The organism is Sphaerochaeta sp. UBA5849 (assembly GCA_002432715.1).
GTDB lineage: Bacteria > Spirochaetota > Spirochaetia > Sphaerochaetales > Sphaerochaetaceae > Sphaerochaeta.
The window spans coordinates 1-43091 of record DJGJ01000020.1; the positions used below are offsets into that span (position 1 = coordinate 1).

Annotated in this window: 41 protein-coding genes and 1 tRNA gene; 26 read left to right on the top strand and 16 right to left on the bottom strand. The window is 54.4% G+C overall.

Annotated features, from left to right (window positions below):
* Nucleotides 1-193 precede the first annotated feature (193 nt).
* The 4 genes from B3K89_RS02660 to B3K89_RS02675 all read right to left on the bottom strand — a co-directional run bounded on the left by B3K89_RS02660 (nucleotide 194) and on the right by B3K89_RS02675 (nucleotide 5996).
* Nucleotides 194-2062 (bottom strand): DEAD/DEAH box helicase, encoded by a 1869-nt coding sequence (locus B3K89_RS02660; RefSeq protein ID WP_293893127.1) that lies wholly within the window; start codon nucleotides 2060-2062, stop codon nucleotides 194-196.
* A gap of 126 nt (nucleotides 2063-2188) precedes the next feature.
* Nucleotides 2189-3229, bottom strand: a complete 1041-nt coding sequence (locus B3K89_RS02665) for a DUF2804 domain-containing protein (protein WP_293893130.1) — start codon at nucleotides 3227-3229, stop codon at nucleotides 2189-2191.
* 25 nt (nucleotides 3230-3254) lie between these two features.
* Complete coding sequence (locus B3K89_RS02670) at nucleotides 3255-4328, bottom strand: metallophosphoesterase (RefSeq protein ID WP_293893133.1); 1074 nt, start codon at nucleotides 4326-4328, stop codon at nucleotides 3255-3257.
* 96 nt (nucleotides 4329-4424) lie between these two features.
* A complete protein-coding gene (locus tag B3K89_RS02675; protein WP_293893136.1) occupies nucleotides 4425-5996 on the bottom strand; it encodes a SurA N-terminal domain-containing protein in 1572 nt (523 codons plus the stop codon).
* Nucleotides 5997-6169: 173 nt separating this feature from the next.
* Between B3K89_RS02675 and B3K89_RS02680 the strand changes: the two genes are divergently transcribed.
* The 8 genes from B3K89_RS02680 to B3K89_RS02715 all read left to right on the top strand — a co-directional run bounded on the left by B3K89_RS02680 (nucleotide 6170) and on the right by B3K89_RS02715 (nucleotide 13264).
* Nucleotides 6170-6242, top strand: a tRNA-Pro gene (locus B3K89_RS02680).
* A 70-nt stretch (nucleotides 6243-6312) separates the two neighbouring features.
* Nucleotides 6313-7122 (top strand): Cof-type HAD-IIB family hydrolase, encoded by an 810-nt coding sequence (locus B3K89_RS02685; RefSeq protein WP_293893139.1) that lies wholly within the window; start codon nucleotides 6313-6315, stop codon nucleotides 7120-7122.
* Between the two features lie 86 nt (nucleotides 7123-7208).
* On the top strand, nucleotides 7209-8309 hold the full coding sequence (locus B3K89_RS02690) for a BMP family lipoprotein (RefSeq protein WP_293893141.1): 1101 nt from the start codon (nucleotides 7209-7211) through the stop codon (nucleotides 8307-8309).
* 90 nt (nucleotides 8310-8399) lie between these two features.
* On the top strand, nucleotides 8400-9926 hold the full coding sequence (locus tag B3K89_RS02695; protein ID WP_414712336.1) for an ABC transporter ATP-binding protein: 1527 nt from the start codon (nucleotides 8400-8402) through the stop codon (nucleotides 9924-9926).
* Nucleotides 9926-11026: an ABC transporter permease gene (locus B3K89_RS02700; protein WP_293893146.1), complete on the top strand. Its 1101-nt coding sequence runs from the start codon at nucleotides 9926-9928 to the stop codon at nucleotides 11024-11026. Before B3K89_RS02695 ends, B3K89_RS02700 begins: the two co-directional genes overlap by 1 nt.
* Nucleotides 11023-11934: an ABC transporter permease gene (locus B3K89_RS02705; protein WP_293893148.1), complete on the top strand. Its 912-nt coding sequence runs from the start codon at nucleotides 11023-11025 to the stop codon at nucleotides 11932-11934. Before B3K89_RS02700 ends, B3K89_RS02705 begins: the two co-directional genes overlap by 4 nt.
* Nucleotides 11934-12650 (top strand): purine-nucleoside phosphorylase, encoded by a 717-nt coding sequence (deoD, locus tag B3K89_RS02710; RefSeq protein ID WP_293893151.1) that lies wholly within the window; start codon nucleotides 11934-11936, stop codon nucleotides 12648-12650. The genes B3K89_RS02705 and deoD overlap by 1 nt, the downstream gene beginning before the upstream one ends.
* Before the next feature lie 2 nt (nucleotides 12651-12652).
* Nucleotides 12653-13264 carry a nitroreductase family protein gene (locus tag B3K89_RS02715; protein WP_293893154.1) on the top strand — a complete coding sequence of 204 codons (612 nt, stop codon included), beginning with the start codon at nucleotides 12653-12655 and terminating at the stop codon, nucleotides 13262-13264.
* Here B3K89_RS02715 and B3K89_RS02720 read toward each other — a convergent pair.
* Both B3K89_RS02720 and B3K89_RS02725 read right to left on the bottom strand, forming a co-directional pair.
* Nucleotides 13261-14178: a nucleoside hydrolase gene (locus B3K89_RS02720; RefSeq protein ID WP_345907022.1), complete on the bottom strand. Its 918-nt coding sequence runs from the start codon at nucleotides 14176-14178 to the stop codon at nucleotides 13261-13263. The two genes, B3K89_RS02715 and B3K89_RS02720, sit on opposite strands and share 4 nt — an antisense overlap.
* A gap of 121 nt (nucleotides 14179-14299) precedes the next feature.
* On the bottom strand, nucleotides 14300-14668 hold the full coding sequence (locus B3K89_RS02725; protein ID WP_345907023.1) for a solute carrier family 23 protein: 369 nt from the start codon (nucleotides 14666-14668) through the stop codon (nucleotides 14300-14302).
* A 58-nt stretch (nucleotides 14669-14726) separates the two neighbouring features.
* Here B3K89_RS02725 and B3K89_RS02730 point away from each other — a divergent pair, with 58 nt between their 5' ends.
* Nucleotides 14727-15527, top strand: a complete 801-nt coding sequence (locus B3K89_RS02730; protein ID WP_293893163.1) for an alpha/beta hydrolase — start codon at nucleotides 14727-14729, stop codon at nucleotides 15525-15527.
* On the opposite strand, the gene B3K89_RS02735 is transcribed toward B3K89_RS02730, so the two are convergent.
* The gene (locus B3K89_RS02735) at nucleotides 15522-16805 is read right to left on the bottom strand and encodes an FAD-dependent oxidoreductase (protein WP_345907024.1); all 1284 of its coding nucleotides are present in this window, start codon (nucleotides 16803-16805) and stop codon (nucleotides 15522-15524) included. The genes B3K89_RS02730 and B3K89_RS02735 overlap by 6 nt on opposite strands.
* 158 nt (nucleotides 16806-16963) lie before the next feature.
* On the opposite strand from B3K89_RS02735, the gene B3K89_RS02740 reads away from it, so the two are divergent.
* Entirely contained in the window at nucleotides 16964-17857 is an 894-nt protein-coding gene (locus tag B3K89_RS02740; RefSeq protein ID WP_293893167.1) for a hypothetical protein, read from the top strand.
* Between the two features lie 5 nt (nucleotides 17858-17862).
* Entirely contained in the window at nucleotides 17863-19431 is a 1569-nt protein-coding gene (locus B3K89_RS02745) for a D-aminoacylase (RefSeq protein ID WP_345907025.1), read from the top strand.
* On the opposite strand, the gene B3K89_RS02750 is transcribed toward B3K89_RS02745, so the two are convergent.
* From B3K89_RS02750 to B3K89_RS02775, 6 genes are all read right to left on the bottom strand, one after another.
* Nucleotides 19428-20192 (bottom strand): amino acid ABC transporter ATP-binding protein, encoded by a 765-nt coding sequence (locus B3K89_RS02750; RefSeq protein ID WP_320351084.1) that lies wholly within the window; start codon nucleotides 20190-20192, stop codon nucleotides 19428-19430. The two genes, B3K89_RS02745 and B3K89_RS02750, sit on opposite strands and share 4 nt — an antisense overlap.
* 9 nt (nucleotides 20193-20201) lie before the next feature.
* Entirely contained in the window at nucleotides 20202-20837 is a 636-nt protein-coding gene (locus tag B3K89_RS02755) for an amino acid ABC transporter permease (RefSeq protein WP_293893175.1), read from the bottom strand.
* 80 nt (nucleotides 20838-20917) lie between these two features.
* Nucleotides 20918-21733 (bottom strand): amino acid ABC transporter substrate-binding protein, encoded by an 816-nt coding sequence (locus tag B3K89_RS02760; RefSeq protein WP_293893177.1) that lies wholly within the window; start codon nucleotides 21731-21733, stop codon nucleotides 20918-20920.
* Between the two features lie 107 nt (nucleotides 21734-21840).
* Complete coding sequence (locus B3K89_RS02765; protein ID WP_293893179.1) at nucleotides 21841-22011, bottom strand: FeoB-associated Cys-rich membrane protein; 171 nt, start codon at nucleotides 22009-22011, stop codon at nucleotides 21841-21843.
* Nucleotides 22012-22018: 7 nt separating this feature from the next.
* The gene (feoB, locus tag B3K89_RS02770) at nucleotides 22019-23980 is read right to left on the bottom strand and encodes a ferrous iron transport protein B (RefSeq protein WP_293893181.1); all 1962 of its coding nucleotides are present in this window, start codon (nucleotides 23978-23980) and stop codon (nucleotides 22019-22021) included.
* Nucleotides 23981-23983: 3 nt separating this feature from the next.
* Nucleotides 23984-24211, bottom strand: coding sequence for a FeoA family protein (locus B3K89_RS02775; RefSeq protein WP_293893183.1), 228 nt, complete (start codon nucleotides 24209-24211; stop codon nucleotides 23984-23986).
* 99 nt (nucleotides 24212-24310) lie between these two features.
* Between B3K89_RS02775 and B3K89_RS02780 the strand changes: the two genes are divergently transcribed.
* The 5 genes from B3K89_RS02780 to B3K89_RS02800 all read left to right on the top strand — a co-directional run bounded on the left by B3K89_RS02780 (nucleotide 24311) and on the right by B3K89_RS02800 (nucleotide 28873).
* Nucleotides 24311-24688 carry a metal-dependent transcriptional regulator gene (locus tag B3K89_RS02780; RefSeq protein ID WP_293893185.1) on the top strand — a complete coding sequence of 126 codons (378 nt, stop codon included), beginning with the start codon at nucleotides 24311-24313 and terminating at the stop codon, nucleotides 24686-24688.
* Between the two features lie 147 nt (nucleotides 24689-24835).
* Nucleotides 24836-26146: an extracellular solute-binding protein gene (locus B3K89_RS02785; RefSeq protein ID WP_293893188.1), complete on the top strand. Its 1311-nt coding sequence runs from the start codon at nucleotides 24836-24838 to the stop codon at nucleotides 26144-26146.
* Nucleotides 26147-26228: 82 nt separating this feature from the next.
* The gene (locus tag B3K89_RS02790; protein WP_293893191.1) at nucleotides 26229-27161 is read left to right on the top strand and encodes a carbohydrate ABC transporter permease; all 933 of its coding nucleotides are present in this window, start codon (nucleotides 26229-26231) and stop codon (nucleotides 27159-27161) included.
* A gap of 9 nt (nucleotides 27162-27170) precedes the next feature.
* Entirely contained in the window at nucleotides 27171-28019 is an 849-nt protein-coding gene (locus tag B3K89_RS02795) for a carbohydrate ABC transporter permease (protein WP_293893194.1), read from the top strand.
* 2 nt (nucleotides 28020-28021) lie between these two features.
* The gene (locus tag B3K89_RS02800; protein ID WP_293893197.1) at nucleotides 28022-28873 is read left to right on the top strand and encodes an HAD family hydrolase; all 852 of its coding nucleotides are present in this window, start codon (nucleotides 28022-28024) and stop codon (nucleotides 28871-28873) included.
* On the opposite strand, the gene B3K89_RS02805 is transcribed toward B3K89_RS02800, so the two are convergent.
* Nucleotides 28868-29635, bottom strand: coding sequence for a response regulator transcription factor (locus B3K89_RS02805; RefSeq protein ID WP_345907026.1), 768 nt, complete (start codon nucleotides 29633-29635; stop codon nucleotides 28868-28870). The genes B3K89_RS02800 and B3K89_RS02805 overlap by 6 nt on opposite strands.
* A gap of 3 nt (nucleotides 29636-29638) precedes the next feature.
* A complete protein-coding gene (locus B3K89_RS02810) occupies nucleotides 29639-31405 on the bottom strand; it encodes a sensor histidine kinase (protein WP_293893206.1) in 1767 nt (588 codons plus the stop codon).
* 160 nt (nucleotides 31406-31565) lie between these two features.
* Here B3K89_RS02810 and B3K89_RS02815 point away from each other — a divergent pair, with 160 nt between their 5' ends.
* The 10 genes from B3K89_RS02815 (at nucleotide 31566) to ilvB (ending at nucleotide 42936) form a co-directional block, all read left to right on the top strand.
* Nucleotides 31566-31769, top strand: coding sequence for a hypothetical protein (locus tag B3K89_RS02815; protein WP_293893209.1), 204 nt, complete (start codon nucleotides 31566-31568; stop codon nucleotides 31767-31769).
* 111 nt (nucleotides 31770-31880) lie between these two features.
* A complete protein-coding gene (ilvN, locus tag B3K89_RS02820; RefSeq protein WP_293893212.1) occupies nucleotides 31881-32414 on the top strand; it encodes an acetolactate synthase small subunit in 534 nt (177 codons plus the stop codon).
* A 59-nt stretch (nucleotides 32415-32473) separates the two neighbouring features.
* Nucleotides 32474-33466 carry a ketol-acid reductoisomerase gene (gene ilvC, locus B3K89_RS02825; protein ID WP_293893214.1) on the top strand — a complete coding sequence of 331 codons (993 nt, stop codon included), beginning with the start codon at nucleotides 32474-32476 and terminating at the stop codon, nucleotides 33464-33466.
* 33 nt (nucleotides 33467-33499) lie between these two features.
* Nucleotides 33500-35113 carry a 2-isopropylmalate synthase gene (locus tag B3K89_RS02830; protein WP_345907027.1) on the top strand — a complete coding sequence of 538 codons (1614 nt, stop codon included), beginning with the start codon at nucleotides 33500-33502 and terminating at the stop codon, nucleotides 35111-35113.
* A complete protein-coding gene (gene cimA / locus B3K89_RS02835) occupies nucleotides 35106-36698 on the top strand; it encodes a citramalate synthase (RefSeq protein WP_345907028.1) in 1593 nt (530 codons plus the stop codon). The genes B3K89_RS02830 and cimA overlap by 8 nt, the downstream gene beginning before the upstream one ends.
* Before the next feature lie 19 nt (nucleotides 36699-36717).
* On the top strand, nucleotides 36718-37986 hold the full coding sequence (gene leuC, locus B3K89_RS02840) for a 3-isopropylmalate dehydratase large subunit (RefSeq protein ID WP_293894080.1): 1269 nt from the start codon (nucleotides 36718-36720) through the stop codon (nucleotides 37984-37986).
* A gap of 1 nt (nucleotide 37987) precedes the next feature.
* Nucleotides 37988-38485 (top strand): 3-isopropylmalate dehydratase small subunit, encoded by a 498-nt coding sequence (leuD, locus tag B3K89_RS02845; protein WP_293894078.1) that lies wholly within the window; start codon nucleotides 37988-37990, stop codon nucleotides 38483-38485.
* Nucleotides 38482-39540, top strand: a complete 1059-nt coding sequence (gene leuB / locus B3K89_RS02850; protein ID WP_293894075.1) for a 3-isopropylmalate dehydrogenase — start codon at nucleotides 38482-38484, stop codon at nucleotides 39538-39540. Before leuD ends, leuB begins: the two co-directional genes overlap by 4 nt.
* 15 nt (nucleotides 39541-39555) lie before the next feature.
* Nucleotides 39556-41241, top strand: a complete 1686-nt coding sequence (gene ilvD, locus B3K89_RS02855; RefSeq protein ID WP_293894072.1) for a dihydroxy-acid dehydratase — start codon at nucleotides 39556-39558, stop codon at nucleotides 41239-41241.
* Nucleotides 41242-41253: 12 nt separating this feature from the next.
* Nucleotides 41254-42936, top strand: a complete 1683-nt coding sequence (gene ilvB, locus B3K89_RS02860; RefSeq protein WP_293894069.1) for a biosynthetic-type acetolactate synthase large subunit — start codon at nucleotides 41254-41256, stop codon at nucleotides 42934-42936.
* On the opposite strand, the gene B3K89_RS02865 is transcribed toward ilvB, so the two are convergent.
* Nucleotides 42867-43088, bottom strand: a complete 222-nt coding sequence (locus B3K89_RS02865; RefSeq protein ID WP_345907044.1) for a helix-turn-helix transcriptional regulator — start codon at nucleotides 43086-43088, stop codon at nucleotides 42867-42869. The genes ilvB and B3K89_RS02865 overlap by 70 nt on opposite strands.
* Between the last annotated feature and the right edge of the window lie 3 nt (nucleotides 43089-43091).

Here is a 43091-nt window from a genome sequence, read left to right on the forward strand (position 1 = left end):
GAGGATATACTTCCGGCTTATTGCCAGAGGCAGGCCGCGAAAGAACCCTGGTCAGCTTCCATTTGCAGTACCATGTGGCTGTGCTTAGAGATCATACCCGTTCATGATGCTTCCGAATTACGTAGTAGAAGCAAAGTACAGAATAGAGCCCTCATAAGAAAAACCCACTTGAATACCAAGTGGGCTGTGAAAATCAGTCGTTGTATCTTCGTCTGGAGCCCGGGCCTTTTTTGGCGAAGGATCCTTTCTTGGCCTTGGACGTGTTGTACTTTCCATGGACCCTGGGAGATCGGTCATCCGAGAAAGTCGGCCGACTCTCATACCGGTCTTCACCGCCATAGGAATCCCTCCCGTAAGGCTGGTAGTCGTCACGGTCGCTTCTATATTTGCGTTCGCCATAGGATGGCCGTCGATCGTCACGGGTTCGGCCGCTGAGGTTTTTGCCATTGGGATTGTCGGGCTTTGCACGGGTGATGATCGGCTTGCCTTCCGGCCCTTGGTCACCGAACGTCTTCAGGATGCGCTCAGCAACCTGAAGCGGGGCGCTGACAAACGAGAACTCGTCGCGAACGGAAACATCCTGGATGTCCCTGTCCTCTGCTCCCACCTGTTCGATGAGGTAATCGACCAGCATCCGCTTATCCAGTCCGTCTTTCCTGCCTCGAGCGATGAACAGGCGGGTGATCCCGCTTTCCTCCTCGCGTACAGGTCGGTCACCACTTCGATCATCCCGACTGCCACTGATGTGTTGGTACTTGGAAACATCGAGCTGATCTTTGTAGAAGTGGTCCAGAAGGGCTGCCACTACGATTTCAGGCTTTTTGCCGTCGAGCAGCTGTTCGGCGATCGGGAGGAAATGACTGCTTTGCGCATCCTCATCCGAGAGCGCTGAAAGCCGGCTGAGAATTCTTGCACGCTTGATCCTGATGATCTCGCTTGCTTCCGGGACAGACTCGCGCCTGATATCGGTCTTGGAGACTTTCTTGATGAAGGAGAAACGCTTGAACTCACGGGGAGCAACAAAGGTGATCGCAACACCGGTCTTTCCCGCACGCCCGGTTCTTCCTACACGGTGGATGTATGCATCCGGATCTTCGGGCAGGGAGAAGTTGATGACATGGGTGAGATCGGAAATATCAATACCACGTGCAGCCACGTCGGTGGCAACAAGGATGCTGATGCTTCTCTCTCTCATTTTGTGGAGTATCAACTCTCTCTGCTTCTGGGAAAGATCGCCATGCAAAGGTTCGGCATCGTAGCCGCGGTCGATCAACTTCCTGCCGATCTCATCACATTGGATCTTCGTCCGGCAGAAAATGATTCCATAAAAATTCTCTTCCATATCGATGATGCGGGTGAGTGCTTCCAACTTGTCAGACTCTTTCACTTCGACATAAATTTGGTCGGTGAGATTGCTGGTCATCGTGTCCTGCTGAATCTTGACCAAGTGCGGCTCATGCATGAAACGCTCGGCGAGCCTCTGGATCGGCAGCGGCATGGTGGCGGAAAAACAAAGCATGCGCTTTTCAGCTGGAGTCTGCTTCAGTACTTCCTCGATATCATCGATGAAGCCCATGTCGAGCATTTCGTCCGCTTCATCAAGCACCACGAATTTGAGGTGCTCAAGATGCAGCGAACCACGTCGGAGATGGTCGAGAATACGACCGGGGGTTCCGACTACAACATGAACGCCTCTTTTCAGCTTGCGCAATTGCAGTTCCATGGAAGCTCCGCCGTACACAGCGGCGATTTCCAATCGTCGGTCTCCCTTCAGGGAGTTGATCTCTTCTGCGTTTTGTACAGCAAGCTCGCGTGTGGGTGCGAGAATGAGTGCTTGGACCTGATACATTGAAGGGTCTACAATTTCGAGAATGGGAAGCCCGAAAGCGGCAGTTTTTCCGGTTCCGGTCTGTGCCTGGCCAATAACGTCGACCTGGTCCTTAAGGAGCAGGGGTATGCATGCGCTCTGAATCTTGGTAGGTTCTTCGAAGCCTTTCGCTTCAATGGCGGCAATGGTTTGTGCGGACAGCCCTAGGTCCGCAAAGCTTGTTAACTCTGACATGGATCTCCTGAATCATATGTGGTTGGATTATCGGTTGTGAGCCGAGATGAACATAATAAGCCATACCAGTCTATACAAATGAACAAGTTGTTGCAAGACAGAAACATCCCAAAAACCCAAATTCGCCTACCAACGATTATAGACCTGTTCTGCAAAGCCCAGCAGCCTGTCGATCTGCAGTTTTGTGCCATCGTCCAAGGTGCAGGTTCCGCTGAAATATCCGAATACCTGATGTTGGTCGCTCTTGATGATGAGAAAATTTGTGTTCGATGAGCGGTCGACGCATGCTTCAAATACCAAGTCGAGCCGTCCTTGCTCATCTTGCATGGTCCATGGTGCAAGCATGTCCTCTTGATCGAAATGAAAACTGACCTCGCCAAGTTTATGGATGCAATTGTTGTAGAAGATGGCATTCTCGCTTGCCGGCGTTCGATCGGAAAAACCATAGCCGAGGTTCAGCCCAAAGGGTACGTTCTCAAGCAAACCCGAGGCGCTGGCCCAATACCACGTATTCTGGTATGTCCACCTGCCTCTTCCCCAATCCAGTACACCCCAAGCCTCCCCGAGCAAGAGATTCTCTGTTTCCATGCCCCTGCGAATCGTGCCGGTTGCTTTCAGGCAGTTGACTTTTTCGTTGAGATAAAAGGCCTTGCGCTGTTGCTTCCAGCTGGTGGCGATATTGAGGCTCTCTGATGACTCTGCCTGGGTGAGGGTGATGTCATAGTCCAATCCCACCGTTCCATCGGGCAGTACAAGGGTGGGGCAGGCGACCATGATGTGGCGCTGCAGGCCCCGCTTGATGAAAGCGATGCGAAGTTTCTTGTTGGCCCATGAGACTTGGCTGTCCTCGGTGGAGGACGGTGCAAGACCGATGGATCCGCGGGGGAAAAATGTCAGTGCATCGGCCTGGCTGACTTTGGCGGTATTGAAGTCGACATAGCTGAGGGCAAAGAGTGCTGCATACCCCAAGTCGCTGATTGTAGCTGTTACTGCATACCCTTGTTGTTGGTTGATTATTGCATAGTAGTCCCACTCCTTGATCTTGAGTGCACCACCTTTTATCTTGCTACGTTCATAGTTCCAGTAGGGATGGCGGGCCCATCCTTCCTGGATGATGCGGCCCTTTGCATCGAGCAAATCCTGTGCCTGGGTGATTTCAGTCTGCATACCTTCTCCTCCTTATCCCTTGATTCTACAAATTCCAATCATCAACTGTATAGGTGGCGATCTCGTAGGGACGGCCATCAGCGAACAAGGTGATGGTCTTGAGCCCTTTGCTGTGAAACCTGGAGCCGTAAGATCCGTAGCTGGCGCTTCTTCCGTAGTGAAGGTCGATGCCTTCCCAGCTGCCGAAGAAATCGTTGAGGTGGTTATGGCCGCTGAACACAGCCACCGTGTTCATTTTCTCCTGCATTGCAGCAAACAGACCGGTATTTTCCAATGGCGCATTGATTGTCTTATCCAGCTTGACTCCGATAGCATCTCCGCTCTCCCAAAGAAGCCTGAATTCCGGTAAAGGAATGTGGATGAAGGTATACAGAGGTACTTGCCCCAGGCCATCCTCCACCCAGCGATACCATGCAACCTGGGAGGGATAGATGTAGTCGGGGGCGATGACGCCCCCTTCATAGATTCGGCTGTCATGGGAGTCGAGCAACATGATCGCTTGCATTGGTTGCCCGTCCTTGGTAAGGACTATAGGATAATTGCTGTTGCCGGCAACCCAACTCTCACCCTGGGAGAAGATGGCGGTAGGGTAGGCATCCAGCAAATTAGCCAAGGTGGGTTTGTCATGGGCGTACTGGCCGTCGTGGTTGCCGAAACTCAGTGCCCAAAATCGGTTGTGCTGTTGCATGAAATCGGCGAATTCGGTAAGCATTTTCAAGCTGTCGAAGCTGAAGAGGAGGTCTCCACTTATGACCGTCAGGTCGGGATTTGTCTCCTCGAACGCTTTTTCAAGTAAACCATATATTTTTTTTCGATTTGAGAAAGGACCCCTTCGCAGGTGGAAGTCGGTTCCCCAGAGTATGGAGAAGGATTCATTTGTATAGGGCATGGTGAAGGCTTTTTGCTCTTGGATGGCTTGGTCAAGATTGAACGGGTGCTCCGGCACAACAAAGAGTTCGGTATGCTGGTCAAAGTCCTGATATATTCTGGTGTTGGTCAGAGCGTCAATGACCAGATAGGTGGCAATTCCTGTTGCTATGAGCAAGACTGCCAAGGAGATGAGTACTGTTTTGAGAATCCTGCCGGTAGTTGGTTTCATACAGCCTGTAGCCTAGCATGGAACAGCCTGCAATTCCATATGAAAAAGCCGGCACGAATGCCGGCTATCACAATTGACGCATGAATGCTCTTTCTGTTACTGGCCAAGCACCACAGTCAGGAAGGTTGTCAAAAAGTTATCCTCGAAGGCATCGGAGGTATACAAGGCCTGAGAGAAATCCTGCTGGTTCTGACTTCCGCTGTAATAGTCATAGAACATCGAGAGGTAGCTGGCCATTCCTTCATCCTGGGTATCCTCCCCAACTTCGAGCAGAAGGTAGGAAGAGCCGACCTTGATAGGGTCCAAGATGGTGTTGGGCTGGGCGGTATAGAGCTCTTTGGCGACATCGCCGGTGGCGGCACTGCGAAGCAGACCTGCGGGGTCGGTATAGGTGAAGTCACTCATGTAGCTGCTCTTGCCTGCGTTGTAGGGAGTCGAACCTACTTCAACAACTTCCAGATTATTCTGAAGGGCCAGCTCATCAAGGCCTTCAGCCTTGGCTTTCTCGGCCCAGTCCTTTGCAAGGTCTGAGAGATAGGTGTCGATCAAAGCGGAGTCGTTGACTGCAAGGTATGCCTTCACCGAAGCAAGCGTAGAATCGCTGGCATAGTCGCTTTCCACTGGAGCACTGTTGATCTTGTACAGCGAGAACGAACCGTTTGCCTCGAACGGGCCAAGAACGTCTCCCTCCTTGGCACTGAGCAGGGCCAAAGCCTCCTCGGCGTTCTTGAAATTGGAGAGAATACCGTAGTAGTACAGTTGACCAACCCTTCCCTCCGCGGCTGCATAACCGTCCAGGCTGTTTGCAACTGCTGCTGCCTCGAACGTGGTCTGTCCGCTGGTGATGGATTCATACAAATTCTTGGCCTGCTCTGCTGTCTCTACGGAGATGATGCTCAGATCCATGGTGTAGAAGAGCTGCTTGTTCTGCAGGGCGTACTGGGAGGCCAATTCATTTGGATACTGGTTCTGGTTAACTACAAGATACCGGAAAGTTCTTCCCTTACTGGCCATCGCTGCAATATATTCAGCCTCGGCGCTGGAGGAAAGAACGGTTCCTACATCGTCGACTACAATCTGGTAGGGAAGCGAACGGCGGATGGATTTCTCTACGCTTGCCTTGGTCTCGGCACTGGCATTCTGATAGGTGGCCACATCAAACTTGCCGTCCTTGTTGTAGGCTCCGCTGTTGATGATTGCCCTATTGACTACTTCATCGGCGGCAATGATGCCAGCCTTGGTGGCCAATTCGTTGATTGCGGTGAATATCACCGTGCTGTCGTAGGCACTTTTCCAAATCTGGTAGAGAGCCTGGGTCTGGTCCATTCCGCTTGATTTATACTGATCGGCATAGTTCTGGACCTGGTCATAGAAGTAGTTGCCGTAGGCGTACTTGATCTCCTGCTTGCCGTACTTGCCGAAAACGATGCCATCACTCGTACTTTTACCGACAAAGGCTTGAATTGCGGGAGCCAACACAAAGGAGATGGCGATGAGAATCAGGATCAACATACCCAGAACCCAGCCGATGGTGATCTTGCGTTTTGGTTTGAGAGCGGCTTCTTTCTTGCCCTCAACAACTACTGTGTTCTTTTTTGCTTTACCGATGGTGAGCTCTTTAGCCTCACCCTCGGGCTTCTTTCCATTTGTGTCGTCATTTGCAGACATGATAAACCTCTTTCTGTGGAGCATTTTCCGCATGAGCGGACAGTCTTATGAAAAATAGCATTTCACCTAGCTACTGTCAATGAATTGCTGTATAAAAGCAAAAACGCCTGTTTTTGTTTCGTATTGACATTCAAAGGGCCAATAGGTATATTGAACTCCGGCTGTGAAGCTGACGGGTAGTAGCGCAGGGGCTAGCGCACTTGGTTCGGGACCAAGGGGTCGGAGGTTCAAATCCTCTCTGCCCGAGTAGGGAATTCATGATAACTCCTTGTTTCGTAATGGAAATAAGGAGTTTTCAATTTTATAGGAGCACTCGATGTACACCACCTTGGCCTTGGATTTGGACGGTACTCTCACCACCAGCACCAAAGAGATTACGGTGCGTACGAAAGAAGCGGTGCAACGTGCTCACGACAAGGGCGTTCACATCGTTCTTGCCAGCGGACGACCTGTGTTGGGTATTGTTCCTGTCGCCCGGAGGCTTGGCCTGCTGGGTGAGGATGCAACCATTCTCGCCTACAATGGAGGACAGCTGGTATCCACGCGCAATCTCGAGGTGATCCGGGAGAGAACCGTGGATTTGAACACCATCCATACTTGTTTCACCTACGCCAAGGAGCACCGACTTGCCGCACTCAGCTATGATGAGCAAGGAGTCATAACCGAGATGCCCGACGACCCGTATGTGGGCTTGGAAGCCTATAATAACGCCATTCCCATCAGGAAGGTCGACGATCTCATTGCAGAAGTCCGGCATCCGATGCCCAAGGTCATGATCGTGGGAGAGCCGGCAAGACTGCTTGCAGCCAAAGAAGCGTTGACGGGATTGGTCGGCAACCATGCTGACCTGGGGTTCAGCGATCCCTTCTTCATGGAGATTACGGCACAAGGAGTGCAGAAAGCATCGAGCCTTGTTACGCTGCTCTCCCTCTTGGGTCATACAGAGCAAGATCTCATGGTCATCGGGGACGGCCTCAATGATGTGCCGATGTTCGGCATTGCAGGTCTTGCCGTTGCCATGGATAATGCAAGCGACGAGGTCAAGGCGTATGCCCACACCACTACCGCATCAAACAACGAGGATGGTGCAGCAAAGGCCATAGAATGCCATATTCTTTCCCAATAGGGCAAAAACTCTTCATTCACAATACTTTTTGTTGTGGTAGAATACCAATTACATGTATCACGGACCAACCATAAGGAGGGTAATCCATGAAAAAAGTAACTTTGCTGGTAATCGTATTGGTTATGGCAACCACGCTCTTCGCCCAAGGCGGCAAGGAAGTTGAGGCTGCCGACAGCAGGCCGACCATTCGCCTGCTCACGGACGCAACAGGAATCGATGACAAGTCCTTCAACGCAGCTGCGTGGAGAGGCATCGTCCAATACTATGGCGATACCGTGGAGAATGCTGCCAACCGCGGCAAGCTCTATGATGTAGTGACTGCACAGACTCAGGACATGTACATCCCGAACCTCAGACAGGCCTCCGATGAAGGGTATGACCTGATCATGGTCACCGGTTTCACCTGGGCTGACGCCCTGAGCGAAGTAGCTCCCCAGTATCCGGATCAGAAGTACACCATCGTAGACGTGGACTGGGTGGGACTGCCGAATGTCTTGGAGTTCATCTACTCGGAGGAGCAGGGCTCCTACCTCGTAGGGTTGGCAGCTGCGCTGCAGGCCAAGGAAGATGGAATCCAGAACCCGAAGTTCGGATTCATCGGCGGAGTTCCCGGAGCAACCATCACCAAGTTCGAGATGGGCTACGTCCAGGGCATTCGTTCGGTATTCCCCAATGCTCAGATATTTGACTACTATGCCAACGACTGGGGCAAGCCCGAACTTGCGAAAGCACAGGCGAAGAACTGGTACGATATGGGTGTCTACTGCATCTTCAGCGCAGCCGGTGGAACCGGAAACGGCACCATTGCACAGGCAAAGGAATATCGTATGCAGGGCAAGAACGTCTGGGCGATCGGTGTAGACAGCGACCAATATGCCGATGGCATCTACGCCGGAACAAAGAGCGCCGTCCTGACGTCCATGATCAAGAGGGTGGAAAACTCTTCTTTGATGGTCCTCAAGGCTGTTGCAGATGGATCTTTCACCGGCGGGGTGGTCCAGATGGGCATGGCCGACGATGGTGTAGGCTACTCAACGGCAAATCCCGAACTCAGTGCAAACGTGATCAAGCAGGTTGATGCAGCAAAGGCTGATATCATCAGCGGCAAGATCAAACTCTACAAGACGTATCGTGAGGCCCTCGCAGCAGGTGCTGCCCCCGCAGGGCTTGCAGCTCTCGACGACTGAGCAATCCACTGCCGGCAGGAGACTGCCGGCTCTCTCCCTGGGCATTCGGTGTAGTGGTCAGAGAAAGAGCTTTGGAATGAGGAGCCGATGGTGAGTGAATACGCAATAGAAATGATGAATATCACCAAAACATTTCCCGGTGTGGTGGCAAACGATAAGGTGAAACTGCAGGTAAGACATCAAGAAATTCATGCATTGCTTGGTGAAAACGGGGCTGGAAAGTCTACCTTGATGTCCATCCTGTTTGGATCATACAGTGCAGACAGCGGCTTGATCCTGCTCGATGGCAGGCCTGTTGAGATCAAGAACCCCAATGTGGCTACCGCTCTGGGGATCGGAATGGTCCATCAGCACTTCAAACTGGTGCAGAACTATACCGTAACCGAGAATATCGTCTTGGGTATGGAGCCGACGAAAGGCAGGTTGCTCGATATGAAAAGCGCCCGCGAGCATGTCGCCCGACTGAGCAGCCAGTACGCCCTGAAAGTCGACCCGGACTCATTGGTCGAGGACATCACCGTCGGGCAGCAACAGCGTGTGGAAATTCTCAAAACACTCTATCGCAATGCGAATATCATTATTTTCGATGAGCCTACCGCCGTCTTGACTCCGCAGGAAATCGATGAGTTGATGGACATTCTCAAGAAACTTCGTTCGGAAGGAAAAACCATAGTATTGATAACCCACAAGCTTAAGGAGATAAAGGAAGTCGCAGACCGTTGCACCGTCCTTCGACGCGGCCGCTGTATCGGGACGGTCGAGGTAAAGGATGTCAGTGAGCAGGATCTTGCAGAAATGATGGTAGGCCGAGCGGTGAAATTCGAGATTGAGAAACCCGAGCAGCAGCCGGGCAGGGTGATGTTGAGCCTGAAAAACCTTCAGGTCGCCGATCAAAACGGCACGATGCGGGTCAAGGATGTAAGCCTCGATGTCCACGAGGGTGAAATTGTCGGAATTGCCGGTGTCGACGGCAATGGTCAAAGCGAGCTTCTGGGTGCCATCACCGGTTTGTTGCCGATTGCCGGCGGTTCGGTGTTGCTTGACGGCAAACCCATTGAGAACCTCTCCATCCGCCAGAGGATCGAAGAGGGGCTTGGGTATATCCCCGAAGATCGAAAAAAGTATGGAGTGGTTGGTGAGTTCACCATAGCCGAGAACACCGCCCTCAAGAACTACTACCGGGATGCGTACCGAAAACGGATGGGCATCCTCGATTATGAAGCAATGAACCAGGAGGCTGAGAACCTCATCAAGCAATTCGACATCCGCAGCGCCGAGGGAGCGAAGACCACTGCGGGAAGCCTGTCAGGGGGAAACCAGCAAAAGGTCGTCGTTGCCAGGGAGATTTCCCTCTCCCCGAAGGTCCTGGTGGTGGCACAGCCCACCCGGGGATTGGACGTCGGAGCGATTGAGTACATCCGAAAGCGGATCATCGCCGAGCGAGAGAAGGGCAGGGCCATCCTGCTGGTCTCCTTCGAGCTTGATGAGATCATGAATCTCTGCGACCGCATTGCAACCATCAGCAAAGGGCGTATTGTGGCAGTAAACAAACAGAACGAGGTCACCGAATATGACATCGGCTTGATGATGGCCGGGTCGAAGAAGGAGGCGCTTTGATGAAACCGTCTCGTCAAAAGCTCATCCAATCGGATGGGGCCGTCTCGGTTCTGGTTGTCGTGTTGGGTTTTCTCGTAGGCACCGTATTGGTCGCCCTGGTGGGAAAGAACCCCTTGAACATGTACAAGGCGCTTTTCCAAGCACTGAGCGGGTACAATATCGACAACGGACGGATGAATGTCCGGTACATCGCCGAGACGCTCAACTACTCGGTTCCCTTCATTCTCTGCGGACTTTCCATGGGGTTTGCCAAGCGCGTCGGGCTGTTCAACATCGGTGGTGAAGGCCAGTACATCATGGGCATGACCATGGCCCAGGCGATTGCACTGCTTGGACCCCGGATTCCCGTACTGCATTGGATGCTCGCCATGCTCGGGGCAATTGTCATCGGTTCACTGTGGGGCGGCATGGTAGGCCTTCTGAAGGCAAAGTACGAGGTGAGCGAGGTGGTCTCCACCATCATGCTCAACTATGTTGCCCTGTACCTGAGCCGGATCATCTGTCTGCAACTGCCTGGAGCCACCACCTACAAGACGGCGAACTTTCCCGAGACTGCCTTGATCGGCAATGCATTCTTTCAGAAAATCACCAACAACTCACTGTTGAACAACGGCATTTTCATGATGGCCGGCTCAGTATTGGTCTATTGGTTCATCATGGAGAAGACCAGTCTCGGGTACGGCATGAGGGCCACCGGCTTCAACAAGGATGCCGCAAGGGCCAGCGGTATTCCCGTAATCAAATCCATCTCGATATCAATGGCCATCAGTGGTGCGTTCGCAGGACTTGCCGGCGGTATCGTCGCCCTCGGATCCTTCAAGTACGGGCGGGTGCTTTCAGGGATGGACAACTATGGATTCGACGGTATAGCCGTCGCTCTGGTAGGCAACTGTACGGCACTGGGCACGACGCTGGCCGGCTTGCTCTTCGGACTGCTCAAGAATGCACAGGCTTTGATGCAGAGCAAGCAGATACCCAAGGAAATCACCTTCATCATCCAAGGTCTCATAGTCATTTTCATCGCCCTTCGTTCGGCACTCAAGCTCTATCAGGAGTACTTGGACAAGAAACAGCTGCAGAAGGAGGTAGGAGTCAAATGAGTATGATATGGGGAATGCTTCCTTCAGTCCTGATGATTGTGGCTCCGATTCTCATCACCGCAATAGGTGGTATGATTTGTGAAAAATCCGGTGTTGTAAATATCGCTCTCGAAGGCCTGATGGCCATTGGCGCCTGCACGGCAGCAGCAGCCCATGTGTTGATGGAGGGTTCGGGTATGAACCACACCCTCTCCCTCTTCCTGGCTTTGACGTTGGGGTTCGTCTTCGGCGGCCTCTTCTCGCTGGTGCATGCACTGGCTGCCATCAACCTGAATGCCGACCAGACCATCAGCGGGACGGGCATCAACCTGCTGGCAAACGGGGTGACCATCTTTGCCAGCCAGATCCTCTTCAATGCCGACCGCACCCGTGAGTTCCGCATGGGGATGCAAACCGATGCCTTGGGAATCTATCCTACGGCGTATATCGCCATCGCGGTGGTAGTCCTGTCCTGGTTCATCCTCTACAAGATTCCCTTCGGCGTACACCTCAGAGCCTGCGGGGAGCATCCGGGAGCTGCTGAGAGCGTAGGCATCAATGTGAAGAAGATGCGGTACTTCGCTGTTGTGGCCAGTGGAGTCCTGGCAGGTCTTGCAGGTGGGTGTGTGGTGCTCACCCAGACCATCCAGTACACCTCCAATACCATCAACGGCCGCGGCTTCATTGCCCTTGCCGCAGTTTCCTTCGGACGGTGGAAACCGCTGGGAGTCACCGGAGCTGCATTCTTGTTCGGCACCGCCCAAGCGTTTGCCATCATCGCCAACAATATTCCCGCCCTCAGGGTGCTTCCCACCGAGGTATTCAATATCCTTCCCTATGTGGTAACCCTTGCAGCACTCGTTCTCTTCAGCGGCAAGAACTACGCACCGAGTGCAGCCGGAAAGGCGTATGAGAAGGGGGCAAGCTGATGACACCGCATAATCGCGCAGACAAAGCCGACATAGCCCCTGTCGTTCTTGCTCCCGGCGATCCGATTCGTGCCAAGCTGGTAGCCGAGCAGTTCTTGCAGGAAGCCAGCCTTGTCACCGACGTTCGCAATGTATTGGGCTATACCGGTTTGTTCAAGGGACAGAGAATCTCGGTGATGGCAACCGGCATGGGCGGACCTTCGATCGGGATTTACAGCTATGAACTTTTTACAACCTATGATGTGAAGGCAATCATCCGCATCGGTACCTGTGGAGGTCTACAGAAGCAACTCGGGGTTGGTGATCTGGTCTGTGCCATGACGGCGAGTACCGATTCTGCCTGGGCTCATCAGTACAACCTCAAAGGCACGCTCAGTCCCTGTTGTGACAGTGCATTACTGTTTAGGGCTGTTGAACAGGCGCACCTGCTCGGTTTCCCCTGCCATGCCGGCATGGTGCTCTCCAGCGACTTGTTCTCCTCCTATAATGCATTGGGACAGGAGAGTTGGAAGGCATGGGCCCGTATGGGTGCTCTTGCCCAGGATATGGAAACCTATGCCCTGTATGCAACAGCGGCATGGACGCAGAGGCGGGCCCTCTCGATTCTCACCATGACCGATAGCTGTGTCACCGGTGAGGGTTTCGGTCCTGAGATGCGAATCAAGGGCCTGTATCCGATGATTGAAGTTGCCCTGAAGGTTGCGTTGGAGGTGTAACAATGGAATTTCTCCATGCCATGCAGCATCGATTTGCCTGCAAGCTGTACGACCGAAAGCGGATGCTCGACGACAGTGAAATCCAGAAGATCTTGGAATACGGCAGGCTTACCCCCACTTCATTCGGCCTTGAGCTGTGGTCGTTTCATGTTGTGAAAGGACCAGAGGCGAAAGAAGCCCTGTTTCATGCCTGCTTCGACCAGGAGTCGGTCAGAACCAGTGCAATGACCGTTGCTGTGCTGGTCCGCACATCGCCTTTCGCCAATCCTGACGGCGATTTGGTACACAGCCGCGGCAAGCGGTTTCCCGATCCCTTGCAAGTCTTCATCGACGACTACCGACCCTATTACGACTTCCTCAAGGCAGAGGGCAGGCTGGATTGCTGGCTGAGAAGCCAAGGGTATCTGGCCATTGCAAACATGATGACGGGAGCCGCCGCCCTGGGCATTCAAAGCTGTGCGATTGAAGGCTTTGACGAAAAGAATGTCCTCAGGGTTTTGGATGTGAAACCTGAGCAATGGCAGGTCTCATTGCTTGCAACCTTCGGCTACCCGGCAGAAGACGAGCGGCCGAAGATTCGCGAGAGTCTGGAAAATCTGGTAAGCTTCCACTAAGGCAGGTTGGCCAGAGAGCGGTCCACCAAGGTCCAGAACCAGGGGATGTCGATGTTCTTGGCAACCAAGACACCGCCATCGGAATTGGTGGGTGTCTTTGTTGTTTTCCCGTACGTTTGTCCCGGATTTGTATCCACTTCAACCCTGCAATACTCGGTTTCCACCTTCGAAGGATCGACCAGATATGCGACGCACAAGGGGTCGTGCATCTGCGGCTGCCCCTGCCCGCGCTTGGTATAGTTGGCGGTATAGCTCTCCATGCAGGAGCAGAAGACGGCGGTACTGCGCCCTTCCCGGCGTTGAAAGTCGGCAAGCCGAGCGGGGCTGAGGGTGACACGGCGGGTGCAATCCAAAGGAAAGAGCACCAGCTTCGCCCCAGATGAGAAGACCAAACTCGCAGCTTCAGGGTCGGCGAAGGTGTTGAACTCGGCATGCTCGGTCACATTGCCTTGGCTGAACGAGCCTCCCATGACCACGATCTGCTTGCAAAGCAAAGCCACTGAAGAGTCCTTGCAAAACGCAAGGGCCAAATCGGTCAACGGCCCCACGCTGACGATGCTGATCTGGTGGGGCATGGCTTTAACCAACCTGATGAGCGCATCAATGCCGTCTTCCTCTTGGGCCCGCTGGAACTTTCTGGGAGCAAACACCGGGCCGTCCAGCCCCGATTTCCCATGGAAATCACCGGCTTGTACGGGTTTGCGTACCAACGGCTTGTCGGCTCCCTTGTAGACCGGACACCGGATCCCTGCCGTTTCCAAAATATTTAGTGTGTTCTCAAGGGTTTTCTCCAGTCCTACATTGCCTGCAGTTGCAATGACCGCCTCAATGGTGAACTCCTGCAAGCCTGCAGCAAGAAACAAGGCGACTGCATCATCCAATCCTGTATCGACATCCAAGATAATTCGTTCCATCTAATCCCTCTTTGGCAGCATGATGTTCAAGGCGACGGCCACAATGGTGGCGATGACTACCGACAATTGCCCGAATATGGTCTGAAACCAGGCGAAAAAGGTTGAGAGAGCGGCCGAAGATTCAGCGATCCCGATACCCAAAGCTGCCGAGAGACCGACGATGGACGTAGTTCGATAGTTCATCTCTTCCGATACTACCAGCTTCATCCCGGTCATGGCAATCGAGGCAAACACGCTGATCACTCTGGGGTATGGTGGTGAGCAGGGCGAAAAACTTGGGGACCAAGCCGGCTATGAGCAAAATGAATGCAGAGAGTGAAGGTGTATAGCGGTTGATCACCTTCGTGGTGGTCACAATACCGACGTCCTGGCTGTAGGTGGCGGTGGGATAGAGCGAAAGGCCGATGGTGAAAACCACCGTACCGGTGATCAGGGGAGGAGCTTCTCTTAACGAGGGGTTTCCCATCCAGTTCGAAAATGCTTGCTTCATGGCCCAATGGCAGCACAATTGCTGCAGGCGATACAAAGAATATGCTACTATAGGCGGTATGAGAATCATACAAATTGCAGTGGGGCCGAACCAGGTCCCTCTTACCGGGTACTTGCAGGATATCACCAACGACGGGGGGATTCGCAACATCAGGCCGTCGGTTGTCATTTGCCCCGGAGGAGCGTACCGATTCCGCTCTGAACGCGAGCGCGATCCTGTTGCTCTTCACTTCTTGAACATGAGCTACAACGTATTCATCCTGGATTACTCGGTGCAGGAGGAGGCAAAGGACCTCAATCCTTTGCTTGAAGCAAGTGATGCCTTGATCAAGATTCGAGAACATGCGCTATCGTGGATGTGCGACCCAACGCGTATCGCCATCGTCGGCTTCAGCGCAGGAGGACATCTGGCAGCCTCCTTGGCTGTTCTTCACAATCATGAGGTGCTCAGCTGTAGGCAGGAGATCAGGGACGAGAACAACCGGCCCGATGCCGCCATTCTCTGTTACCCGGTGATTACCAGTGGTGAGTACGCTCACCAGGAGAGCATCGGCTGGGTCAGCGGCGGCGATGCAAAGCTCAAGGACCTGATGAGTCTGGAGCATCAGGTGAATCCCAAGGCAAGTCCGATGTTCATCTGGCATACCGTCACCGATGCCTCGGTCCCGGTGGAGAACAGCATGCTGCTCGCTCTCTCCTTGAGGCGCGAGCAGGTGCCGTTCGAGTTGCATCTCTTTGAGAGTGGAAGCCATGGGCTGTCCATGTGCACCGAGGAGGTCGGAACTCCCCATCCCCTTTGCAGGCAGTGGGTCGGTCTTGCCTCCACATGGCTGAACAGCCGGTTTCATCATACCCTATAGGGTTGCAAGCATCCCCTCTGCCGACCTGATTCCGCTGGCCCATGCTCCGGTGATGCCGCGGCTGGTGCCGGCACCATCCCCTGCAAACCAGATATCCTCGGTGACACGGAAGTTCTCGTCGAGGTAGGCTGGTTTGTTTGCGTAGAGCTTGATCTCTGGATAGTACATGATGGTGGAGGGATGCAGCACCCCGGGCACGATCGTATCGAGGTTCTTCATCGCCCTCCAGATGGCTCTAAGGATTTTTGCAGGAATCGCCAGGGATATGTCGCCGGGGCAGCAGGTTCGCAGGGTCGGTTCAAAATCATAGAGGTCGTCGCTGAAACTTGCTTCCTTGCTCCGTGAGCCGAGGCGGAAGTCTCCAACCCGCTGCATGAGCGGCTGGCCGCCGCCCATGAGTGCCGCTTGCAGCCCCAAATTTTCTGCAAACGCTTGGCCGCTTGCCAAAGGGGCTGTAAACCGTACCGTCTTGAGGATGGCAAAGTTGACCAAGCCATTGTCATGGCGGGAGTCGGGGGCGAATGCATGACCGTTGACCGAGTACCACTGGTCTCCCCGGTTGGTTGCATAACGCTCGCGCACCACATGGGCATTACCGCTGTTCGTGCAGAAGGTTCGTACCTTCTCGGGGAAGTAGAATTTCGGGTCGTAGTAGTCGCGTACGATCGGGTAGCGCTCGATCCTCGTCTCCACCCTCAGTCCGATGTCCACGATATTGTCGATGAAGGGAATTGAAAGGGAGCGCATCAGATCCTGCAGGAAATGAAAACCCTTTCTGCCAGGGGCGACCAGAAGCTTCTTATAGCCTATCTCCCGTTTCTCGGTGACGATGAAACGCTCCTCGGCATTCACACTCTCCATTGCCTCACCGAGTGAGAGCTGCACCCCGGCATCGGCCAGTCTTGCCAAAAGCTCCTTGATCAGAAGCAGGCCGCCGTCGGTTCCCAAGTGGGTCTGCTTGATCTCCAAGAGGGTGCAGCCGAGGCGCTCGGCGCGCTTCTGGTACATTTCAATGTTCGATTTTTCCAGAAACGAAGGCTTGAGGAAGTCGATGACCTCTTGAAGATAGTGTTGGGCGGCTTCTTCGGTCCAATATTCGACGGGAAAGCCGATCGGGTAGGTGAAGTTCATTTTGCAGTCATTGCGCATACCGCCGGTAGAAACCTTTTCGCGGTCGATCATCAGGATTTTTAAATCCGGTCGTTTCTTGATGAGCGTGAATGCGGTGCCCATGCCCGCAGGTCCGCTTCCTACAATGACAACATCGTACATGTCCATGAAGAGCCTCCCAGATGTAATAGGAAAGGTTCTCCCTTTCCAACCAATTATCCCCATTGTCGGGTGTTTGGTAAACCCCTTGTCGGGGAGACCGGCCTTGCACAGAGCATGTATTCATGGTATTACACCAAAGTAGGAATGGTTGTTGTGAGGTGAAGATGTACATAAGTGCCAAGGAAGCAGCAAAAAAGTGGGGTATCTCCGAACGGAGGGTTCGCATTCTCTGTTCCGAGGGAAGGGTCGACGGGGTGCTCAGGACTTCCTGGGCTTGGAATATTCCCTCCGATGCCCCAAAACCCGGCGACGGCAGGCACCTCAGGCACATGAAGAACCACGACTTGAGAATCGGGGGAATGGATTTCTCCCGGCTTGAGGCGGAAGCTCAAGGCCTCAAAAAAATTGTCGACCGCCAGCAATTCATTCGTTCCTATCATAGCCTGGTGACCCGGTATGTACTCACTGCTTTTGCAAGCGAGGATATTGTCGTGGATGCCCGGGACTTGGCTGTGCTGTACAACCGCTGCTTCGTTCCTTCCCTGCCGTTTGAGATCCAACTGCTTGCACTCAATGCCCGGTCGATTCTGGTGCGAATGCTGTATCAGTACGGCTTGGGTCCGGTTGAAGGCAAAAGCCGGCCTCAGATGTGTGAGCAGCGACTGAAAGAGCTGTACCAGATGATGTGCCAAGGGATTGAGGATGAGGGTCCGGTCGCCTATCTTGATGCAGACAAGGGCCAACAGATGGAAACCCTCTTTGTCCAATACGACCGCGATTGGGCCCATCTGCATCCGGTTGTACGCTCGCTCTTCCTCTATGGCGAGTTGCTGAGGATCAAGCCGTTCGGTCGATTCGACGCTCTGCTCTCCGCCCTGGCTTTCGCCCAGGAGTTGATCAGCTCGGGCTTCCCTCCAAGTCTCTTCGATGCCGCTCATGTGGATGAGTTCAAGGCTGCCATGATTCTGACCAGAAGCCGTGGCAACTACCAGAATGCACTGAGGATGCTCGAACAGATGCTCGTATTTGAGTGCTCAAAACTTGGGAGCAGGGAGTAATCTTGATGGTGGTGTTCTCCAACGCAATAGTGGTCGATGGCAGTGCATCCGCACCGTTTTGTGCGGATGTGGTGATCGAGGCCGACCGGATTGCTTCCGTACTGCCCCCTTTGAGCATCGACGATGCCTCTTGCATCGATTGCAGCAACCTGGTGTTGTGCCCCGGGTTTGTAGACATCCATGGTCACAGTGATTTGGAAGTACTCCACAGTCCATCCATGAGACCGAAAATCGGGCAGGGAATCACCACCGAGGTCGCCGGAAACTGCGGGATCGGGGTGTTTCCCGCTGAAGCGGGCGACCCCTTTCTTTCTGAACTTACCGGCGATGTCCTGGGGCACTACCCCAACGTGGGGTGGCCATCCTTCAGCTCCTACATCACAGCGCTCAAGGAACGGGGAAGCGGTACCAATATGGCCTTCCTGCAGGCACACAGTGCACTGCGAAGCCATGCCATGGAGGGTAACGCGAACCGGATGGCAACCGATGAGGAAATCCAGCGCATGTGCCTGTACCTTCGGCAGAGCCTCGAGGAGGGGTGCATCGGGCTTTCCAGCGGACTGTACTATGCTCCCTGCATCTTTGCAGACACCAAGGAGCTGCTGGCTTTATTGTCGGTGGTGAAGTCTTTTGACCGGCTCTTTAGCGTACATATGCGCTGTGAGGGCTCGGATATCCTATCCAGTATCGAAGAAGTTCTCGACCTTGCCCGCCAAAGCGGGGTGAAGCTTCAGATCAGCCACCTGAAAGTCATCGGGAAGAAGAATCAGAACCTGGTTCCAGCCATGCTTTCCCTGATCGAGGAAGCCCGGGTGGAGGGCGTGGATGTCCAGTTCGACCAATATCCCTACGAGTACGGCTCTACAAGTCTTTTCAGCCTGCTTCCTCCTGCCTATCTCAAACTCAGCAGGTCGGATTTGAAGCAAGCCCTTGGCAGCAAAACCGAGAGAAACACCATCAAGACCATGATGGAGGCGGGCAGGGGCTGGGACAGCATCGCATCCCTTTGCGGCTGGGAAGAGATTACGGTGCTGCTGCTGCAAAGCAATCCCCGCTATGAGGGTTTGACCATGGCCGAGGTTGCTGCAATGCGTAATCAGGATCCATATGAAGCCTTTTTTGACTTGCTTTCCGAGGAACAGGGATCGGCTTTGATGACCGATGTGACCCAAAGCCAGGACTCGATTAAACGCATTCTCTCCCATCCATTGATGTGCTTTGGAACCGACGCCCTCTATGCCGGCAGGAAGACCCACCCCAGAAGCCATCAAGCCGCCCTGCATCTGCTTGACCGGTATTGGAAGCAGGAACCGGTTCTCAGCCTCGAGCAGTTGATAGCAAAAATGACAAGTTGCGGGGCAAAACGCCTCGGCTTGTCCGACCGCGGTCTGGTCGCCAGGGGCTATAAAGCCGATTTGGTGCTTTTCGATCCAATTGCACTGCAAGATTGCTCGGATGAGCGTCACCCGGATGCTCCGTCCATCGGGCTTCGTCTGGTTATGGTGAATGGTACGATTGCTTTCCAGGATGGGAAATACACCGATAGCACCAGCGGCTCGATTCTGCTCGCTTAGGGTTGCTCGTAGCGATTGAGGAAGCGTTTGGTTCTGGGATTGGTCGGATTATTGAAGAGTATATCCGGACTTCCTTCCTCTACAATGAGTCCATCATCCATGAAGATGACGCGGTCCGATATATCCCTGGCAAACGACATCTCGTGGGTGACGACGATCATGGTCATTTTTTCCTTGGCCAAATCCTTGATGACCTTCAGGATCTCGCCTGTCAGCTCGGGATCGAGGGCACTGGTCGGCTCATCAAAACAGAGAACATCTGGATTGAGGGCAAGGGCGCGGGCTATGCTCACCCGTTGCTGCTGGCCGCCCGAGAGCTGGCAGGGATAGGCTTTTTCCTTCTCTTCCAACCCCATTTTTGCAAGGAGCGTACGTGCCGTCCGGGCTGCTTCCTCCTTGCTGCGGCCAAGCACATGCATCTGTGCTTCGGTGATGTTCCTGAGTACGCTCATATGGGGAAAAAGATTGAAGTTTTGGAAAACCAAGCCGAGATTGAGGCGCACCTCCTTGAGCGTCTGCTTGTCGGCATAGACCACTTTGCCTTCCTCCGATGTGCTGACCATGGTCTTTGAGCACACTTCAATCTTCCCTCCATCGATGGGTTCCAGCTGGGTGAGACAACGCAGCAAGGTGCTTTTTCCGCTTCCGGAGGGGCCGATGATGGAAAGAACCTCTCCTTTGTTGAGCGTGAAGGAGATGCCTTTGAGCACTCCCAGGCCGTCGAACTCTTTCTTCAGGTTTGCAACCGAAATGATTTCCATGCCGATCTCCTAGTGGTAGTAATTGAGCTTCTTCTCAAGCAGGTCGAAGGAGCGGGAGACGAGTGCATTCATGATGAAGTAGAACACACCTGCTATGAAGATGGGCATGGTGGAGAACTGCCTGGCCGCCGCGTTCTGCGCAACCCTGAACAACTCGGCCACTCCGATGGTCTGTGCCAAAGCGGTGTCCTTGACCAAGGTGATCACCTCGTTTCCCATGGCGGGAATGATTCGTTTTACCACTTGAGGGGCGACGATATGGGTAAATGTATGGGCCTTGGAAAAGCCCAGCACCAGCGACGCCTCGTACTGGCCTATCGGGATGGACTGGATGCCCCCCCGGTATATCTCGGCAAAATATGCGGCATAGTTGATGACAAAACCCACGATGACGGCGGTAAAGCGGTCATAGGAGGCTCCAAATATATAATAGGGTGCGAAGTATACGAACAACAATTGCAGGATCAGTGGGGTGCCGCGCATGATCATGATGTACATATTGACCATGTTGGAGATGATTGGATTCTTGGACATCCTTCCTTTTGCAACCAATAATCCCAACGGTAGGGAAAAGAGCAAGGTGAGGATGAATATTTTCAGGCTGGTGACGGTTCCCGCCAGCATCTGCAGCAAGAGGTTTCCCATGCAAGTCTCCTACAAAATGGATAGTTCCCTTGAAAAAAAAGAAACGGGGAGCAATGCTCCCCGACATCATACAGTTTTCCTTATTTTCCGACAACGGTGATATCGGAGCCAAACCATTTGGTGGAAATCTCAGCCAGAGTTCCATCCGCCTGCATGGCAAGCAACTGCTGCCAGACTGCATCGGCGAGCTTCTGGTCTCCCTTGCGGAATCCAATACCGTAGTCTTCGGGAGCGAGCTCCTCTGATAGGATTCTGAAAGCCTTGCCGCTGCGCTTGATGTTGTCGTTTGCAACGGTGACGTCGACAACCAAGGCATCAATACCGCCGATCTCAAGATCCATGAGGCCGGTCAGGTTTTCCTTGAACTCCACAAAATTCTTGATGGATTTCTTGAAATCCGGAGAAGCATCGATGGCGCTGGAGGCCGAAGATCCTGCCTGATAGCCGACGCTCTTTCCACTGAGGGAAGCAAGGGTGGTGTAGGGACTGTCGTCGCGAACTACGACAACCTGGGCATTGTGGATGTACGGAGGGGTGAAGGTCATAGCCTGCTTGCGCTCTTCGGTGATGGTGAAGCCGTTCCAGATGCAGTCGATGTTGCCGGTGTTCAGCTCCTGTTCCTTGGCGTTCCAGTCGATCGGCTGGAGCTTCAAGGTGATTCCCATGCGCTTGGTCACTTCCTTTGCAAGGTCGACGTCGAAACCGACGATCTCACCTTTCTCATTGCGGAATCCCATCGGGGGGAAGTTGTCGTCAAGGCCCATGACCAACAGGCCCTTGCTCATTACCGTATCCAGGGAGTTGTCACCACCGGGAGCTTGTTCCTTGGTGCCGGCGGCAAACAGACTTGCGCCCACCAACAGCAGGGCCAACAGTACAACAGTGCATCGTTTCATTGCTATTTCTCCTCAATTACGAACAAAGCATGCTTTCTTTGGAGAGTTTACCCGTAATAGGAGAAAATATCCAGACTTTCTGTATAAATATTCAATAGATGTATATGCTAATGGCAAGAATCTGCAAATTTGCACCCTTTGCAGGCACTGTTCTTCTTTGTGCCGCACGAGGCGCAGTTCTCCTTCTTGCCCTGTCTATGCAAGGTTCTGATGGCAAATCCAATCAACAGGAGGATGATCAGGGCGACTATGATGTTGGAGATGATGGGGGTATACATGGCGGCCTCACAGAAGCAAAAGTGTTGCAGAGCGGATGAGCAGTGCTGCAACATAGGCGAATCCGGTTTGCCAGAGGACGGCAAAGAGGAGCTTTCGTTTGCTGCCCAGTTCCTTGAACATGGCGCTGATGGCTGCAATGCAGGGGGATGAGAGCAGGATGAATGTCATGTAGGAAAGGGCGGTATCGGGGGTGAAAAAAGAACCAAGAGAAGAAGTTCCTATGGTTACGCTCAAGGTGCTTACAATCGACTCCTTGGCTGCAATACCGGTCAAGAGCGCTACGCTTGCCTGCCAGAATCCGAAGCCCAACGGTGCGAACAGCGGTGCGATGAGTCTGCCCATGGTGGCTAGCATGCTCAGCTCTGCATCCACAGCCTGCAAGGTGAAGGAGTAGGATGAGAGCAGATAGATGATGATTGAAGAGAGCAGGATGATCGTTCCAGCTTTTTGTATGAAGCCAAGGGTTCGATCCTTGGTCTGCAGCCAAATATTTTTTGCGGCAGGAATCTGGTACCTGGGGAGTTCCAGAATGAAGGCATTGGTTTCCTTGTGCTTGTCCAAGGCACGGGCCAACAGGCCGGTGATTACGACAGCAAGAATGCCAAGCAGGTAGATAAGTGGTGCGATAAACCATTTGCCGGGGAAAAAATAGGTGAGCATCAGGGCGAAGACAGGCATCTTGGCTCCGCAGGGTATGAAGGGAGTGACGATGACCGTCAACTCCCGCTGCTTCTGGTGCTCGATCGTCCTGCTGCTCATGATGGCGGGAACCGAGCATCCGGTACCGATGACCAAGGGGATGATCGACTTGCCCGACAGTCCCATGCTGCGCATCAGGCGGTCCATGATAAAGGCGATGCGCGCCATGTAGCCGCAGTCTTCCAGAATGGAGAGCAAGAGAAAGAGCACGAAGAGCTGGGGAACAAAGGTCAGTACCGCTCCCACGCCTGCAATGATGCCGTCCACCAGGATGCCTGAGAGCAGCGGGTGTACCTGCAAGGCATCAGAGAGGACTTGGATGTGGAGCGAGGCAAAAGCAAAGAACGATTCGAGCCAGCTGGTGGTATAGCCTCCCACCAGTCCGATGGACAGGTAGAAAACCGCTGCCATGATGGCTATGAACAGGGGAATGGCTCCAAACTTGCTGGTGGCAAGGTTGTCGAAGTTGAACTGCTTTGCCTTCTTGGTCCGTATTTGGCAGTCCTTTGCGATGTGTTCTGCTACTTTGTACCGCTGGTCGATGATGATGGCTTGTACATCGTCGTCATAGTGCTCGACCAACTCCTTGCGCGCCTGTTCAATATACGTTTGAAAGGCCTGGGGGGGCTGGGGCATGGACGCGAGGAAGAGTTCATCCGCCTCCAACAGCTTGATGGCCGCCCAACGCATCTGCCTTCCCTTGGGAATCTGGTGAAGATAGTCGTCTTTGATGATGGTGGTGATGTAGCGTTCGATGAAGTTGGAGAAGAGCGGCTGCATCGGAAGCCTTTTTTGATCCAGCGAACGCTCGATTTCCTCCAGCAGGGCTTTGATGCCGGTTCCCTTGCTTGCAGATATCTGTACGACCGGACAGCCGGTCATTTGCGAGAGCCGCTTTCGGTCGATGCGGATGCCCTCCTTTTCCAGCAGGTCCTCCATGTTCAGGGCAAGCAGAAGAGGTCTTCCCAGTTCGGCAAGCTGGGTGGTCAGGTAGAGGCTGCGTTCCAGGTTGGTGGCATCGATGACGTCGATGATAAGGTCGGGTTGTTCATCCAGGATATAGCGTCTTGACAGCTTTTCTTCGGGGGAGTAGGGGGAAAGTGAGTAGATGCCGGGCAGGTCGAGGATTCTGTGTCCGTTGACCATCCCCTCTTTCTTTTCAACGGTGACTCCCGGCCAGTTGCCGACATATGCGGTGGTTCCCGTAAGGGTGTTGAAGAGCGTAGTTTTTCCGCAATTCGGGTTTCCAATGAGCGCAATTGTTTGCATACGCTATCTTAATTCAATGGCACGGGCTTCAGCTTTCCTGAGGCATAAATGATATCCACGCAACGAGACTTCCATTGGATCGCCCATGGGTGCCAGTTTGACTACCTCAACGCCAACCCCTTTTGTGAAGCCCATATCCATAAGTCTTCGCTTGAGCTGCTTCGGTGCGTTGATCGCCTTTACAGCTCCTTTTTGACCTACAGTCAGTTCGTCCATTGTCATGTGCATCATTCTCTTCCCTCATCTATAAGTTAGCTATTACAAACTTTTGTGTCAAGGTTTTTTATATCTTCCGATGACAAATCGCTTGAGGCATGATACCATCAGCACATGCAGAAATCAGGAGAAGATTATCTGGAAGCGATTTTGGCTCTCAACCAGGAGCATGAGAAAGTGCGGACAACCGATGTCGCCCTGCGCCTGGGTGTGTCCAAACCGAGTGTGAATCGGGCCATGAAGGTGCTTGCTTCCGAAGGGTATGTGAACCAAGAGACCTATGGTGACATACACCTTACCGAGAAGGGCAGGCTCAAGGCTTCCCAGGTATACTTCAGGCATAAGACACTCACCAGTTTCCTCAGGGATGTACTGAGAGTGGATGCGGTCATCGCAGAGCAGGATGCATGCCTGATCGAGCACGATATCTCCAGTGAAACCATGGAGAAACTTGCCTCGTTCCTCCGCTCCTACCAGGAAACCCAAACCTGATTCTTGTATACAGGTGCTTTGTTTCTGCTCTCTTCTGACCATTCTTGTCCAGCTACTCAAAATCGCATGCATAAACACAAAATCTTTTTCTTGTGGATTTCCCAAAGCCATCTAGACTGAAAGCAGATAGACTTTAGGAGGTCTCACATGAAAAAGACGTTCATCATTGTATTGTTCGTCGCTCTTCTGCTCCCTCTTTCTGTATTTGCACAGGGCGCAAAAGAAGCTGCAATTGACGAAACCAAGCCTGTAACCATCCAGTACTGGACCCATGAGGATCCGGCCAGAACCCAGCTCGAGACCGAGCTCATCGCCAAGTTCATGGCGGATAACCCGAACATCACCGTCGTGCGCTCCACCCAGGCCTCAGTCAAGCAGATCGAGCTGGTTCAGACCGCCTTCGCAGCCAATCAGGGACCTGACATGTTCAACCTGCCTATTGAGAACCAGTATGCCTACATCACCAATGGTCGTGTAGCACCGGTCGACTATCAGGCGGCAGGGTATGCCAGCAAGCAGGACCTGTTGGACAAGTACATGGACGGCGTGCTGGATACCGTCACCGTTGATGGTGAGGTATACGGTCTTCCGCTGGAACTGACCAACTGGTGCATCTACCTGAATAAGAAGGTTTTCCGCTCCGCAGGTCTCGATCCTGAGAAGGATTACCCCAAGACTTGGGAAGAGATGGCCGACATCTCCGAGAAGCTGGTCATCCGTGACGGCGACATCCTCATCCGCCGCGGCTTTGACTTCCGCTATCCGTACTATTTGACCTTCTTTGTTCCGATGGTTGAACAGCTCGGCGGCGACCTGCTCAGCTCCGATGGCAAGAAAGCCATTATCGGTGACGAAGCTTGGCTGAAAGCTCTTACCTACATGCAGCAGTGGGGACCCTCGGGCCGCAACCTTGGATCGCCGACCTACAAGAATGCCCGCAACCTCTTCAACCAGGACAACAACGACATCGCCATGGCCCACACCGGTCTCTACCAGCAGGGTAGAATCGAGAAGGACAATCCTGCGTTCTTCAAGAGCGGCGAGTGGATGGTAATTCCGTATCCTACTTTCAAGGATGCCGTTCGTGATGTGGCATCCTGCTATTACGGCCACTTCTTCATGGTTAATGCAGACAGCGATCCCGCCGTGCAGAAAGCGGCCTGGAAACTTGCAGGCTTTCTGCTCAGCCATGGCGAGGAGTACCTGACCCGCGGTGGAAACATCATTCAGCCGACCAAGGCCCTCTTTGCCTCCGATACGCTGAAGAACATGCCCTACAGCCAGGTTTTCATCGATGATATGGCACGCTCACACATGATTTACTACGGAGAAAATTCTGCTCAGATCCAGACCCAGATCCGCAATGCAGTCGAATCGGTCATGCTCAGCGGAGTAAGTCCTGAGAAGGCGCTTGCCACCCTGAGAGCTTCGGTGCAGGAAATCATCGACGAGCAGTAAACGCTTCTGATTTTGCGGTCCTGTGCCTGTACGACAGGACCGCTTTCTTGGTTTCAAACCTTATGCATCCAGGGAGAACAGTATGGGTACGAGAAAATATCGGGGTATCGAGAGAAAACAGGCTCGATGGGGATTCGTCTTCGTTCTGCCGGCCATGTTATTCTTCTCCTTGTTCAGTTTTTATCCAATCATCAATGCCATATACACCAGTTTTTTTGACAAGCGTGCTTTGAGCAAACTGCCTCCGAAGTTCGTTGGGCTGGGCAACTACATCAGGCTCTTCGATCCAAGCAGGGCCGCCAGCGACCTCTCCTTTCTGAACAGCCTCAAGTCCACGATGGTCTTTACGCTGGGAACCTTCATCCCCTTGCTGATCGTCAGCCTGATCCTCGCTGTATTCATCAGCAACCTCTCCAGCAACAAGACCAAGAAATTCCTGCAGATTTCCTATTACTGCCCTGCCATTCTTTCCAGCGTTGTTGCAGCAACCATCTGGATGATCATTTTCGACCCCCGAGGGTTGGGAAACCAGTGGCTCAACGCCCTGATGAACACCCCCGGTGTCGACCGGCGTTGGCTCGTCGACCCGGTGATGGAACAGGTTTCCACCATGGTCATCTACTTCTGGAAGTACATCGGCTACTTTGTCATTCTCTTCATCACCGGCCTTGCCTCCATTCCTCCCACCATCTACGAGGCGTCGACCATCGACGGGGCGACCAAGAACCAGGTGTTCTGGCGCATCACGTTGCCGCTGCTCAAGCCGACGGTTGTCCTGGTTTCGGTCATGGCGATGCTGCAGTGCCTGAAGACCTTCAGCACCCAGTACATGCTCTATTCCAACGGGGCACCCCGCGCCCCGATCAACGTCATTACCTTCAACATCTATGTCACCGGCATCCAACAGCAGTACCTTGGCAGGGCAAGTGCCATGAGTGTTGTGCTCTTTCTCATGATGCTGCTGCTCACCTTGCTGCAGTTCAAGACCACCAAGAGCGAGAATGTGGAATATTAGGAGGACAGGATGCAGATAGAAAAACGATTCACGCTGCCGAAAATCGGCATGTACCTCGTCCTCTTTGTCATGCTGGTCTTCACCCTGATGCCGATCCTGTTCATGATCAGTGCATCGATGATGACCAGCCGGCAAATTCTCAAGATGCCGTACACCTGGATTCCCGAGGGAATCGCCTGGGAGAACTTCGCCAAAGCCATCCAAGGCAACGACAAGACCTACATTTTTGTGCGCAACATCTCCAACTCGCTGATCGTCAGCACTTCGGTTGCCATAAGCACCGTCCTGATCGCAAGCCTTACCGGATACGGGCTTGCAAAGTTCCGGTTCCGCGGCCGCAACACGGTGTTCATGATGATCATGGCCACCATGATGATTCCCTTTGAAGCCATCATGATCCCACTGTACATGGTGGTCATGACGCTGCGGATCCAGAACTCCTACATAGGCTTGATCCTTCCATTTTTGGTCAGTGCCTTCGGGGTGTTCCAGATGAAGCAGTTCTTGACCACCTTCCCGACCGAGTTCCTTGACGCGGCACGCGTCGACGGGATGGGGGAGTTCGGAATCTACTGGCGCATCGTCCTTCCCAACTGCAAGCCGGTCATCGCCACGCTGGCCATCCTCTCGTTCCGAAGCCAGTGGGACAACCTCTTGTGGCCGCTCTTGGTAAGCCAGAGCGACAAGATGAAGACCATTCCCCAGTACATCTCCTCGTTCGCGCTCGAGCGCAGCACCGATGAGGGGGCGATGATGGCAGCCGCCTTGCTTGCATCGATCCCGATGTTCATCCTCTTCATGTCCCTGACCAAGTATTTCATCGGGGGCTCGGCCATCTACGAATCAAGAAAGGGATAAGCATGTACGACAGACTCTGCACCGATTTGTGTGCCTCCCATCCAGCCCAAGCGGTGCTTGCCGCCTATGCCGATCGCTTGGACCGATTTCCGCTGGAGCACTGCCGCTCTGCCATGGGCCGCTATCTGCTGGTCACCGACAAAGCGGACAGCATGGAGGAAGCCCAGCGGCTGGGCATGGGTTCAGTTCTCGCCGATGAACAATTCGGCACTCACTCCTTGCTGCCCCATCTGGCCTGGGTGGACTCGCCAATCCCCGATTCCTGTTCGCTGTTTCTCTTCGATATGGGAAATGTCGTCGTAAAAAACATTACGATGCTGGGCAAGATCGCCAGGGGTTATCGTCTCGACCGTGAGGAGTTCTTTGCCGACTACCTGCACTATGAATTCCCTCTGATGGAGGGAGTTCTCAGGAGCGCAGAGTATTGGGCTCATGTGAAAGATGTGTTTGGGGTGGAGGTTGAAGGCGACCCGTTCTTCGACGCTTTCGAACCGGTTTTCAACGATGAGGTCGTCACGGTGATAGGAGCATTGCGCAAAGCCGGAAAGCGGGTGGTATGTGCTTCGAACACCATCGAAGCGCACTGGAGAATTCTTGAATCGATGGGAGCCCTCGACCTGTTCGACGAGGTGTACGCCTCGCATCTGATGCGCACCACAAAGCCTTCAAGGAACTTCTTTGAGCAGATCCTGCATCGTGAAGGCTGCTCCATTGCAGATGCCTATTTCGTCGACGACCATGAACCGAACATCCAGCGTGCCCGAGGGTTCGGCCTTGCAAGCCTGCTCTATGCAGACAAAGCGGGAAGAGCTGCTTCCGAACGCCTGGCCTCGGCTTTCTCCTCTGTATTATAGGGCGCCCAGCTCGTCTCGGAACTGCGTCGGAGTCTTGGTTGTGAAGCGCTTGAATATCTTGGCGAAATAGCCTGGGGTGGGGAAGCCGCAGCTGGTTGCAATCTCTCCGATGTTCTTCTTCGGATCCTTCATCAGCTCAACCGACTTGTTCACCCTCCATGCATTGAGGTACTGCAGGAAGTTGAGCCCCGTCACTTCCTTGAACAGGCGTGAGAGGTGGCTTTCGGACAGTTCAAGATAGGAAGCAGCCTCCTGCAACCCGACCGGGTTTGCATAGTTGTCGGCGATGAATGCGATGGTGGCATCGATGACATGGTTGTTCACGTTGCGCGGAAGAGCGATCAACTCTCCGGCTGTGCTTGAGCCTTTTTTCAGCTGCTCGAAATCCTTGTCCTCTTCCTGGATCTTCTTCACCAAGGAGGCAAGCGTCTCTTCCAGCTCCTCGTCATCGATGGGTTTGAGCAGGTAGTCGAACACCCCCAGCCGTATGGCCTGCTTCATATAGCTGAAGTCGGTATGGCCGGTCAGGATGATGGCATGGTTGACGGGGCAGTGGCTGAGCATGGCAAGCCCGTCCTGGGCGGGAAGTCGGATGTCGGTGATGACGATATCCGGTTCGACCCGTTTGATCAGCTGTTCCCCCTCCATGCCGTCGGCGGCGGTCCCCACCAGTTCCAAGCCCAGCAGTTCCCAGCGGATAGAGGATACAATTTCCTCACGGACGATTTGCTCATCTTCTACAAATACTACGCTATAGCTCATTGTCTATTTCCTCTCTTGTATGTCGTCAGGGAAGGACATGCTCACCGTCGTACCTTCTCCTACCTTGCTGGTCAGCGAGAAGGTCATCTGTTTACCGTAGGTAAGGAACAATCTTCTATATACATTGTATACACCAACGTGTGTCGAGTTGGCAAGTTCATCGAGGTTGTCCGGCAGCGTTCCTGGTGGAAATCCTACGCCGTTGTCCTCTATGGTGATGAAAATGCGTCCGGAGAGCTTGACGGCCCGCACCGAAAGCTTCCACTCGCCGACCTTCGGCTCAAGACCGTGGATGATGGCATTCTCCACCAGCGGCTGGATGATCAACTTGGGTGTCTTGACAGCGGCACAGCCGGGGTCGAGGTACGTCTGTACTTTCAGCTTTGAGCCGAACCGCAGCCGTTGGATGGTCAGGTAGGAGTCGATCAGGGCCATGCTCTCTTCAAGGGTGCATTGGCTCTCGTGGTTGTCGATCGAGGAGCGAAGCAGTTTTCCCAGCTTGACCGTGATGGTGTAGATGTCCTGTTCTCCATGCAGTCGTGCAAGAGCTTTGATGGTGTTCAGCGTATTGAACAAGAAGTGAGGATTCATCTGGCTTTCCAGGGCCTTGCGCTCGGCTTCGCTGAGTTTTTCCTGCTCCTCACGGGTGAGCTCGAGCAGACTGACAATCTGCTTGACCATGATGTTGAAGGAGTGTTCAAGCCGGGCGAACTCCCAAATCCTGCTCTTGACCTCCTTGGTCTGCAGGTTTCCCTGTTCCACTTCTCCCATGCGAAAGGCGAGGTTGCGGATCGGCCCGGCGATGGAGCGTGAGAACAAGAAGGACAGGCCCATCGCCAAAACGGTACCCACCGCCATGGTGAGACCGAATGCATAGAGCAGGCGGTCCATGCTCTCCTGGAAAGGTGCGGCACTGACACTTCCCGCCAGGTGCAATGTAGTGCCCTGCACAGCGGTAATGGAGACGAGCGAAGTGCCGGTGTGCATCGTTCTTCTCGAGTAATCACCCTTGAGTTGGGAAAGGGAAGGGAATTTGTCGAAGGTTCCGAAACGTTCGGTGTGCACCAGGCTGGTTGCATAAAAGTCCCGGTTGTCGATCAAGAGCACGTCGCTGAGCATGCGATCGGTATTGACCAGGCTGCTGAGGGCTTCGGCGTAGATATCGATGACCAAATATCCGAGGTTCGTCCCTTCGTTGTCGTAAATCCTCCTGAGGATCGAGGCGACCACCTGCCTGCCGTTCTCCGCCATCCTATGGCCCCTGATGCTGATGATGCTGGCCGTCGGGGAGATGTTTGCATTCTGGCTGATGATCGAGTTCATATCCCAGTCGTTGCCGTGGTAACGCAGGTCATAGACATCGGGAAAGGTGTGGGTGCTGATCCTCACCCTGCCGGTATTGCTGACAATGTTTGCACTGGCAAGATAGGTATCCCCGCGCATGACACTGAACAGCAGCTGGTAGAGGTCCCTGCTCTCATTCGAGTTGGTTTCGAGCTTGTCCTCCTCCATGATGTGTACGACCAGGGGATTCGTCGAGAGTTGATACGCCTTGTGCCGATAGGCTTCCAGAACCGAGGAAACCTTGGTTGCATCGGCGGTGGTCAGGTTCATCGTTTGCTCGGATAGGTACCTCTCTTGGTTTCTTTCCCCAAGTAGTGCATAATACGCTGAAAAGAGGCCGAGCGGTACGATGAGGACGATCAGAAAGTAAATGAGGAGTCTTCCGAAGAGCGTTCGTTTTCTCCAGAAGCTGGGTGTGCTGTCCATGCCTGCAGTGTATCTGCAATGGATGGTGAGAGCAAGAACTTCTACTTATAGGAATTTTTACTGCATAAACATACTGTTTTTTGTATAAAGGGTTGACAGAAATCCCAAAAGAGAGCTACAAACAAGAAACGGCCCATCGCCGCTCATTGAGGAGAGTATCGTGAACGCGTTCACCAAGCAGGTGCAGGCAATGCACCGGACAACAGAGAGGAAATGGAAAATGCAGGGCTGCTCTCAGTTCTGTTTTGGCACATCCGATGCTTCACATGCCGCTCTATCCCTGCTTCTTGTACGCACCATCCTCCTCCCCCTCATCTCACTCATCACCCTCCTAATTATCGTAGTAAGCCTAATTATTCTCTGACCACGGCTGCAGAGTGATATACCTGCATGGACCGTGGACGAAGAGCCCCCAATCGAAGCCTGGGGAGCAATCGCTTATACCCAAGCATCATACGAAGGAGAGAAACATCACATGAATACTACAGAAAACCGCTACACACTGGCCATCCTGGTAAACAACCAACCCGGTGTTTTGATGCGCGTCGTTTCCCTTTTCTCCCGAAGAGGCTACAATATCGACAGCTTGTCGGTCGGTGAGACGGAAAACGAGGAAGTCAGCCGAATCACCATCGTGGTCAGCGGCGACCGCCCGGTCGTCGAGCAGATCAAGAAGCAGGTGGGCAAGCTCATCGACGTCAAGCGGGTGTATGAAATGACTCAGACGCGGAGCCTGCAGCGCGAGCTGGTCATGGTCAAGGTCTCCACCAAGGGCGAAAGCCGCTCGCAGGTGGTGGAGCTGGCCCAGATTTTCAAGGCGAAGATCATCGATGTCACCGCTTCCACAGTCTCCCTTGAGATGACCGGAAGCTTGGATAAAATCCAATCCTTTCTCGATCTGATGATGCCCTTCGGCATTGTGGAGCTGGCAAGGACGGGTATTACCGCCCTCGAACGAGGCTCGAGAGCACTCAGCTCGATCAGTTACAGCGAGGACGATGAAGTTTGAACGCAACGCCCCAGGGGCGCTTACCATAACAAGGCCGGTGGGCCGAAGGAAAGGAAGCAATGAGTACAATGTATTATGATTCACAGGCAGATCTCCAAAAGCTTGATGGAAAGAAGGTTGCCATCATCGGATACGGCAGCCAGGGACACGCACACGCACTGAACCTGCATGAGAGCGGGGTGGATGTGGTCGTCGGCTTGTACAAGGGCTCCAAGAGTTGGGCAATTGCAGAAGAGGCGGGACTCCAGGTTGCGACCGTAGAGGAGGCTAGTGCCATGGCACAGGTCGTCATGCTGCTGCTGCCCGATGAAAAGCAGGCGAAAATCTACCGCGAAAGCGTTGAGGCCAACTTGAGTGCAGGCAAATACCTTGCCTTCGCCCACGGTTTCAACATCCATTTCGGACAGATCAAGCCCCCGGCCGATGTGAACGTCATCATGATCGCTCCCAAGGGTCCCGGTCATACGGTTCGTTCCCAGTTCCAGGAAGGCAAGGGGGTTCCCTCCCTGATCGCCATCCATCAGGACCCCAGCGGGGATTCGCGCGACATCGCTCTTGCCTATGCGAAGGGCCTCGGTGCCGGGCGTGCCGGAATTTTTGAGACTTCTTTCAAGGAAGAGACCGAAACCGACCTCTTCGGTGAGCAGGCCGTCCTCTGCGGTGGTGTTTCCGCCCTGATCAAAGCAGGATTCGATACCCTTGTCGAAGCTGGCTACCAGCCTGAGATGGCATACTTCGAGTGCTGCCATGAGATGAAGCTGATCGTAGACCTCATCAACCAGGGCGGACTGTCCTACATGCGCTACTCCATCAGTGATACCGCCGAGTACGGCGACTACATCACCGGAGGCAAGATCATCACCGAAGACACCAAGAAGGCGATGAAGAACGTACTTACCGATATCCAGGAAGGCACCTTCGCCCGCAACTGGCTGTTGGAGAACCAAGTCAACAGGCCGTATTTCAATGCAAAGAAGAGAATCGAGAGTGAAAGCCTGTTGGAGAAGACCGGACAGAAGCTGCGCTCCCTGATGAGCTGGCTGAAGAAATAACGTACAAAACTTTATAATACCGGGAAGGACACTATGGAAAAAGAGAGAATCTACATCTTCGATACCACCCTTAGAGACGGCGAACAGGCTCCTGGCTACAGCATGAACCTTGACGAAAAAATTCGCATGGCCCTCCAGCTTGAGGCTCTCGGTGTGGATATTCTAGAAGCTGGGTTTGCCATAGCGTCCCCCGGCGATTTTGCAAGCGTGCAGGCGATCAGCAGGGAGCTCAAGCAGACCGTGGTCGCCTCCCTCTCCCGCGCCCTTGAAAAGGATATCGATGCTGCATGGGAGGCGGTAAAGTTTGCCAAACGGCCTAGAATCCACACCTTTCTGGCCACCAGCGACCTCCATCTGCAGTACAAGCTGAAGATGAGCCGCGAGGATGCCCTGGCCAAAGCCAAGGCCATGGTCTTGTATGCACGCAATCTCAATGACGATGTGGAGTTCTCGCTCGAGGACGCAACCAGGACCGACCTCGACTACCTGTGCAAGGTTGTCGAGGAGGTGATCAAGGCGGGGGCCAATGTGGTCAACCTGCCCGATACGGTCGGCTACGCCACCCCCGATGACATGACGCGCATGGTGAGAGCCGTAATGAACAAGGTGCCCAACATCGACAAGGCGATCATCGCCGTTCACTGTCACAACGACCTTGGCTTGGCCGTCGCCAACAGCCTTGCCGGACTGAAAGCCGGAGCAAGGCAGGCCGAGTGTACGCTCTGCGGAATCGGCGAGAGGGCCGGCAACGCCGCCATGGAAGAGTTGGTGATGGGCATCCGCACCCGCAGCGACGAGTATCCCTTCACCTACAACATCAAGACCGAGGAGATAATCCGCTCATCACGGCTGCTTACCCAGATAACCGGCGTAAAACCCAATCCTTCCAAAGCGATTGTCGGTGCAAACGCCTTCGCCCACGAAAGCGGCATCCACCAGCACGGCATGATGGCCAACAGCCTCACCTATGAGATCATGACCCCCGAAAGCGTAGGGGTGATGAACACCAGCCTGGTGCTCGGCAAGCACAGCGGCCAGCACGCGTTTGAGAAGCGTCTTGCCGATTTGGGCTACACCCTGGGCAAGGAAGAAGTGAAGAGTCTCTTCGCTGAATTCAAGAATCTTGCCGACCGAAAGAAAACCATCACCGACCGCGACATCATCGCTCTGGTGGAAAATGCAAGCCAGAGTTCGCCGATCATCTGGGAGCTGGACAGCTTCGTGGTGAACAGCGGCAACATGATGACCAGCACCGCCTGCGTGACCTTGCGCAAGGGTGATAAGAAGTACCAGGAAGTGGCTTGCGGCACAGGCCCCGTCTATGCTTCGCTGAGGGCGGTGGAGAAGATCATCCGTCATCCCTTCAGCCTGGAGGATTACAGCCTGCAGGCGGTGACCGAGCACCGTGACGCCTTGGGCGAAGTCTTTGTGAAGATCAGCGACGGCCATGGCATCTATCGGGGCAGGGGGGTGAGTACCGACGTGATAGAGGCCTCAATCCTCTCCTGTCTTGCTGCGGTGAACCGCATGCTGGACGAGACGGTGAAACCATCGACCGGGAATCTCAAACCTACCACTCCTCCGAATTTTGACAATGACATGCTCAGCTCCCACTCCGACAAGAGAAAGGAGAGAGGCGATGCGTAAGATATCCTTGTTCGATTCCACCCTGCGGGACGGCAGCCAGGCCGAGGGGATCAGCTTCTCCGTTGAGGACAAGCTGAAGATCGTCGAGGCTCTCGACACCCTCGGTGTGGAGTACATCGAGGCTGGCAACCCGGGGTCCAACCCCAAGGATCTGGAATTTTTCTTCCGTTCCAAGGATTTGAACCTGAAGCATGCCAAGCTGGTCGCCTTCGGGTCGACGCGCCGCAGAAACACCAAGGCCGAGGACGATCCGAACCTCAAGAGTCTGGTGCGTGCAGGAACCTCCTATGTTGCCATCTTCGGCAAGAGCTGGGATTTTCATGTGACCGACATCATCCGCACCACGCTCGAGGAGAACCTTGCAATGATCGAGGATTCCATCCGTTTCATCACCGAAAGCGGGTCAGAGGTTTTCTTCGATGCAGAGCATTACTTCGACGGCTATCTTGCAAACAAGGAGTACGCCATTGCTTCCTTGAGAGCGGCCCTCGCCGGGGGTGCGACCCTCCTGGTTCTCTGTGAGACCCGCGGCGGCATAATCCCCTCGCTTCTCAAGCGGATCACACAAGAGACCATAGCCTTGTTTCCCGATGTTGCATTCGGCATCCACACCCATGATGACATCGGCTGTGCCGTCGCCTCATCAATCGCAGCAGTCGAAGCCGGTGTGACGCAGGTGCAAGGCACTCTTTTGGGATTCGGCGAGCGATGCGGCAATGCAAACCTCGCTTCCATTGCAGGAATTCTGGGAGCCAAGCTGGGATTCGACTGCCTGTGCGGCGAAAGCCTCGAACGGCTTACCGGCATCTGCCGCCGGGTTGCAGAAATTGCCAACGTACGAATTTCGGGGAGCGCCCCCTTCATCGGCAAGAGTGCGTTCGCCCACAAGGGCGGCATGCATATCGACGGGGTGCAGAAGAACCCGCAGTCGTTTGAGCACATCGATCCGATGGAAGTAGGCAATGAACGCAGGCTCTTGATGAGCGAGGTGGCAGGCAGGGCCCTGATGCTCAAGCGCATCGCCCGCATAGCTCCCAACCTCGACAAGGACGATCCGGTAACGGTGAGCTTGATGGATGAACTGAAGCGCCTTGAATCTGAAGGGTATCAGTTCGAAGGTGCTGAAAGTTCCTTTGACTTGGTCATCAGGCGGCATTTGAAGATGTACCGCCCCTATTTCAGCCTGGTGCACTACCAGACCATCGGCAGCAGCCCCTATGCCGACCCGCTCAGTGATGCAACGCATGCTGCGGTGGTGAAGGTGAAGGTGAAGGGTGAAAGCGCCATCACCGCCGCCGAAGGCGAAGGCCCGGTCAACGCCCTCGACCGTGCATTGCGCAAGGTTCTTGAGCAGTTCTATCCGACGCTCAAGAGTGTTCACCTCACCGACTACAAGGTACGCGTCCTCGACTCGGCCGGGGCCACAGCCTCCAAAGTCAGGGTTCTCATAGAATCGACGGACGGAGAGGAAAGCTGGTCCACCATCGGGGTGAGCAAGGACATCATCGAGGCAAGCTGGTTTGCCCTCAGTGATAGTATAGAGTACAAATTAATCGCAGATGGCGTAGAGCCATCGGGCGAATGAGAGTAAGGAGAGTTCCCCTATGGGTATGACGATGACGCAGAAGATCCTGGCCCACCATGCCAACCTGGAGTCTGTACGTGCAGGCCAGTTGATCATGGCAAATTTGGACATGGTGCTGGGCAACGATATTACCGCTCCGGTGGCCATCAACGAGTTCCCGAAGTTCGGCAAGGAGACTGTGTTCGACAAGGACAAGGTGGCTCTGGTTCCCGACCACTTCTCCCCGAACAAGGACATCAAGGCAGCCGAACAGTGCAAGTGCCTGCGCAGTTTTGCCAATGACCATGAGATCACCAACTACTTCGATGTCGGTCGGATGGGCATCGAGCACGCCCTGCTGCCCGAGAAAGGCTTGGTGGGGGCAGGCGATCTGGTAATCGGAGCCGACAGCCACACCTGCACCTACGGAGCCCTCGGGGCTTTCTCCACCGGTGTGGGATCGACGGATATGGCCTCGGGCATGGCAACCGGCCAGGCTTGGTTCAAGGTTCCCTCCGCCCTGAAGTTCAATCTGAGCGGCACGTTCGCCCCCTATGTCAGCGGCAAGGATTTGATCCTCCACATCATCGGCATGATCGGTGTGGATGGGGCCTTGTATCAGAGTATGGAGTTCACCGGCGAAGGTGTTGCAAACCTGACCATCGACGACCGTTTCACCGTGGCCAACATGGCCATCGAAGCCGGTGCGAAGAACGGCATTTTCCCCGTGGACGAGGTTGCTCTTGCCTACTTGAAGGAACACTGCCCCAAAGAGCCGGTGGTCTATGAAGCCGATGCCGACGCCACCTATGAGGCGGTCTATGACATCGATCTCGCTTCGATCAAGAGCACGGTCAGCTTCCCCCACCTTCCCTCCAATACCCGCACCATCGACGAGGTGGGCGAGGTGAGGATCGACCAGGTTGTCATCGGCTCGTGCACCAACGGCCACATCAGCGACCTCAGGCAGGCCGCCGCGATTCTGAAGGGAAGGAAGGTCGCCAAGCACGTACGCGCCCTCATCTTCCCTGCCACCCAGAAAATCTGGAAGCAGGCGATGAATGAAGGCCTGTTCGATATTTTTGTAGACAGCGGCTGTGCTGTCTCGACTCCCACCTGCGGCCCCTGCTTGGGAGGCCACATGGGAATTCTGGCAGAAGGTGAGCGGGCGGTGAGCACGACCAACCGCAACTTTGTGGGGAGAATGGGACACGTGAAGAGTGAAGTCTATCTGGCAAGCCCTGCAGTGGCTGCCGCCAGTGCTGTCGCCGGGTACATCGCCGACCCGAACAAGGTTATGGAGGCTTAGGATGCAGGTACAAGGAACTGTTTTCAGATACGGGGATAATGTCGACACCGATGTCATCATCCCGGCTCGCTATCTCAATACTTCGAATCACAAGGAGCTGGCTCAGCACTGCATGGAGGATCTCGACCAGACCTTCATCAAGCAGGTGAAAAAGGGCGACATCATGGTGGCCGACAAGAACTTCGGCTGCGGCTCGAGTCGTGAGCATGCTCCGATCGCCATCAAGGAGAGCGGCATAAGCTGCGTCATCGCACGCACCTTCGCCCGCATCTTCTACCGCAATGCCATCAACATCGGCCTTCCCATCCTGGAGTGCCCCGAGGCTTGCGACGGCATCAAGGCAGGTGATGTGGTCAGCGTGGATTTCTCCACCGGCACGATCACCAATGTCACCACCGGCTCTGTGTTCCAGAGCGAGCCTTTTCCTCCTTTCATGCAGGATCTGATTGCAAACGGCGGGTTGGCGGGGTATATCGCAAACAGGGGGAAGCAGGCATGAACAAGCATATAGCGGTGGTGAGCGGCGATGGTATCGGGCCCGATATCGTCAGGGAGGCCTTGAAGGTGCTTGACGCCGTAGGGGCGAAGTTCGGTCATACCTTCACCACCTCCAGCTACCTGGCGGGGGGAGCCGCACTCGATGCATTCGGCATACCCCTTCCTGAAGAGACGCTCTCTGGTTGCAAAAACAGCGACAGCGTATTGTTGGGAGCGGTCGGCGGGCCCAAGTGGGATACTCTGGCAAGCAATCTCAGGCCTGAGAAAGCCCTGCTCGGGTTGCGCGGCGGCCTGGGTTTGTTCTGCAACCTCCGCCCTGCCATCCTGTACAAGCAACTTGCTGATGCATGCCCCCTGAAGGCTGAGATCATCGGCGAGGGCTTGGACCTGATGGTGGTGCGCGAACTTACCGGGGGCGTCTATTTCGGCGAACGCGGAAGAACCGAGGATGCGGCATACGATACCATGGCGTATACAAGGGCCGAGATTGAGCGGATTGTACGCAAGGCGTTCGAGATCGCTCAAAAGCGATCGAAGCGGCTGTGCAGTGTGGACAAGGCCAACATCCTGAACACCAGCCAGCTGTGGCGCGAGATTGTGAAGTACGTTCAGGCGGACTATCCCGATGTCCAGGTGAGCCATCTGTATGTGGACAATGCTGCCATGCAGCTGGTCCGCAATCCCAGGCAGTTCGATGTGATCGTGACCGAAAACATGTTCGGCGATATTCTCAGCGATGAGGCCAGCCAGATCACCGGCTCCATCGGCATGCTTCCCTCGGCATCGCTGAGGGAGGACAGTTTTGGCATGTACGAGCCGATTCATGGCAGCGCACCCGATATCGCCGGCAAGGACCTGGCCAATCCGATAGCCACCATCCTGTCGGTGGCCATGATGCTGCGCTACAGTTTCGGTCTCCAAGCTGAAGCCGATTGCATTGAGAATGCTGTCTCGAAGGTGTTGGATTTAGGATATCGTACCGCCGACATTTATACACCGGGTATGAAGAAAATTGGTACGAACGAGATGGGATCGTTGATCGCCCAGTCCCTGTAAAGGAGGAGGAAGAGGATGGACACTACAAAGCAGCGTTCAGCACAGATGACCGAGGGAGCCGAGAGGAGTCCCCATCGGTCGTTGATGAAAGCCTTGGGATGGACCGACCGGGAAATCCACATGCCGATCATCGGCATAGTCAGTGGAGCGAATGAAATCATTCCCGGCCACATCCACCTCAACAGGATTGTGGATGCCGTGAAAGCCGGGGTGCGGCAGGCAGGGGGAAACCCTGTATCGTTTCCCGTCATCGGTGTCTGTGACGGTATCGCCATGGGTCATACCGGCATGAAGTATTCGCTGGCCAGCCGCGAGCTCATCGCCGACTCCATCGAGATCATGGCGACCGCCCATCCCTTCGATGCCTTGGTGTTCGTCCCCAACTGTGACAAGATCGTGCCGGGCATGCTCATGGCAGCAGCACGCATCAACATCCCCTCGATTTTTGTTTCCGGCGGTCCCATGCTCGCCGGGAAAATCCCCGGGGAGAAATCCTGCAGGACCAGCCTTTCGGTGATGTTCGAGAAAGTAGGCTCCCACGCAGCCGGTCTGCTCACCGATGAGGAACTGCTTGCCTATGAGGACAATGCCTGTCCGACGTGTGGATCGTGCAGCGGCATGTTTACCGCAAACAGCATGAACTGCCTGACCGAAGCCATCGGTATGGGGCTGCCCGGCAATGGTACCATTCCTGCCGTCTACAGCGCCCGCGATCGCTTGGCCAAGGAGGCGGGGTATCAGGTCATGGAGCTGCTCAAGCAGAATATCCGTCCGTTGGATATCATGACCAAGGAGGCCTTTGCCAATGCCATGGCCGTCGATATGGCCCTCGGATGCAGCACCAATACCATGCTCCACCTTCCGGCCATCGCCCATGAGGCGAATGTAGCCCTGGATATTTTCATGGCCAACGAGATCAGCGCGAAGGTCCCGAATCTCTGCCATCTGGCTCCTGCCGGAGAGCACCATATCGAGGACCTTTATGAAGCCGGCGGAGTGCTTGCCGTGATGCATGAGCTGGGGAGAGCCGGCTTGCTCAACCCTTCGCTTCCCACCGTCAGCGGCAGGACGATCGGAGAGCTCTACCAAGAGGCTGTCGTCTACGACCATGAGGTGATACGGAGCATTGAAAAGCCGTACTCCCCGGTAGGCGGCATTGCAGTGCTGAGAGGAAACCTGGCACCCGACGGGGCGGTGGTCAAGCGCAGCGCCGTCGATGAGAAGATGCTGGTGCACGAAGGCCCCGCCCGGGTTTTCGACAGTGAAGAGGAGACCATCAAGGCAATCTTCAGTGGCAATATCAAGGCCGGTGATGTCATCGTCATCCGCTATGAGGGGCCCAAGGGAGGGCCGGGCATGCGTGAAATGCTCAGTCCCACCAGCGCCATTGCCGGAATGGGATTGGACAAGGATGTCGCCCTGCTCACCGATGGCCGCTTCAGCGGAGCCACCCGGGGCGCCTCCATCGGCCATGTAAGCCCTGAGGCTGCCGAGGGCGGTCCGATCGGGTTGGTCGAGGAAGGGGACAGGATCAGGATCGACATTCCCAAGGGAACCTTGGATGTATTGGTTGATGATGCGGTGCTTACCAAGCGCAGAGAGCATTGGGTTTGCAAGGAAAGTGAAATCCGAAGCGGCTATTTGGTCCGTTATGCCAAGCAAGTGAGCAGTGCGTCCACCGGTGCAATTTTCAGAACATAAGGAGTACCTATCATGCAGATGACCGGAGCCCAGATCATCATTGAGTGTTTGGTTGAACAGGGAGTGGATACCGTTTTTGGTTTTCCTGGAGGATCGGTTCTCCCCCTCTACGATGCCCTCTACCAGAACCAGAGGCGCATACGCCATATTTTGACGAGTCATGAGCAAGGCGCCTGCCATGCTGCCGACGGGTACGCCCGCAGCACCGGCAAGGTTGGGGTGTGCATCGCCACCAGCGGTCCGGGAGCGACCAATCTGGTAACGGGTATCGCCACCGCCTACATGGACAGCGTTCCCCTGGTGGCGATTACCGGAAACGTGACCACCCAACTCTTGGGCAAGGACAGTTTCCAGGAAGTCGACATCACCGGCATCACCATGCCGATTACCAAGCACAACTTCATCGTCAAGGATGTTGCAGACTTGGCGAAGACGGTTCGCAAGGCCTTCTTGATTGCCCAGGAAGGCCGGCAGGGCCCGGTCTTGATCGACGTCCCCAAGGATGTCACCGTCCATACCGCAGACTTTGTTCCCCAGGTCCCTGAAAAGCTCGCGCCCAGGACCGAACGGCTCAGCGAAAAGAGCATGGAAGTGGCCCTGGATTTGATCAAGAGTGCCCAAAGACCCATGTGTTATGTCGGAGGCGGGGTGATCAGGGCGAAGGCCAGTGAGGAGCTGTCGAGGTTCCTGGAGAACATCGACAGTCCTGCCTGTACCTCGTTGATGGGTTGCGGGGCGGTGAACTCGTACAGCCCCCGTTTTACCGGCCTGGTGGGGATGCATGGAACGAAAGTTTCGAACATGTGTGTCTCCTCCTGCGACCTTTTGGTGGTGATAGGGGCCCGGTTCAGCGACCGCGTAGTCAGCAAGGCAAGCAGTTTTGCCAAGAATGCCAAGATCATCCACATCGATGTCGATCCTGCTGAAATCGACAAGAACATCAAGACCTACTGCCATGTGGTGGGAGACGTGAAGGTGGTGCTGGAGCATCTGAACAAACGGATTGAAAAGCCGATGTTGCACCAGGATTGGATGGAACAGGTCGCCGGGTACAAGAAGCGGTACCCCATCCGTGTGGACAGCGAAAGTGCTCGCAGCAAGGAGATTCTCAAGGCCCTGCAATCGGTCCTTCCTCCCGACTTCTTTATCGTTACCGAGGTTGGACAACACCAGATGTGGGCCGCCCAGTTCCTCAAGCACGTACAGCCCGGTCACTTCCTTACCAGCGGGGGCTTGGGTACAATGGGTTACGGGACCGGAGCCGCCATCGGGGCGCAGGTCGGCAACCCCGAAAGCCGTGTGGTCAATGTTGCGGGGGACGGGTCGTTCAGGATGAACTGCAACGAGCTTGCAACCATCGCACGCTACCGCCTGCCGGTGGTCATCCTCTTGATGAACAACCATACCTTGGGCATGGTCAGGCAGTGGCAGACGCTGTTCTTTGACAAGCACTACAGTGAAACCACCTTGGATACCGACATTAATTGGGTTGCCCTGGCTTCAGCCTATGGCGTCAAGGGGATGCGCATCCGAAGGGAAGACGACCCCAAGCCGATTCTCCAGGCCGCATTGGACCTGGGTGAGGCTGTCGTCATCGACTGTGAGATTCCCGTGGACGACAAGGTCTATCCGATGGTTGCCCCTGGGGCCTCCATCGATGATATGCTTGGCGTAGAGGAAGTGGGCGAGTACTGATACAGGTAGTGTACGAAGTCGAGGAATGAGACCTCAAGGGCTGTACAGATGCTTTGCATCGTTGGCAGCCTCGGGGTTCTCTTCCCCGATTCTATGTAATAGAGCTGGCTTCGCGAGAGGTCGGCTTTTTCTATGAGCTCTTCCTGGGTCATGTT

Excerpts from the sequence above, each read along its gene's own strand:
- B3K89_RS02800 (WP_293893197.1), top strand. The coding sequence starts at position 28,022 with ATGTACGACAGACTCTGCACCGATTTGTGTGCCTCCCATCCAGCCCAA.
- B3K89_RS02790 (WP_293893191.1), top strand. The coding sequence starts at position 26,229 with ATGGGTACGAGAAAATATCGGGGTATCGAGAGAAAACAGGCTCGATGG.
- B3K89_RS02720 (WP_345907022.1), bottom strand. The coding sequence starts at position 14,178 with ATGGAACGAATTATCTTGGATGTCGATACAGGATTGGATGATGCAGTC.
- B3K89_RS02795 (WP_293893194.1), top strand. The coding sequence starts at position 27,171 with ATGCAGATAGAAAAACGATTCACGCTGCCGAAAATCGGCATGTACCTC.
- leuB (WP_293894075.1), top strand. The coding sequence starts at position 38,482 with ATGAACAAGCATATAGCGGTGGTGAGCGGCGATGGTATCGGGCCCGAT.
- B3K89_RS02660 (WP_293893127.1), bottom strand. The coding sequence starts at position 2,062 with ATGTCAGAGTTAACAAGCTTTGCGGACCTAGGGCTGTCCGCACAAACC.
- ilvN (WP_293893212.1), top strand. The coding sequence starts at position 31,881 with ATGAATACTACAGAAAACCGCTACACACTGGCCATCCTGGTAAACAAC.
- B3K89_RS02745 (WP_345907025.1), top strand. The coding sequence starts at position 17,863 with ATGGTGGTGTTCTCCAACGCAATAGTGGTCGATGGCAGTGCATCCGCA.
- B3K89_RS02755 (WP_293893175.1), bottom strand. The coding sequence starts at position 20,837 with ATGGGAAACCTCTTGCTGCAGATGCTGGCGGGAACCGTCACCAGCCTG.
- B3K89_RS02685 (WP_293893139.1), top strand. The coding sequence starts at position 6,313 with ATGTACACCACCTTGGCCTTGGATTTGGACGGTACTCTCACCACCAGC.
- B3K89_RS02700 (WP_293893146.1), top strand. The coding sequence starts at position 9,926 with ATGAAACCGTCTCGTCAAAAGCTCATCCAATCGGATGGGGCCGTCTCG.
- B3K89_RS02750 (WP_320351084.1), bottom strand. The coding sequence starts at position 20,192 with ATGGAAATCATTTCGGTTGCAAACCTGAAGAAAGAGTTCGACGGCCTG.
- B3K89_RS02865 (WP_345907044.1), bottom strand. The coding sequence starts at position 43,088 with ATGACCCAGGAAGAGCTCATAGAAAAAGCCGACCTCTCGCGAAGCCAG.
- leuD (WP_293894078.1), top strand. The coding sequence starts at position 37,988 with ATGCAGGTACAAGGAACTGTTTTCAGATACGGGGATAATGTCGACACC.
- ilvB (WP_293894069.1), top strand. The coding sequence starts at position 41,254 with ATGCAGATGACCGGAGCCCAGATCATCATTGAGTGTTTGGTTGAACAG.
- B3K89_RS02740 (WP_293893167.1), top strand. The coding sequence starts at position 16,964 with ATGTACATAAGTGCCAAGGAAGCAGCAAAAAAGTGGGGTATCTCCGAA.
- B3K89_RS02665 (WP_293893130.1), bottom strand. The coding sequence starts at position 3,229 with ATGCAGACTGAAATCACCCAGGCACAGGATTTGCTCGATGCAAAGGGC.
- B3K89_RS02730 (WP_293893163.1), top strand. The coding sequence starts at position 14,727 with ATGAGAATCATACAAATTGCAGTGGGGCCGAACCAGGTCCCTCTTACC.
- B3K89_RS02805 (WP_345907026.1), bottom strand. The coding sequence starts at position 29,635 with ATGAGCTATAGCGTAGTATTTGTAGAAGATGAGCAAATCGTCCGTGAG.
- B3K89_RS02675 (WP_293893136.1), bottom strand. The coding sequence starts at position 5,996 with ATGTCTGCAAATGACGACACAAATGGAAAGAAGCCCGAGGGTGAGGCT.
- B3K89_RS02785 (WP_293893188.1), top strand. The coding sequence starts at position 24,836 with ATGAAAAAGACGTTCATCATTGTATTGTTCGTCGCTCTTCTGCTCCCT.
- B3K89_RS02780 (WP_293893185.1), top strand. The coding sequence starts at position 24,311 with ATGCAGAAATCAGGAGAAGATTATCTGGAAGCGATTTTGGCTCTCAAC.
- B3K89_RS02705 (WP_293893148.1), top strand. The coding sequence starts at position 11,023 with ATGAGTATGATATGGGGAATGCTTCCTTCAGTCCTGATGATTGTGGCT.
- B3K89_RS02670 (WP_293893133.1), bottom strand. The coding sequence starts at position 4,328 with ATGAAACCAACTACCGGCAGGATTCTCAAAACAGTACTCATCTCCTTG.
- B3K89_RS02760 (WP_293893177.1), bottom strand. The coding sequence starts at position 21,733 with ATGAAACGATGCACTGTTGTACTGTTGGCCCTGCTGTTGGTGGGCGCA.
- B3K89_RS02810 (WP_293893206.1), bottom strand. The coding sequence starts at position 31,405 with ATGGACAGCACACCCAGCTTCTGGAGAAAACGAACGCTCTTCGGAAGA.
- B3K89_RS02830 (WP_345907027.1), top strand. The coding sequence starts at position 33,500 with ATGGAAAAAGAGAGAATCTACATCTTCGATACCACCCTTAGAGACGGC.
- feoB (WP_293893181.1), bottom strand. The coding sequence starts at position 23,980 with ATGCAAACAATTGCGCTCATTGGAAACCCGAATTGCGGAAAAACTACG.
- B3K89_RS02735 (WP_345907024.1), bottom strand. The coding sequence starts at position 16,805 with ATGGACATGTACGATGTTGTCATTGTAGGAAGCGGACCTGCGGGCATG.
- deoD (WP_293893151.1), top strand. The coding sequence starts at position 11,934 with ATGACACCGCATAATCGCGCAGACAAAGCCGACATAGCCCCTGTCGTT.
- B3K89_RS02725 (WP_345907023.1), bottom strand. The coding sequence starts at position 14,668 with ATGAAGCAAGCATTTTCGAACTGGATGGGAAACCCCTCGTTAAGAGAA.
- B3K89_RS02775 (WP_293893183.1), bottom strand. The coding sequence starts at position 24,211 with ATGATGCACATGACAATGGACGAACTGACTGTAGGTCAAAAAGGAGCT.
- cimA (WP_345907028.1), top strand. The coding sequence starts at position 35,106 with ATGCGTAAGATATCCTTGTTCGATTCCACCCTGCGGGACGGCAGCCAG.
- B3K89_RS02765 (WP_293893179.1), bottom strand. The coding sequence starts at position 22,011 with ATGTATACCCCCATCATCTCCAACATCATAGTCGCCCTGATCATCCTC.
- leuC (WP_293894080.1), top strand. The coding sequence starts at position 36,718 with ATGGGTATGACGATGACGCAGAAGATCCTGGCCCACCATGCCAACCTG.
- ilvC (WP_293893214.1), top strand. The coding sequence starts at position 32,474 with ATGAGTACAATGTATTATGATTCACAGGCAGATCTCCAAAAGCTTGAT.
- B3K89_RS02715 (WP_293893154.1), top strand. The coding sequence starts at position 12,653 with ATGGAATTTCTCCATGCCATGCAGCATCGATTTGCCTGCAAGCTGTAC.
- ilvD (WP_293894072.1), top strand. The coding sequence starts at position 39,556 with ATGGACACTACAAAGCAGCGTTCAGCACAGATGACCGAGGGAGCCGAG.
- B3K89_RS02690 (WP_293893141.1), top strand. The coding sequence starts at position 7,209 with ATGAAAAAAGTAACTTTGCTGGTAATCGTATTGGTTATGGCAACCACG.